The 57671-nt window shown below is 58.3% G+C and carries 47 protein-coding genes and 5 tRNA genes (2 of these 52 cut by a window edge); 35 read left to right on the top strand and 17 right to left on the bottom strand.

What is annotated here, in order from left to right; genetic code table 11:
* Positions 1-2096 carry the 5' portion of a prolipoprotein diacylglyceryl transferase gene (locus tag I2G40_RS02710; RefSeq protein WP_195544098.1) on the bottom strand. The gene continues 1081 nt to the left of window position 1, outside the view, so only the first 2096 of its 3177 coding nucleotides appear in the window; it begins with the start codon at positions 2094-2096; the stop codon falls past the left edge of the window.
* 198 nt (positions 2097-2294) lie between these two features.
* Here I2G40_RS02710 and I2G40_RS02705 point away from each other — a divergent pair, with 198 nt between their 5' ends.
* Entirely contained in the window at positions 2295-3317 is a 1023-nt protein-coding gene (locus tag I2G40_RS02705) for a helix-turn-helix transcriptional regulator (RefSeq protein WP_195544097.1), read from the top strand.
* Positions 3304-4221 (top strand): helix-turn-helix transcriptional regulator, encoded by a 918-nt coding sequence (locus I2G40_RS02700; protein WP_138113607.1) that lies wholly within the window; start codon positions 3304-3306, stop codon positions 4219-4221. Before I2G40_RS02705 ends, I2G40_RS02700 begins: the two co-directional genes overlap by 14 nt.
* On the opposite strand, the gene I2G40_RS02695 is transcribed toward I2G40_RS02700, so the two are convergent.
* Both I2G40_RS02695 and I2G40_RS02690 read right to left on the bottom strand, forming a co-directional pair.
* Positions 4218-7112, bottom strand: coding sequence for a helicase C-terminal domain-containing protein (locus I2G40_RS02695; RefSeq protein WP_195544096.1), 2895 nt, complete (start codon positions 7110-7112; stop codon positions 4218-4220). The two genes, I2G40_RS02700 and I2G40_RS02695, sit on opposite strands and share 4 nt — an antisense overlap.
* Positions 7106-8071, bottom strand: coding sequence for a D-alanine--D-alanine ligase family protein (locus tag I2G40_RS02690; RefSeq protein ID WP_035136496.1), 966 nt, complete (start codon positions 8069-8071; stop codon positions 7106-7108). Before I2G40_RS02690 ends, I2G40_RS02695 begins: the two co-directional genes overlap by 7 nt.
* Positions 8072-8156: 85 nt before the next feature.
* On the opposite strand from I2G40_RS02690, the gene rlmN reads away from it, so the two are divergent.
* On the top strand, positions 8157-9209 hold the full coding sequence (gene rlmN / locus I2G40_RS02685) for a dual-specificity RNA methyltransferase RlmN (protein ID WP_195544095.1): 1053 nt from the start codon (positions 8157-8159) through the stop codon (positions 9207-9209).
* Positions 9210-9407: 198 nt separating this feature from the next.
* On the opposite strand, the gene I2G40_RS02680 is transcribed toward rlmN, so the two are convergent.
* The 9 genes from I2G40_RS02680 to rpmH form a co-directional block, all read right to left on the bottom strand.
* The gene (locus I2G40_RS02680) at positions 9408-9662 is read right to left on the bottom strand and encodes a hypothetical protein (RefSeq protein ID WP_149926478.1); all 255 of its coding nucleotides are present in this window, start codon (positions 9660-9662) and stop codon (positions 9408-9410) included.
* Positions 9652-10557 carry a ParB/RepB/Spo0J family partition protein gene (locus I2G40_RS02675; protein WP_195544094.1) on the bottom strand — a complete coding sequence of 302 codons (906 nt, stop codon included), beginning with the start codon at positions 10555-10557 and terminating at the stop codon, positions 9652-9654. Before I2G40_RS02675 ends, I2G40_RS02680 begins: the two co-directional genes overlap by 11 nt.
* Complete coding sequence (locus I2G40_RS02670; RefSeq protein ID WP_022093800.1) at positions 10550-11350, bottom strand: ParA family protein; 801 nt, start codon at positions 11348-11350, stop codon at positions 10550-10552. Before I2G40_RS02670 ends, I2G40_RS02675 begins: the two co-directional genes overlap by 8 nt.
* A 134-nt stretch (positions 11351-11484) precedes the next feature.
* Positions 11485-12150, bottom strand: coding sequence for a 16S rRNA (guanine(527)-N(7))-methyltransferase RsmG (rsmG, locus tag I2G40_RS02665; RefSeq protein ID WP_225094052.1), 666 nt, complete (start codon positions 12148-12150; stop codon positions 11485-11487).
* A 168-nt stretch (positions 12151-12318) separates the two neighbouring features.
* Positions 12319-12888, bottom strand: a complete 570-nt coding sequence (locus I2G40_RS02660; RefSeq protein WP_022093802.1) for a Jag family protein — start codon at positions 12886-12888, stop codon at positions 12319-12321.
* A 44-nt stretch (positions 12889-12932) separates the two neighbouring features.
* The gene (locus I2G40_RS02655; RefSeq protein ID WP_195544093.1) at positions 12933-13703 is read right to left on the bottom strand and encodes a YidC/Oxa1 family membrane protein insertase; all 771 of its coding nucleotides are present in this window, start codon (positions 13701-13703) and stop codon (positions 12933-12935) included.
* Positions 13704-13732: 29 nt separating this feature from the next.
* A complete protein-coding gene (gene yidD / locus I2G40_RS02650) occupies positions 13733-13957 on the bottom strand; it encodes a membrane protein insertion efficiency factor YidD (RefSeq protein WP_195544092.1) in 225 nt (74 codons plus the stop codon).
* Entirely contained in the window at positions 13954-14292 is a 339-nt protein-coding gene (gene rnpA, locus I2G40_RS02645; protein WP_006236191.1) for a ribonuclease P protein component, read from the bottom strand. Before rnpA ends, yidD begins: the two co-directional genes overlap by 4 nt.
* A 20-nt stretch (positions 14293-14312) precedes the next feature.
* The gene (gene rpmH / locus I2G40_RS02640) at positions 14313-14447 is read right to left on the bottom strand and encodes a 50S ribosomal protein L34 (protein ID WP_019127408.1); all 135 of its coding nucleotides are present in this window, start codon (positions 14445-14447) and stop codon (positions 14313-14315) included.
* 345 nt (positions 14448-14792) lie between these two features.
* Between rpmH and I2G40_RS02635 the strand changes: the two genes are divergently transcribed.
* The 16 genes from I2G40_RS02635 to I2G40_RS02560 all read left to right on the top strand — a co-directional run bounded on the left by I2G40_RS02635 (position 14793) and on the right by I2G40_RS02560 (position 35810).
* Positions 14793-16145: an ATP-binding protein gene (locus I2G40_RS02635; protein ID WP_195544091.1), complete on the top strand. Its 1353-nt coding sequence runs from the start codon at positions 14793-14795 to the stop codon at positions 16143-16145.
* A gap of 15 nt (positions 16146-16160) precedes the next feature.
* Positions 16161-17885, top strand: coding sequence for a DnaA ATPase domain-containing protein (locus tag I2G40_RS02630; protein WP_324252560.1), 1725 nt, complete (start codon positions 16161-16163; stop codon positions 17883-17885).
* Between the two features lie 238 nt (positions 17886-18123).
* Positions 18124-19227 carry a DNA polymerase III subunit beta gene (gene dnaN / locus I2G40_RS02625; RefSeq protein WP_117640655.1) on the top strand — a complete coding sequence of 368 codons (1104 nt, stop codon included), beginning with the start codon at positions 18124-18126 and terminating at the stop codon, positions 19225-19227.
* A 10-nt stretch (positions 19228-19237) separates the two neighbouring features.
* Positions 19238-20344 carry a DNA replication/repair protein RecF gene (gene recF, locus I2G40_RS02620; RefSeq protein WP_195544090.1) on the top strand — a complete coding sequence of 369 codons (1107 nt, stop codon included), beginning with the start codon at positions 19238-19240 and terminating at the stop codon, positions 20342-20344.
* Positions 20331-20894 carry a DciA family protein gene (locus I2G40_RS02615; protein ID WP_324252559.1) on the top strand — a complete coding sequence of 188 codons (564 nt, stop codon included), beginning with the start codon at positions 20331-20333 and terminating at the stop codon, positions 20892-20894. The genes recF and I2G40_RS02615 overlap by 14 nt, the downstream gene beginning before the upstream one ends.
* A gap of 105 nt (positions 20895-20999) precedes the next feature.
* On the top strand, positions 21000-23030 hold the full coding sequence (gyrB, locus tag I2G40_RS02610) for a DNA topoisomerase (ATP-hydrolyzing) subunit B (protein ID WP_161155910.1): 2031 nt from the start codon (positions 21000-21002) through the stop codon (positions 23028-23030).
* A 185-nt stretch (positions 23031-23215) separates the two neighbouring features.
* Complete coding sequence (gyrA, locus tag I2G40_RS02605) at positions 23216-25927, top strand: DNA gyrase subunit A (protein WP_195544108.1); 2712 nt, start codon at positions 23216-23218, stop codon at positions 25925-25927.
* Between the two features lie 300 nt (positions 25928-26227).
* Positions 26228-26304, top strand: a tRNA-Ile gene (locus I2G40_RS02600).
* Between the two features lie 67 nt (positions 26305-26371).
* Positions 26372-26447, top strand: a tRNA-Ala gene (locus tag I2G40_RS02595).
* A gap of 4 nt (positions 26448-26451) precedes the next feature.
* Positions 26452-26528: transfer RNA gene (locus tag I2G40_RS02590), tRNA-Ile, on the top strand.
* 159 nt (positions 26529-26687) lie between these two features.
* Positions 26688-27188, top strand: a complete 501-nt coding sequence (locus tag I2G40_RS02585; protein WP_195544089.1) for a bifunctional nuclease family protein — start codon at positions 26688-26690, stop codon at positions 27186-27188.
* Complete coding sequence (locus I2G40_RS02580) at positions 27189-27578, top strand: hypothetical protein (RefSeq protein WP_195544088.1); 390 nt, start codon at positions 27189-27191, stop codon at positions 27576-27578. It begins immediately after the preceding gene.
* A 30-nt stretch (positions 27579-27608) separates the two neighbouring features.
* The gene (locus I2G40_RS02575) at positions 27609-28058 is read left to right on the top strand and encodes a hypothetical protein (RefSeq protein WP_089572580.1); all 450 of its coding nucleotides are present in this window, start codon (positions 27609-27611) and stop codon (positions 28056-28058) included.
* 117 nt (positions 28059-28175) lie between these two features.
* Positions 28176-30014 carry a translational GTPase TypA gene (gene typA / locus I2G40_RS02570; protein WP_055287536.1) on the top strand — a complete coding sequence of 613 codons (1839 nt, stop codon included), beginning with the start codon at positions 28176-28178 and terminating at the stop codon, positions 30012-30014.
* Between the two features lie 425 nt (positions 30015-30439).
* Positions 30440-34174, top strand: coding sequence for a Spy0128 family protein (locus I2G40_RS02565; RefSeq protein WP_195544087.1), 3735 nt, complete (start codon positions 30440-30442; stop codon positions 34172-34174).
* The gene (locus I2G40_RS02560; RefSeq protein WP_195544086.1) at positions 34167-35810 is read left to right on the top strand and encodes a prealbumin-like fold domain-containing protein; all 1644 of its coding nucleotides are present in this window, start codon (positions 34167-34169) and stop codon (positions 35808-35810) included. The genes I2G40_RS02565 and I2G40_RS02560 overlap by 8 nt, the downstream gene beginning before the upstream one ends.
* Before the next feature lie 197 nt (positions 35811-36007).
* Here I2G40_RS02560 and I2G40_RS02555 read toward each other — a convergent pair whose 3' ends face one another.
* Positions 36008-37153: a bactofilin family protein gene (locus I2G40_RS02555; protein WP_195544085.1), complete on the bottom strand. Its 1146-nt coding sequence runs from the start codon at positions 37151-37153 to the stop codon at positions 36008-36010.
* Between the two features lie 107 nt (positions 37154-37260).
* Positions 37261-37950, bottom strand: coding sequence for a trimeric intracellular cation channel family protein (locus I2G40_RS02550; RefSeq protein WP_229090618.1), 690 nt, complete (start codon positions 37948-37950; stop codon positions 37261-37263).
* 304 nt (positions 37951-38254) lie between these two features.
* Between I2G40_RS02550 and I2G40_RS02545 the strand changes: the two genes are divergently transcribed.
* On the top strand, positions 38255-39262 hold the full coding sequence (locus tag I2G40_RS02545; protein ID WP_195544084.1) for a PDDEXK family nuclease: 1008 nt from the start codon (positions 38255-38257) through the stop codon (positions 39260-39262).
* 160 nt (positions 39263-39422) lie between these two features.
* Here I2G40_RS02545 and I2G40_RS02540 read toward each other — a convergent pair.
* Positions 39423-39513: transfer RNA gene (locus tag I2G40_RS02540), tRNA-Ser, on the bottom strand.
* A 48-nt stretch (positions 39514-39561) separates the two neighbouring features.
* Positions 39562-39652: transfer RNA gene (locus I2G40_RS02535), tRNA-Ser, on the bottom strand.
* Positions 39653-40156: 504 nt separating this feature from the next.
* Here I2G40_RS02535 and rpsF point away from each other — a divergent pair.
* From rpsF to I2G40_RS02460, 15 genes are all read left to right on the top strand, one after another.
* Positions 40157-40450, top strand: coding sequence for a 30S ribosomal protein S6 (rpsF, locus tag I2G40_RS02530; protein WP_006235831.1), 294 nt, complete (start codon positions 40157-40159; stop codon positions 40448-40450).
* Between the two features lie 48 nt (positions 40451-40498).
* Entirely contained in the window at positions 40499-40951 is a 453-nt protein-coding gene (locus I2G40_RS02525) for a single-stranded DNA-binding protein (RefSeq protein WP_006235830.1), read from the top strand.
* 72 nt (positions 40952-41023) lie between these two features.
* Positions 41024-41290 (top strand): 30S ribosomal protein S18, encoded by a 267-nt coding sequence (rpsR, locus tag I2G40_RS02520; RefSeq protein WP_006235829.1) that lies wholly within the window; start codon positions 41024-41026, stop codon positions 41288-41290.
* A gap of 15 nt (positions 41291-41305) precedes the next feature.
* The gene (gene rplI, locus I2G40_RS02515) at positions 41306-41845 is read left to right on the top strand and encodes a 50S ribosomal protein L9 (protein WP_022094073.1); all 540 of its coding nucleotides are present in this window, start codon (positions 41306-41308) and stop codon (positions 41843-41845) included.
* Positions 41846-42063: 218 nt separating this feature from the next.
* Positions 42064-43461, top strand: coding sequence for a replicative DNA helicase (gene dnaB, locus I2G40_RS02510; protein WP_006235827.1), 1398 nt, complete (start codon positions 42064-42066; stop codon positions 43459-43461).
* Between the two features lie 93 nt (positions 43462-43554).
* Entirely contained in the window at positions 43555-44841 is a 1287-nt protein-coding gene (locus I2G40_RS02505) for an adenylosuccinate synthase (protein ID WP_161115595.1), read from the top strand.
* Between the two features lie 118 nt (positions 44842-44959).
* A complete protein-coding gene (purD, locus tag I2G40_RS02500; protein WP_161115594.1) occupies positions 44960-46264 on the top strand; it encodes a phosphoribosylamine--glycine ligase in 1305 nt (434 codons plus the stop codon).
* A gap of 21 nt (positions 46265-46285) precedes the next feature.
* Complete coding sequence (locus I2G40_RS02495) at positions 46286-46981, top strand: NUDIX domain-containing protein (RefSeq protein ID WP_195363837.1); 696 nt, start codon at positions 46286-46288, stop codon at positions 46979-46981.
* An 82-nt stretch (positions 46982-47063) separates the two neighbouring features.
* Complete coding sequence (locus I2G40_RS02490) at positions 47064-48836, top strand: ABC transporter ATP-binding protein (protein ID WP_195544083.1); 1773 nt, start codon at positions 47064-47066, stop codon at positions 48834-48836.
* Positions 48837-48855: 19 nt separating this feature from the next.
* Positions 48856-49821, top strand: a complete 966-nt coding sequence (locus I2G40_RS02485) for a hypothetical protein (protein ID WP_195544082.1) — start codon at positions 48856-48858, stop codon at positions 49819-49821.
* A 206-nt stretch (positions 49822-50027) separates the two neighbouring features.
* Complete coding sequence (gene carA, locus I2G40_RS02480) at positions 50028-51458, top strand: glutamine-hydrolyzing carbamoyl-phosphate synthase small subunit (protein ID WP_195544081.1); 1431 nt, start codon at positions 50028-50030, stop codon at positions 51456-51458.
* A gap of 1 nt (position 51459) precedes the next feature.
* Complete coding sequence (carB, locus tag I2G40_RS02475) at positions 51460-54774, top strand: carbamoyl-phosphate synthase large subunit (RefSeq protein ID WP_195544080.1); 3315 nt, start codon at positions 51460-51462, stop codon at positions 54772-54774.
* Between the two features lie 550 nt (positions 54775-55324).
* On the top strand, positions 55325-55801 hold the full coding sequence (locus I2G40_RS02470) for a PTS sugar transporter subunit IIB (protein WP_195361676.1): 477 nt from the start codon (positions 55325-55327) through the stop codon (positions 55799-55801).
* A gap of 14 nt (positions 55802-55815) precedes the next feature.
* A complete protein-coding gene (locus I2G40_RS02465; protein ID WP_195544079.1) occupies positions 55816-56592 on the top strand; it encodes a PTS mannose/fructose/sorbose/N-acetylgalactosamine transporter subunit IIC in 777 nt (258 codons plus the stop codon).
* Positions 56576-57436 (top strand): PTS system mannose/fructose/sorbose family transporter subunit IID, encoded by an 861-nt coding sequence (locus I2G40_RS02460; RefSeq protein WP_195239961.1) that lies wholly within the window; start codon positions 56576-56578, stop codon positions 57434-57436. Before I2G40_RS02465 ends, I2G40_RS02460 begins: the two co-directional genes overlap by 17 nt.
* Here the strand turns inward: I2G40_RS02460 and I2G40_RS02455 are convergent.
* A protein-coding gene (locus I2G40_RS02455; RefSeq protein WP_195239959.1) for a GntR family transcriptional regulator crosses the window boundary here: on the bottom strand, positions 57433-57671 show its 3' end. The gene runs 517 nt beyond the window's last position; the window shows 239 of its 756 coding nt (coding positions 518-756); its start codon lies off the right edge, out of view — the gene reads right to left on this strand; the stop codon is at positions 57433-57435. The two genes, I2G40_RS02460 and I2G40_RS02455, sit on opposite strands and share 4 nt — an antisense overlap.

The raw sequence follows: 57671 nt of genomic DNA, 5'->3' as shown, positions 1-57671 counted from the left end.
TGCGTGGAGTAAGGCCTCGACTCATCCGTCTCGGGAGTCTCGGAAACCGCAGGCACTTCCTCCTGCTCGACCTCGGTCGAATCACCTTGATCGGCTGCCGCGTATTGCTCTTCGTCAGAGTTGGCCTCGACGGACTCGTCCTCGGCGGCATCTTGGATTTCGGCAGCATCAATGGGCTCGTCATCGTCTGCCGCGTCGCCCTGCTCATCGGAAACAGGAAGGGGCTCGGCAATTGCGGTGCCTTGCTTTTCAAACGTTATCGTGGAATCGAACTGCGCGGCATCAAACGACATGGTGCTATCGACGTGCTGCTGAGCCTCGAAAGACGTTGTTGCCTCAACAACATCCGCTGACGTCGGTTGCTGGGACTCAAAGGACGTCGTAGCTTCGGCAGCGTCGACGGGCCCGGACTGCATAGCCTCGTTCTGCTCGAACTCTTGCGCCGCGCGCTCACGTGCCGCCTCGGCTGCCTGCTGCTGAGCGATAGCCTCCTGCTCGGCAGCCTCGCGTGCGGCAGCGCGCTTCTCCTCGAAATCGTCGACAAATTTCCTGCCCTTTGCAAGCGCACCCTTAAAGAAGCTGGAAGCGCTGGCGCCAATCGAAGAGAACGCGGATGCAATATCGGCATGGGGCGTTGCCGCGGGAATCTCGGCAGAGAAATCAGTATCGCTCTCGTAAGACACGCGCCTCGGCTGTTCAACGTAATCGTCGTCAGACTCGTCCGCAACGTCTTGCGCCGGCGCGGCGGGAGCCAAAATGTCCAGTCCTGCCGCGGGATCGATCGCGGACACCGCCTCGGGCTCGGCAACGGCAGCGGTAACCGCGGCAGACTCATCATCCGCAGTGACAACGGGCGCAGGCTCGGGCTCAAACGTCGGCTCCTCGCCCTCCTCGTAATCGAGCGTGCAGGACTCGGGAAGCATTCCGAGTGCACGGATGGCATCCGAACCAAAGCGAATGTTGCCGGCGGCGTTGCGATAGAGCTTGGGCTCGGGCTCGGCCGCGGCAGGCTCCTCCGCCGGCTCAGCAGCGGGAACCTCGTCATTGAACTCTTCGGCCTGGACAGCCTGATTCTGATCCTCGGGCACGATGGCGCCAATCAGCGTCTCGTCGGCAGACGCACCCTCAAAGCCCTCAATCTGCTCGTCAAAAGCCTCGCCCTGTTCGGGCTCGGTTTGAGCGTCGGGAGCAATCGGCTGACCGAACTCGTCCTCGGCGTAGGTAGGCTCTTCGTACTCGATGGTGTTGCCGTAGTCGTTTTGCTGCTGGGCCGCGGCATACTCCGCCGCCGCGCGCGCCATTTCCTCGGCACGACGTTTCTGCTCCCCAAAATAGGTATCGAACGGAACATCGTCGGGAAACTCGTTCTCGCCCTGGAAGGGAGCAACGTTGTCCATAACGCCGAGCATAGCGGCGACAGAAGACTTGTTGCACACCGCGCCGGACGTATAGGGAAGAACGTGGCGGTTAGAGATGATGTTTGCCGCGTTGGCAAGTGCAACGAGGGAAGCGAGGATCGCGACAATCCACAGCAGAACCTTGAGCGCGCCGGGGAGCGGCAGGATACGCAGGATGGCAACGGCAGCAGGGGCAATCGTGGCAACGGGCAACAGCTTGGCGATGAGCGCACGATACGAAGCATAGGGCTCGCGGGCGAGCAGCTCAGCACGGGGAGAGTCGTAGTGTGCGACAACGACCACCGGGCGGTTGCGCGGAGACGCGAGCGGGCCCGAGGCCTTGTGGTAGGCGATGACATTTTGGCTCACGCCCGTCTTGCCCAGGCGCGAAACCACGGGGTGGCCCGTGCGCTCGAGCACGTAAAGAACGGCGCCGACAATGGCCAGCAAGGTGCCGACCAAGCCGATACCGCCGCCGATGCCCATCAGCAGGGCGCCGGCAAACGCAAGAATACCGGTAACGGCAAATGCCAATCTACTGGGCGCCGGGGCATTGAACTCCTGAACCTCGGGGTCAAAGCCGTGGTTGCGGAAGATCTGAGCGATATCCTCGGCAGCCAAGCGCTCTTCTTCGCTGCATGCCGGCGTAATGCCGGTGTTCTGCAGCAGGTGGTTAATATAGTTCTGGGTGTTCGCCATGTGCGCTCCACATCCATAATCCGACAAATAGGCCCAATGCATGCACATTAGAACCGTATATAGTCGAAAGTATACCCCGAGCGAGCGCAAACGACCGAATTCGGGCCATCTTAACGCCTCGAGCGGACAAGGATATAGCCTAATCTCCATATCGGACTAAAATCATGGCAGCAAACCACCTTCTCATGCGAGGACTCTATGACGGCAAGCGACGCGACCGCGACAATTAAAAAGGGGAATTCGGAGCCCGGTTTCGATAAAACGGCTCAGCGCATCCTCAATCTTTTCTTTGTGCTCAACAGCTCCCCCGAACCGCTGACGACCGAGCAGATCGTCTTGGATTCTGACCTGGGATATGGCTCGGGCAATATCGACTCGGATAAGCGCAAGTTTCGGCGCGATCGTGACAAACTGCTCGAGCGTGGCATCTTAATCAAGGAGGTTCGCCCCGCCGGTGCGCAGGAGACCGAGGAAAGCTCGTGGACAATCGACCGCGAGCACACGTTTGCTGCAGGCGGCCTCATCACCGCAGACGACGCCGATATCCTACTCAACGCCATCGACCAGACGCTAGCGGCCGGCTCTTCCATCTTTGCTGCGCCGCTTGCCGATATTCGCTCCAAAATTGCCTACCTCACCGGCAGGACGACGGTGGACGAAGTACCGATCCGCCGCTCTCCCACCGTCGATGCGGTATGGAGCGCCTTTGCCGAGCGATGCGCGCTGCGATTTTTATATCAGAACGGACGCGGCGAGCAGAAAGAACGTACCGTCTGTGTCTACGGCATGTTCGAACGCGAGGGCGTGGCGTACTTCTGCGGCCTCGACAATGTCACCGACGACATCAGGACATTCCGCTGCGACCGTATCGTTCGCGCATGGCGTCCTTCGAAGGCCTACGCCATCCCTGCGGACTTCAATCTCAACGACTATCTGTTCTTTGAATTCGATTTCGCCGACCGACCGCCCGTTGCAGCCACGTTCTCGTTCGCCCCTCAGACGCAGATCGATATGATCAACGGCCTCACGCGCGGGCGAGGTGAGCTCACACACACCGATGCGGGATGGATCTGGACCGTTGACGTGCGCGACCTTGAAGCCGCCGCCTCATTTTGCATGGCCCACGCCATGGACGGCATGAGGCCCATGGCCCCCAAATCGCTCAAGCAGGCATGGAACCACCTCATTGAAAGGACGGTGCACGAGTATGCCCGTGCGTAAACTCACCAGCGAGCAGAGACTCTCGCGCGCCATCGACATCATGGAGGCCCTCTACGCCGCCGGCGAGAGCGGCATGACACGAACCGAGATTTGCGGCCGCTTTGACATCACGGGAGTATCGCTCGACGAGATTCTCGAGATCGTCTCGACGCTCGCGGACCGAGAATCTGGTGCGCGCATCATCTGCGAATGCCACGGCGAGCGTGTGGTCCTCACTGGTGACGCCGGGCGTGTGCTACCGTTGCGCTTGAGTGCAGCCGAGGGCGCTGTGCTCAACCACGAACTTGAATCGTTGGGGATCGAGCCGCAGACGGCAGCTCGGATTCGACACGCCCTTCTACCCGAAGAGCTCGGCTATAACCAGCGCGTCTTTGACACCGTCAACCACGGGTCGCACTGGCAGCAGCTGAGCTGTGCCATTCAGGACGGCGTTCGCTGCCGCATCTCATATCGCTCGATGGACGATGCACGGCCACGCGAGCGTCTGGTCGACCCCTTGCGCATTACGGCAAACGGCGACCAAACATACCTGATTGCCTGGGACATCACAGTCGATGAGCAGCGCACCTATCGCATGGATAAAATCGAGGGACTCGCCTTGACGGAAGACTCCGTCGTGCCTCACACACCGGACGTCGCATCCCTCCACGATTCCCTTGCCCGGACGCAGCGCAGCGCAAAGCTCTTGATGCCATTCGATATGGCGGAGCATCTGGACTGGGCCGGCATCACCCTAATCGAGCGCGGCGGGGCAGACATGGCAACGGTAACTGTGCATTACGGCTCCGAGCGTTGGCTACTGAGCCAGGTAATCGCAGCGGGCGGAGCCATCCGCATCTTGGATGACCCCGCCCTGTCAAAGCGCCTGTGCGATATGGCAAAAACCCTCGTCTGTCCGCTTTAGCGCCGCCGCTCGTGGCGTGCGCGCCACAGTTGCAGATAGTGCCCGATCTGCGCCGATTCGATGCGCTGGTAGGAGCTCGTGGGCAGCGACGTTAAGAACTTCTTTCCGTAGCCCTTCGTCACCAGGCGCGGGTCGGCCAGAATCAGCACGCCGCAATCGGTCGACGAGCGGATAAGGCGGCCGGCCGCCTGCTTGACCTCGAGCACCGCCTCGGGCAGCGAATAGCGCGCCCAAGCGCGGTCTTCGCGCAGGTTGCGCTCGCACGAGAGCGGGTCCGTGGGACTCGAGAACGGCAGCTTGGGAATGATGACGCAGCGCAGCGTCTCGCCGCTGGCGTCGAACCCCTCCCAGAAGGCCTTAAGCGCAAAAAGCGATGAAGTCGGCTCGTTGATAAACCGATCGCGCAGGCGACGAGGAGATGAGTTGCGCTGCTGGCAGTTGAGCTCCAGACCCGCACGGGCCATCTTGGGCTCAACGCGGGCGTACAGGTCTTCCATGTCGCGCCGATTGGTGAACAGTGTGAGCACCGATCCGCCCATGGCAAGATGGGCGTCGACCAGCACGCGCTCGAGCGCCGTAAGATAGCTCTCGCGATCGCGCGGATCGGGGATATCGCCCGCAACGACTACAGCCATGTTCGAATCGAAGTCGTAGCTCGAGTCCAAGTGCAGCGATGAGGATGTTGAAGCGCCGATGCGATCGAGGCCGACCGCGTGGTTAAAGTGTTCGAAGCTTTTGGACACCGTCATGGTCGCCGAGGCAAAGATAGCCGTGTGAACCTCGGGCAGCCACTCGGTTGCCAAGGCCTCGCCAATGTCGATGCGCTCTGCGGTCATTGACTCTCCGCCGGCACGCAGCCTGCGATTGACCTGCAGCGAATACACGTAGTGTTCATCGGTGCCATCAATGATGAGTTTGAGGTTCTCGGCCAGCTCGTGCAGGCGGCGCGAGATATCACCCAGGTCGACAACAACCTCGGGCTTGTCGGCGGCGACGGCTTGCACCAGCGCGTCGACGCTCTTGTCAGCCTGTTCCAATACGTCGATGGCAGCGTAGGCCGACTGTAAGAAATCATGCCAGTCGTCAGATTCGCGCAGCTCGGGGCCAATCCATAGATTGGCATTGTCATAACCCCCACGGGCACGGCGGCCGAGCTCGCGAACGCCATCGAACACGTCGGCGATTGCCATGCTCGCGCGCGCAACCGTCGACGTCGCCTTGGCAGTAAGGCCCAGATAGAGCGTAGAGCCCTCGGAGGTTGCCAAATCACGGGAGACCTGGCTTAGCGCACCGGTGCTCGAGCCACCCAGGCGCTCAAACAGAACGCGTGATTCGTCCGCCGACACCACGCGCGCCCACTGACGGCGCGCCTCGCGCTCGATGGAATGGGCCTCGTCGATTACCCAATGACGAATCGGAGGTAAAATCCTGCCCTCGGCCGCGACATTGCGGAACAGCAGGGAATGGTTGGTGACCACCACGTCGGCATGCGCTGCACGACGGCGAGCGCCGTGGACCAAACATTTATCAGGGAAAAACGGGCAGAGGCGACGAGCACACTCGCGCGAGGCCGTCGTAAAGTCGGGGCGGTTGACGCTGCGCCACCGAATGCCGAGCGAGTCAAGGTCGCCATCGGCTGATTGGCAGACGTACGCCATAATGACCGCGACCGCCGTGAGCGTGTCCGCCGGATCGCGCTTGGTGGTAATCTCGACCTGGCCGCGGCTCATGCGCTCAAGCTTGCGCAGGCATGGATAGTGGTCATACCCCTTGAGAGCGCAAAATGACAGACCACCGTCCAGTTGCTCGGCAAGTTTTGGCAGCTCATGGTACATGAGCTGGTCGGCAAGATTGTTCGATTTGGTCGCAATACCAACCGTGATGTTGTTACGGCGCGCTGCCTCGGCAAAAGGCACCAGATAGGCCATCGATTTGCCGACGCCCGTGCCCGCCTCAATTACACGATGAGTGCCCGTGACCAGCGCATCGCGGACCTCGAGCGCCATCGCGATCTGCTCATCACGCGGCTCGTAGGTGGGATACATGCGATTGACCAGGCCACCTAGCGCATAGTCTGCCTCAATCTCCTCACGACTCGGCATCTTGAGGACCGGCAGTTCGTCGGCGTCCACCCGATCGTCGGCGCGATCGGCCTTGAGAACGTCAGCACGAGCGGCGCTGAGAGAGAAGATAGAACCAGGGTTCTGCCCTGCCAAGAATGAGAAGATAGGACGATAGGACCAAGGCACATCCGGATGCATGTCGGCTAGGCGCGCCATGAGGCCCTGAGGCAAGTCGGTAAGCGCCACGAGCAACACGCGCCATACGCCACACAGGGCGTCGACGTCGGCATTGGCACGGTGTGATACCGAGTCACAGCCAAACAGATCGGCCATAAAAGACAACTTGTGCGATGCCAGGCGCGGAAGCGCGATGCGCGACAGCGCCAGCGAATCGATCCAGATATCGCTCACGTTGACGCCGCCTTTGACCGACTCGATAAACGAGCGGTCGAACGTGGCGTTATGTGCGATTACCGGGCAACCACCGACAAAATCGGCGAGAGCGGCTACGGCCTCAACGGCCGACGGGGCATCTGCCACATCGGCATTTGCAATGCTCGTGAGCTCGGTGATCTCGGCGGGAATCAGCTGCTTGGGATGCACGAAGGTATCGAAGCGGTCGACGACCTCGCGGCCCGAAAGACGGGCCGCCGAGATCTCGATCAGCTCATTGTCCTGCACCGAAAGACCTGTGGTCTCGGTATCGAGGACAATCACATCTTCCTCGATAAGGCCGAAGGACTGCGTTTTGGCGCGTTCGGCAAGCGTGGCATAGGAGTCGATGACAAACTGCGGCGTTCCTGACGAAACCGCGTCCTCGATTAGCATGCAATGCCCGCTCGACGAAGGCCCATACGAATCAGGCTGTCACAGACCTGCGGGAACGTCATGTCGTCGGTGTGGCGGATCTCGTCCGGATACAGCGACGTATCGGTCATGCCGGGAATGGTATTGGTCTCGAGGATAACGGGGCCGTCCTCACTCACGATAAAGTCGCTGCGCGAGATACCCAGGCAACCGAGGGCCTTGTGAGCAGCACAGGCAAGCTCCTGGGCACGAGCGTAATTCTCGGGTGAAATCTGCGCCGGAATGCGATGGATGTCCGTAGGGTCGACATACTTCACGTCCAGATCGTAGAACTCGCAGTCCTCGGGCTTACGAATCTCGACAATCGGCAGAGCGCGCACGTCATCTTCGCCGTATACGCCGACGGTGATCTCGGTACCCTCGATGCACTTCTCGACCAGCACTTTGTCGCCGTACTCAAACGCCTTGGCGATTGCCGCGGGCAGCTCGGAGGGCTCATGGACCAGGGAAATGCCATAGCTGGAACCGTTGACGGCCGGCTTCACAAAGCAGCGCTCGCCACAAACCTCGACGATATGATCGATATCGACTTCATCGCCCACCTCGAGCGCAAGGCCGGGGGCAATGGGAATGCCCGCCTTGGCGTACAGGAGCTTAGAGACCTCCTTGTCGGCACCGCAGGCGCTGGCAAGCACGCCCGAAGCCGTGTAGGGGATACCCAGGGTCTCCATGGCGCCTTGCATGGCGCCATCCTCGCCGCCGGCACCGTGCATGGCGATAAACGCCACGTCAAAGCCGCCGGTCGCCATGGTTACCATAAAATCATCGGCAGCCGTGTCGAGCAGCTCCACCGAAGTGTAGCCGGCCTCCTTCAAGGCAACCACGACGTTCTTTCCCGAATTGAGCGAGATCTCGCGCTCAGCGGAATGACCGCCCGCCAAGACCGCTACGTGCATGTTCTCTAGGCTTTTACCCGGCATGGGCAGACTCCTCCTCTATAATTTCTGCAGCTGATACCATATTGTAGCGATACCCTCTACGTTTCCCCAAAATCGAAAGGCTTCCATGAATCCCAGGACTAAATCTCAGGACATTCGCGACTTGAGCCAAAACGATATTCGCGAGCTCGTGGCCGAGCTTGGCCAGCCCGCCTTCCGCGCGAAGCAGCTCATCGAATGGGTCTTTGAGAAGAACGTTTGTTCGTTTGACGATATGACCAACCTTCCCAAGGCTTTCCGCGAGCAGCTTAAAGAGGCTTTTGCCTTTGACACGCCGACTGAACTCACCAAGCAGGTTTCCAAAGATGGCTCTCGCAAGTATCTGCTCGAGTACCACGACGGCGTTTCCGTCGAGACCGTCGGCATGCCCCGTCGTAACAAGCTTTCCGCCTGCGTTTCCACCCAGGCAGGCTGTGGCATGGGCTGTGCCTTTTGCGCTACCGGTCTCAACGGCCTCAAGCGCTCTCTGACCGCTCAAGAGATCGTCGACCAGGTACTTCATGTATCCAACGACTTTGGCGAGCGCGCCACGAGCGTTGTCTTCATGGGCCAGGGCGAGCCGTTTGCCAACTACGACGAGGTTCTCAAGGCGCTGCGAATCCTCAACGACCCCGATGGCATCGGTATCGGCGCTCGTCACCTCACCGTCTCTACCAGCGGCGTTATTCCCGGTATTCGCAAATTTGCCGACATCCCCGAGCAGTTCACGCTTGCCGTTTCCCTGCATTCCGCCATTCAGTCGACGCGCAATAAGCTCATGCCCGGTGTTAAGAAGTACACGCTGCTTCGCCTTCACGAGGCGCTTCAACTCTACACCGAGAAGACTGGCCGCCGCCCGACCTATGAGTATGCCATGATCGAAGGCGTTAACGATACGAATTCCGAGATGCAGGCGCTCTGCGACTTCTGCGAGGGAACGCTATGCCACGTTAACCTCATTCAGCTTAACGACATCGAGGGTAGCCCGCTCAAGCCGTCGCCGATTCATAAGGTTGAGGATCTTCAGCGTCGCCTTGAGTCCCGTGGCATCGAGACAACGATTCGTAACTCCCGTGGTAACGATATTGACGCCGCTTGCGGACAGCTGAAGCAGCGCTTCAAAGTTCAGAAGAACGCATAGGGGAGTCGCACCCCAAAACGTTTCATGTGAAACATCGAACGACCCCGGTTGCAGGATATGCAACCGGGGTCGTTTCATTTATTGACCTGAATTTTGAATCAGCTGCTACTGGTCCCATTTTTACGGCCAAAATAAGGGGTCCTTGTCTCGTGAATCAGACAAGGACCCATCACAATATGCTAAGTAATTGTTAGGTACCTAATAGCCTACATTTTCCCATTGGTTGCTGACCCAACCCTGATTAATCTTGGGATTCTTCGTTACCTGAGCAGTACGCATTGCAACATCTTCTGTCATAACATCCATTTTCTTCTTGGATGTATCGACAATATCTTGCGCACTACGAAGCAAACGACCTCGAAGTTCATCGTCTGTCGCGATCTTATAGCCAGCAAAGGCACCAGCCGCGACAGTCGTCGCCAATGCAATCGCAGTTAAAATTCTATTCCTCATCTTGGCCTCCTTGATCAAACTGAATCATTTCGCCAAGAATACGAGAGAGCTCTTCCTCGTCTTTAAACTCAATCTCAATCTTATTCTTTCCACGCGAGCTCTTCACACGCACGTTGGTATTAAAAACCTGACGAAGCACGCGGGCCGCCTTTTTAAAAGACTGAGGGGTTGCAGGCCTCGGCGTCTTAGGTGTCTCTCCGGCAGAAAACAACGGAGCAAGATTTTCTGTCGCTCTTACGGAAAGGCCCTCTGCAACAACCTTCTCTGCAAGTCGAATTCGAGCATCCTCATAGGGAACTGCAAGAATCGCGCGTGCATGACCAGCAGTAAGTTTATCCTCAAAAATCATCTGTTGAACTACTTCGGGGAGATCGAGAAGACGCAGCGAGTTTGTAATTGCAGAGCGTGACTTGCTTACTGCCTTCGACAATGCCTCCTGGGTCATACCGCTGGCATCGATGAGCTGTCGATAGCCCTTAGCCTCTTCGACGGGATTCAGATCTGAACGTTGAAGGTTTTCGATAAGAGCAAGAGCCAGCATCTCTTCATCGTTAACATCTTTAATGATGACAGGCAGTTCCTCAAGACCAGCAAGCTTTGAAGCTTGGTAACGACGCTCACCAGCAATGATCTCATAGCCGTTTCCATGCTTGCGAACCAAAAGCGGCTGCAAAACGCCATGTTTTTGGATTGACTCGCTCAACTCGCGAAGTTCAGTTTCGTTAAAGTGAATTCGCGGCTGATTAGGGTTGGGAACGATATCCTCAATAGGTAGTTTTGTTTCAGATGCGGCATTCGAAGCCGACGCAGCCGAACCGCCGGTCTCATACTCGGCCTCTGAGACCAAGGCATTGAGTCCACGTCCCAATCCGCCACGTTTCTTTACACTAGGCACGCTTGATCACCTCTTTTGCAAGGTTCATATATGCTTTTGCACCCTTATTTTGAGGTGCATAGGTAATTACCGGTTCTCCAAAAGACGGAGCTTCGGAGATTTTAACCGTACGGGGGATTAGCGTCTTAAACGCCTTATCACCAAAGTACGATTGAACCTCCTCAACAACCTGATTCGATAGTGAAGTACGCGAGTCATACATGGTCATAAGCACACCATAGGTGTCTAAGCCCTTGTTCAGCCGTGATTTGACCATCTTCATTGACTCAAGCAGCTTCGTAACGCCCTCGAGTGCGTAATATTCGCACTGGATCGGAATCAAAACGCTGTCTGCTGCGGTCAAAGCGTTGATAGTAAGCAGGCCGAGCGAAGGAGGACAGTCAATGAAAATAAAGTCAAACTCGTCCTGAATCGGCTCAAGCAAATCTTTGAGGCGGGTTTCACGAGCAATTGCGCTTACGAGCTCAATTTCCGCGCCTGCAAGTTGAATTGTAGCCGGAATAACGAATACCTTTTTACAATTTGTATCAAGAACAAGCGATTCTGCCGGTACATCATTCAACAATGCATCATAGATGCAGTGATCAAGGTCTTCTTTTTCAATTCCGAATCCACTGGTGCTGTTTCCCTGCGGATCAAAATCGACAATCAGTGTCTTACGACCCTGCTCACCCAGTGCTGCTGCAAGGTTTACAGCCGTCGTTGACTTACCGACGCCGCCTTTTTGATTGATGATTGCAATGATACGCGTGTCTTTTGCGCTCTTAGAACGCTTAACGTCGCGAAATCCCACGGTCCCTCCTGGTGTGTATTAAAGCTGTCAAACGGAGGATGTTTCACGTGAAACATTCCGAATCGATATCAACCGCCATGTTTCACGTGAAACACTGCAAGTTGTTAGTATCCATTATGTTTCACGTGAAACATCTAGGCAAGCGGATTCTTCTTTGCCACGCCATTTGCACGAGGCAATGAGACGGATGCTGGATGACTCTTCTTAAGAACAATGAACTCCCTGTGACCCAAGCCTTCAGGCAAATCAATTGCGTCATTCAGAAGCAAAGTGAAGCCACAAATCTTAGCTGCTGACATGCCGGAAGCAAGCTCCTCATCCGAAGGATTGCCCTTGGTTATAACAAATAGCCCTCCATCCTTCAGATACGGAGCCGCATACTCAACAAGAATCGGTAGAGGGGCCAGTGCGCGGGCGGTTACAACAGAGAACTGCTTCTTATGGCTTCGAGCATATTCTTCAAGACGATCATGAACCGCATGAGCATGTTTCAATCCAAGAGCATGGACAAAGGAATTAACCGCATCAACCTTCTTGCCAACAGAGTCAATATAAGTAGCTTTACGATGCGTGGTTATGGTTAATGGAATACCAGGGAAGCCCGCACCTGTTCCCATATCGAGCAAAGCTCCCTCAGGAGCCTTGTTGATATAGGGGAGCAAAACAAGTGAGTCGAGAATATGAAGTACTGCAGCATCTTCTACGTTAAGAATACGGGTGAGATTGGTTGTCTTATTTGTTTCTAGAACCAAATCCAAATGCTGAATACATTTCCTCAGCTCAACATCAGTTACGCTCAAGGAATACTCTTTGCAATAGGAAGTTAGACGACTCAACATCTCGTCAGCCTGCTGATCAGTAAGTACTAACAACGAAAGCTCCTTTCTGACAAAAATCAGTGTATCGAGAACTTTTGACAAAAAAAGGGGACGTGGAAACCACGTCCCCTTAGCATAAGCTCGAGTAGATTATCGAGCAACAATCACCACATGGCGATCAGGGTCAGAACCCTCAGAATGAGTATCGACTGCATCGTTGCCACGAAGTGCAATGTGAACCAGTCGGCGCTCGTAGGCATTCATGGGCGGAAGCGAAACACTCTTATGAGTGCGGATGGCACGCTCGGCAGCAGACTGAGCCATGGAGGCGACCTTATCCTGACGGCGACTCTTGTATCCCTCGACGTCCACTACAACCGGATACCTAAAGCCAAGCTTGCGGCTCACCAGCAAAGAGAACATAACCTGAAGAGCATCAAGAGTGCGACCATGACGGCCAATGAGAACAGCAAGGTCGGGAGCCGTTACATCCAAAATCAGCTCACCCTCGTCGCCCTCATACTCATCGATAGGAGAGTTGGCGGCATCGAAGTGCGAAAGGATGGAACGCAGGATGGAAATCGCAACATCTGCAATGGTGTCGAGCTCCTCATCGGTCAGCTCTTCACCAGCCTTGTAGCGCTGTGCAATCTCGGGATAATCGCCCGCGACCTGCGGGGCAACCTCCTCAAGCATATCCTCGATGATCTCTTCAGACATAACGTACTCCAAAAGTTAGGTACCTAAATAAGATTGATATCCCACTACTTCTTCTTGTGCGGGCGCGGCTTCTTCTCGCGACGAGTGACCTCAACCTGCAGCGGAGCGTTCTTAAGACGCTCCTCCTCATCGGCCTTCGCCTTGTCGATGACCTTCTGCGTCACAAAAATCTGCTGGATAACCTGCCAGGCAGAAGACACATCGTAGTACAGCAGAACGCCGACGGGCAGGCTCCAGCCCATCCAAAGCATCATGACGGTCATGACAACGGCCATCATACGCATGCTCTGGGCCTGCTGACCGGTCTGATTGCGGGACATATACAGCTGCGGAATCAGGGTCAGGACAGCGAAGAGAATCAGGCAAACCAGCGCAGGCAACGCAACCATAAAGCCATCGGCAAAGGAAGCGCTCGGCGTGGTGGTCAGGTCGGGCAGGATGTTGAAGAACGAGAACGTGCCCTCGTTAAAGTACTGCGGCAGGTTGCGCAGAAGCGTGAACAGGGCGATAAGGACGGGCATCTGAATCAGAAGCGGCAGGCAGCCGGCCAGCGGATTGAACTTGTTCTCGCTGTAGAACTTCTGCATCTCCTCGGCCTGACGCTGAGGATCGTCGGCGTAGCGCTCCTGGATTTCGAGCATCTTGGGCTGCAGCACCTGCATGCGAGCCGTCGACTTTGTCGACTTGAGCATGAGCGGCGTCAGCAGCAGACGGATGATGACCACCAGGATGATGATGGACAGGCCCCAGTCGACCGCAAAGGTCTGGATGAGCTTGAGCAGCTCGAAAAGGATGTTAACGATCCAATCCCACATGTAAGTTTTCCTCCGATAGCGAGTGCCCGCTAAGGCACAGGGTCATAACCGCCGACGTGCAGGGGATTGCAGCGAGCGATGCGCCTCACGGCAAGCCAGCAGCCTCTCAAAAAGCCGTACTTCTCAATCGCCTGGATGGCGTATTGCGAGCACGTTGGGTAATAAATGCACGCGTCAGGCAATAAGGGCGAAATAACCTGTTGATATATGCGAATAGGAGCGATGGCAACACGTCGCAAAACGTGATTGCTCATCGCTCCTCCCCGGCAACGCCGGCGCGCTTCATAAGCGAACGCAACGCCTTGTCCATCTCCTGCGGCGAGGAAACCCTCGTCTTGGGAGTTGCGAACAAGATGATGTCATAACCCGCAACGGGAAATCCGCAGCTGCGGGCGGCCTCGCGCATCACACGCTTAGATCGGTTGCGCACGACGGCACAACCGAGTCGCTTAGCACCAACGAAGGCGACCCTTCCGGAGTCGCCTTCGCCAACCGATTCACATATGGTCATTCGAATCAGAGGGTGATTGAAACGACGCCCCTGACTGAACACATGCTCGAAATCTTGCCGAGACTTAATAGTCTTCATGCGAGATGTGTGTATCGCTGCTAGACAGTGAGACGCTTGCGGCCCTTGGCGCGACGACGGGCGAGCACGGCACGACCACCCTTAGTGGCCATACGGGCACGGAAGCCATGGGTCTTGGCACGCTTACGCTTATTAGGCTGATACGTACGCTTCATCTTAAGTTCCTCCTGCTGCATTTCGAGTGTCCGCGGGGGCGCGGACGCAGATATAGACACGTGAGCTTGAAAATTGTAGGGAAATCAATGTTCAAATGTCAAGAAATCAAAGGTAAAAGGTTGCGCAGTTCACACGGTTCCCCCATAAGCCGAGCTCGATTTAGCGGTGTATGGCAACTTTTCACGATATTTCATCGAGTTTTCAACAGGTCATGTTAGCAATGTTGAGAACTTTTCGCCCGTTTTCCAAAGTTTTCAACAGGTTTTGAAAAGTTGTCGAAAGATGAGAAGCATTGCACAGTGAGCTACTATTTGTTCGAAACCTTATGAAAGATTGCGAGCGGCATGTCTGACGACTTTTACACCATGGTCGATTCCGGAGACCCGGCACCCGACAACGAGCACATCACCGGCGTGCGCGAAGAGCGTGACGAAGGTGAACAGACGACAACGCAGGCGCCAAAAGCCATGTACGCCGCGCGCATCGCCGTCTATGACGACATGTTGTCGACACCGCGTGTGATCGTCATTGATCCGCAAGATGTCCGCACGTATTTGGAAGAGACGACCAACACCGTCTACCAGTGCATGAAAGAACAAGGCGGCCATATCTCGCTCATGGTCATCCGCGAGATTGTCGAAAACTTTATCCACGCGCACTTTGCCGAGCCCATCATCTCGATTCTGGACGGCGGAGACACCATCCGCTTTGCTGACCAAGGACCCGGCATCGACGACAAGGAACGTGCTTTCGACTTTGGCGTTACCAGCGCAAACAGCAAGATGAAGCGCTATATCCGTGGAACCGGAGCAGGGTTTCCCATGGTGCAGGAGTATTTGGAAAACGCCGGCGGTGCCGTATCCATCGAGGACAACATGGGCAACGGCACCGTGGTTACGGTAAGCCTGAACCCTAAACGCGTGCAGGAAATCGAGCGTGCCGGCGGACGCGGTGCTGCCGTGCGGCCCGAGACGGAGCAGCCCACATATCCCCTGCCGGGAGCTTTTGCGCAGCAGCCCATGGCAACGCAGCAGATGCAGCCCCCCGTGGGGCAGATGCGGCAGTCCGGAATGCTTCCCACACAAGAGCCCCAGGCGGCATCGATGTCGATGCCGCCAAGCATGCCAGAGGCCATGCCGCTGGCGGATCAGGATACAGCAGCAATGCAGCAGGCGACGGGGGCACTGGGTGGCCAGCAAATGGGCCATCAGCCGTACCAACAGGGATATCCATATCAGCAGATGCCTCCACTGGGGTATGGCCAGCAGTTCCCGCAGCAGTACCAGCAGGGATATCAGCAGCCATACCAGCAGATGCCGCAGCAGCAGTACAACCCCTGGGTCCAGCAGATGCCTCCGCAGCCTTACCAACAGTGGCCTCAAAGTTTTCAACAGCAAATGCCGCCGATACAGAGTTCTCAACAACCAGCAGCTCAAATGATGTATCCTAATGCAGCAAATCAGTATGCGCAGCCACAACCGGACGTGTTCGTAAGCGATCGCGGCAACGCCGCGCTGGGCTATCTAGCGCAAAATCAAGCGTGCGGCGCAACCGATCTGGCGAGGTCGTTTGGAAACTCGGCCCCCACTTGGTCACGCACGCTCAATGACTTGGCGCAGGCCGGCTTGGTCATCAAGCATGGCCAGAAATACCATCTGACCGAACTCGGCGCCGCTCGCGTGCGAGCTCAGAGCTAAAGAACGGGAGAGACAGTGGACGAGGAAGCAAGCATCATCCTGGGGGATGCTATCGCCTTTTGCCAGCGCGACGGCCAAGATGCACGCCTCATCAACATGCTGGGGCAATCGCGCGCCATAAGCCTGACCGAAGATACGCTCACGATCGAGGCCCCCTCGCGCTTTGCCATCGCGCAGCTCAAAAAGCATCAGTCGACTATTGAGGCCTATCTGGAAGAAATCGCCTTTGCACCGATTGCGCTCGACATCGTGGCACCGCAAGGCGCCGCGACGGAATCCGCTGCCGCGACGGCGCCCGCCACGGCTCTCGCTGCTTCCCCGGCGGTGCCGGCCTCCGCAGGCGACGTGCCGACAATCGAGCACCAGCACAGCGATGTTTCCCGTGAAACCATGGCACCGTTGCCGACCGCGGCGGCGACGTCAACGAACGCACCCGTCACGCACATGCCCATCGCTCACGACGCGGCGGCGGGCGCGGATTCGGGCATTGCAATCAAGAACACGCTCTCGGCCGATGATTTTCGTCGCATGATGAACCAGATGAAGGGCGGAGCGCCGACTAAATCCACGCAAGCTGCGACCCCCGCTTCACCCATGCCAGCACCGACCGCGCCGGCCGAGCAGAATACGGATGGAGCCCCGCTCGCCGCGAACTCAAAATTTACCTTTGAGAACTTTGTCTACGGCCCAGAGAACAGCCATGCCTATCGCTCGGCACTCAAGTTTGCCGCCCTCGCGGACGAGCGCGGCACGTGCACATCACTGTTCATCTACGGCAAATCGGGCCTGGGCAAGACGCACCTGCTGCTTGCCATCAAAAACGAGCTCGCCGAAAAGTCGCCCGAGATCAAGGTCAAGTATGCCAACTCCCAGGCATATCTGGACGACCTGATGACCGAGTTCGACCGCCAAAAGAAGAGCAACGCCCCCATTATGCAGGCGTACCACGGCGTGGATGTGCTCATCATCGATGACATCCAGAACATCATCGGCAAGCGCGCGAGCGTGGACTACTTTTTCCAGCTCATGGACGAGTTCATCCGCAACAACAAGAAGGTCGTCATCGCGGCAGACCGCGCCCCCAAGGACCTGAGCATGGACGAGCGTCTGACCAGCCGCTTCAACGCCGGCATGCTCTGCCTGGTCGCAGAGCCCAGCTACGAGATGAAATACAAGATCTTGCAGCGCTATTACGAGAACACCATCGTCGCCGCTCCCGAGGCAGGCGACGACTCGCTGCTGGCGGCCTATGGGGGCGACGGCGGGCACCTGACCGACGAGCACTTTAAACACATGGCCGAGGTCTCGGGCACCAACATCCGCGAACTCGAGAGCTTTTGCGAGCGCTGCGCCGGCGAGGCGGGCGACCGCGAGCGCGAGGGCAGGGAGCTCACCTTTGACGATATCGACGCCATCGCCAGCCAGTACTTCGACACATCGGCCAAAAAGATCAACGTCCAGACGGTTCAGTCCGTCATCGAAGAGCAGTACGGCGTGACGCACGAGGAGCTCATCGGCCCGCGTCGCAACGCCAATATCGCCAAAGCACGCCATATCGCCATCTACCTGGCCATCGAGATGTGCGAGATGACGACCACGGCGGTGGGCGCCGAATTTGGCAACCGCAACCACTCGACCGTCAGCACGAGCTACAAAAAGGTCCAGAAGATGATCCAGGAAGACCGCACCGTCACCGAAGACCTCAAGTCGCTGCGCGATAAAATTACACTGCGCTCGTAGGGAAATAGAGACACCTGTTGAAAACTTGTCGAAACCACGGGCATAAGGTGTTTAAAACCCAACCCGCGGTGATGAAAAGTTTTGCGCAGGTTTTGAACGTGGAAAACCACCCTTGTTGCACACAGGCTGCTGTCGATTCTCTTTCTGGGTCTGACCTGCGTCTTTGGGAGTAATCAACAGTTTCGTCAGTGCTATTACTATTATTAAGATATTTATATCTATAGAAAGGTATTAAAAGATGAAGTTCACCGTCAGCCAGAGCTCGCTTACACAAGCCATCGGCGTCGTTATGAAGGGTGTCGCTTCGGCATCCACCCTCCCCATCCTGTCGGGCGTGCTCGTCAAGGCGCAAGACGGCATCTTGGAATTCCAGACCTCTAACTACACCATCTCGATCCGTCATCGCATTGCGGCGCATGTCGAAGAAGAGGGCGAGATGGTCATCCCCTGTAAGATGCTCTCCAATATCACCAAGACCCTCCCCGATGCCCCGGTCGCCTTTGAGCTGTCCGAGCGCCAGGTGTTGATTAGTTGCGAGAAGAGCTCATTCCGCCTGAACACGCTCGATGCCAATGACTTCCCCGAGTTTCCGGCCTATGCCATCGAGAGTGCCGTGGAGCTGCCGACCGATATCTTGTCCGAAATGGTCGGCCGCGTGTGGCGCGTCACCTCGACCGACAAGGCCCGCCCCATCCTGGGCGGCGTGCACATGAAGGTCGAGAACAACACCGTGCGCCTGGTGGCGACCGATTCCTTCCGCTTGGCCGTGTGCGATACGCAGGTCGAGACCTCGACCCTCGAGGGCTCCTTTGAGCTTAACGTTCCGGCCGACGCCTTTAACGACGCGCTGAACATCATGGCCAGCCAGGCGACCATCATGATCGGAGCTACCGACACCCAGGTCGTCTTTGAGGCCGGCAACACCACCTACGTGTCGCGCCGCATCGAGGGCGTGTACCCCAACTACAAGCAGCTCATCCCCGATTCGTGCGTGACGAGCGTCAAGATCGACGTCGCCGCCTTTAACGCCGCCCTCAAGCGCGTGGCCGTTATCGCGAGCGCCAACCCCGCCGTCAAGTTCGAGATCGATGTCGAGAACGGGCAGATGGGCCTGTCCTCCATTTCCAATGACCAGGACCTTGCGCAGGAGACGATCGATGTCGAGGCCGAGGGCGAGTCGGGCACCATCGCCTTCAACTACCACTACATCTTCGGCTGCCTCAATGCCCTGTCCAAGGAGAAGGAGATCACGCTGGAGCTCAAGAGCTACTCGCAGGCGGGCATCTTCAAGTCCTACGACAAGATCAACTACCTGTACCTGGTCATGCCGGTCCGCATCTAGCAACCGCCCCATGACCATGTTCGCCCGCGATCTTTCCGTCGCGCACTACCGCAGCTTCGATAGCTATCGCCTTGCCCTGGACGAGGGCGTGACGATACTTGCGGGACCCAACGCAGCGGGAAAGACCAATCTCATAGAGGCGCTGCAGCTGCTGACGAGCGGCGCCTCGTTTAGGCATCCGACCGCAGCCGAGCTCGTCCATGACGGCGTGGGCTCGTGCAAGGTCGAGCTGAGGCTCGAGGGCGACGGCCGCGTGCTTGATATGGGATTGAGCGTGGGGGACGGTAAGCGCTCGTTTAGCCGCAACGGCAAGAGATGTTCTGCCGCCGGTGTGCGCGGGGTTCTGCCGAGCGTGCTGTTTTGCCCCGACCATCTGGACATGGTTAAGCGAGGCGCCAGTGTGCGCCGCGCCGCCCTCGATGACTTTGGCATGCAACTGAGCGCACGCTATGCCGATCTTGCGAATACCTATGGACGCTGCGTGACCCAGCGTAACGCCCTGCTCAAGGAGACCTGGTGCTGTCGCGAGATGCTCGGCGCGTGGAACGATTCGATTGCCCGCGCGGGCTCGGCCCTGCTTGTGCACCGGTTGGCCCTGCTCGACCGGCTGGCGGGCCATGTGCACACTGCCTACGGGCAAGTGGCATCCGGTGAGGCTGCCAACGTGACCTATACGTCCACGCTGGGGGATTTGCCCCAGGTCGATGATCGCGAAGAGCTGAAGGGCTGGGCGTACGAGCGCATGCTGACTGCCCTTGATGAGCACGCCGACGAGGAAATTCGCCGCGGCGTGACGTTGGTGGGACCGCATCGCGACGAGATTGAGTTTACCGTGGCGGGTCGCTCCGCCCGTTCATTTGCCAGCCAAGGTCAGCAGCGAACGTTGGTTCTGGCCTGGAAGGTGGCGGAGGTGGCCGTGGCTCGCGATGTCCTGGGCACCGCTCCGTTGCTGCTTTTGGATGACGTGATGAGCGAACTCGACGGCGAGCGCCGCGGTGCTTTTCTGCGGTTGATCGGCGATGATATCCAGACGGTCATAACCACGACCAACCTGGGGTATTTTACCGATGACCTGCTTGATCGAGCCAAGGTGGTGAGCATGGGTGAGACGTGCTAATTACGAGCGCGAGAGCGAAACGGTCGCCTTCAGTGGATTTTTGAACGCAGAGCGTCAGCGCATCCTGGCGGCCGCGACGCCTGAGCGCCGCGCGCAGATGGAGGCTGCAGAGGAATCTCGTGCGGTCTATCGCGCCTGGAATGCGGTGTGCTCGGGCACGCGCGAGGGGCGGCATGTGACGGGCCTGCGCTACCTGCCCGAGTCCAATGAGCTGCTGGTATATCTCGATTCGCCCTCGTGGACGCAGGAAATGACGCTGTTGCGCGAGATCATCCGCGCGCGCATGGAGCGCGCCGGTGCACATGTGGATGGCCTGGTGTTCAAAACCACCGCGCCCGGTCACACGCCGCCCGCCGCCAAGGAGCGCCTGCGTCCGGCGACGACCGAGCGCCCGCCGGCTCCGCACGCCGACCTCAGTGAGGCCGAGCGCACCGAGATTGAGCGCCAAGTGGCGCCCGTCGAAGACCAAAAACTGCGCGAGGCCCTCGAGAACGCCATGAGAGCCAGCGCCGAGTGGGCCAAGGGCGTGCAAAGCAAAAAAGAGCCTTAAATCGCATCTGGTGGCCTTGTAGAGCCAAATACCCTCGTTCCCGAGGGTATTTTTTTACGATAAACTAGTAAGGCTGTACACATTTTCTTGACTGAAGGAGGACGTGTGGCAAACGAAAACGATTACGATGGCGGCGAGATTAAGATTCTCGAAGGTCTCGAGGCCGTTCGTAAGCGCCCGGGCATGTATATCGGCTCGACGAGCGCCAGCGGTCTGCATCACCTGGTGTGGGAGATCGTTGACAACTCCGTCGACGAGGCCATGGCCGGTTTCTGCACCGAGATCCAGGTGACGGTCCACGCCGACAACTCCATCACGGTCGTCGACAACGGGCGTGGCATCCCCGTCGACGAGCATCCTGTTAAAAAGATCCCGACGCTCGAGGTCGTCATGACGATCTTGCACGCCGGCGGTAAGTTCGATAACTCGGCCTATAAGGTCTCGGGCGGCCTGCACGGCGTTGGCATCTCCGTCGTCAACGCACTGTCCAAACGCGTGGTCGTTCAGGTTCGTCGCGACGGCAACACCTACGAGATGGAGTTCTCGCGCGGCAAGACCGTCAAGAAGATGGAGGTCGTGGGCACCTCGGATTCGACGGGCACCACCGTCACCTTCTGGCCCGACGACGAGATCTTCGAGACCTGCATTTACGATTTCGATACGCTGCACAACCGTCTGCAGGAGACGGCGTTCCTCAATAAGAACCTCAAAATCGTGCTGACTGACGAGCGCGAGTCTACTCCCCACGTGGAGGAGTTTTGCTACGAGGGCGGCATCATCGACTTCGTCAAGTTCCTTAACGAGGGCAAGGACGTCCCCGAGGCCTTTAAGGAGCCTATCTACATCGAGGGTAAATCGGACCCGGACGCACCTGTGGCCAAGATGGGCGAGGTTGAGGTTTCCCTGCAGTGGAATAGCGGCTACGGCGAGAACGTCATGTCGTTTGCCAACGACATCTACACCCCCGAGGGCGGCATGCACCTTGAGGGCTTCCGCACCGCGCTCACCCGCGTGATCAACGACTATGCGCGCAAGCAGAACCTGCTCAAGGAAAAAGACGCCAACCTGACCGGCGACGATGTGCGCGAGGGCCTTTCGGCCGTTATCTCGGTCAAGCTGCCCGATCCGCAGTTTGAGGGCCAGACCAAGGCAAAGCTCGGCAGCTCCTATATGCGCGCGCTGACGCTCAAGATTGTGACCGACGGCCTTGTCGATTACCTCGAGGAGCATCCCAAGCCCGCTCGCGAGATCGTCAAGAAGGCGCAACAGGCCTGCAAGGCGCGCAATGCCGCCCGCAAGGCGCGCGAGGCGACCCGCCGCAAGAGCCTGCTCGAGACGGCGTCCCTGCCCGGTAAGCTCGCTGACTGCTCGGTGCGCGATGCCGAGCTGACCGAGCTCTTCATCGTAGAGGGCGACTCGGCAGGCGGTTCGGCCAAGGACGGCCGTCGCCGAGACATCCAGGCGATTCTGCCCCTGCGCGGCAAGATTTTGAACGTCGAACGCGTTGGTGACCATCGCGCGTTCTCGAGTGACACCATCCAGTCGCTGATTACCGCGATCGGTTGCGGCGTCACGACGAGTGCCGGCGACGGCGGCGACTTCGATATCACCAAGGCGCGCTACCACAAGATCATCATCATGACCGATGCAGACGTCGACGGCGCGCATATCCGCATCCTGCTGCTGACGTTCTTCTACAAGTACATGCGTCCGCTGATCGATGCCGGCTACGTCTATGTTGCCTGCCCGCCCATCTTTGGCATTAAGGTGCGCAACAAGATCCACTACGTGTATCCCAACGGCCGCCAGCCCGAAGACGAGATCCTGCGCGATACCATCCAGAGTCTGGGCCTGAACCCCGATGATAACGACGAGGACGGCAAGGCCAAGGACGGCAAGATCACCAAAAAGCGCAAGGGCTATACCGTCCAGCGCTACAAGGGCCTGGGCGAGATGGACCCCAAACAGCTTGCCTCGACGACGATGGACCCAAAGACCCGCATTCTGCAGCGTGTGTCGATCGAGGACGCCGTGGTGGCGGACCGCGCCGTGCGCGAGCTGATGGGTTCCGAGGTCGGCTATCGCCGCGAGTACATCGAGAAGCATGCACATGACGCACGATTCTTAGACGCCTAATCCCTGCGGCTTTCCCAGCCACCGCACCTTCGCCCTCAATCGTCGGTCGCGTACCCAAGTACGCTTCCCTCCTCTTTCGGGCGAATCTGCGGCACCTGGAAAAGCCGTCTCCGTGGTTGGGAACTAATGGACCACGCAAACCATGAGGAGGTAACGTGGCAGACGATATCAACAATAACGAGGGTATGGACGAGGCCGGCGATGCCGGTATGCCCGATGATCTGAAGCGCCTGCTTGCCCGTGCTGAGCAGGGCGAGGACGGCGATCCGGACGCCTATAACCCCGATGCCGATGATGATGAGGAAGAGGACGACGACGGTGAGCTCGAGGAGAGCTTTGGCGAAGTCGATCGTGGCGCCTCGGCCGGCGAGGACATCAACGGCGGCCAGCTCCAGATTTCGGAGTTCGGTCGCGAGATGAAGCAGTCGTTCATCGAGTATTCGATGTCGGTTATCACAGCGCGTGCCCTGCCGGACGTGCGCGACGGCTTAAAGCCGGTACACCGCCGCATCCTGTACGCGATGAACGAGAGCGGCATCTACCCCAACCGCCCACACAAAAAGTCGGCCTGGACGGTCGGCGAAGTTATCGGTAAGTACCACCCGCACGGTGACTTTGCGGTCTACGAGGCCATGGTCCGCCTGGCGCAGTGGTTCTCCATGCGCACGCCGCTCATCGACGGTCACGGCAACTTCGGCAACATCGATGGCGACGGCGCGGCGGCCATGCGTTACACCGAGAGCCGCCTGGCCAAGCCCGCCATGGAACTGCTGCGTGACTTGCAGAAGGATACCGTCGACTGGCAGCCCAACTACGACGAATCGCTCGCCGAGCCCGTGGCACTGCCTGCGCGCTTCCCCAACCTGCTGGTCAACGGCAGCCAGGGCATCGCCGTCGGCATGGCCACCAACATCGCCCCGCATAACCTCACCGAGGCGATCGAGGCCACCTGCTACCTGATCGACAACCCCGACGCCACCGTCGACGAGCTCATGCAGATCATGCCCGGTCCGGACTTCCCCACCGGCGCCATCATCATGGGCAGCGCCGGCATTAAGCAGAGCTACGAGACCGGCCGCGGCTCCATTACCGTGCGTGCCAAGGCACATGTGGAGTCCACCAAGACCGGCCGCAGCCGCCTGGTCTTTACCGAGATTCCCTACATGGTCAACAAGGGCACCCTGCAGGAGAAGATCGCCCAACTCGTCAACGACAAGCGCATTGAGGGCATCTCGGATATGCGCGATGAGTCCAACCAGAAGGGCATCCGTCTGGTCATCGAGCTCAAGAAGGGCGTCATTCCGCAGGTCGTGCTCAACAACCTGTATAAGTACACCTCGCTGCAGACGACCTTTGGCGCCAACAACCTGGCACTCGTCAACGGCGTTCCCAAATGCCTGAGCCTGCGCGAGATGCTGCAGCACTACATCGACCACCAGGTCGACGTCGTCACCCGCCGCACCCGCTTCGACCTTAAGAAGGCCCAGGCCCGCGCGCATATCCTCGAGGGCTACCTGATGGCCCTTGACCATATCGACGAGGTCATCAGCATCATCCGCTCCTCGCAGACCGACTCCGAGGCCAGCAGCCGACTGATCGAACGCTTTGGCTTTACGCCCGAGCAGACCACGGCCATCCTCGAGATGAAGCTGCGCCGCCTGACCGGCCTGGAGCGCGACAAGATCCAAGAAGAGTTGGACGGCCTGCGCCGCGCCATCGCCTACTACGAGGACCTGCTGGCGCACGAGGAGAAGATTCTGGGCGTCATCAAGGAAGAGATGCGCGAGATCTCCAAGAAGTTTGGCGACAAGCGCCGTACCGAAATCAGCCAGGTTGAGAAGGACCTGGATGTCGAGGACCTCATCGCCGACGAGGATATGGTCGTGACCATCACCCACACCGGCTACGTTAAGCGTATCCCAGTGGCTGCCTACCGTGCCCAGAAGCGCGGTGGCAAGGGCGTGTCGGGCGTCAACCTCAAAGAGGACGACGTTATCGATGAGATGTTCATCGCGTCCACGCACGAGTACGTGCTGTTCTTCTCGAGCAAGGGCAAGGTCTATCGCCTGAAGGTGCACGAGCTGCCGGTGGGTACGCGCCAGGCGCGCGGTACCGCGATCGTCAACCTGCTGCCCTTCGAGGAAGGCGAGAAGATCGCGAGCGTCATCAGCTGCCGCGAGTTCCCGGCCGACGAGTACCTGATGTTTGCCACCAAGAGCGGCATGGTCAAAAAGACCGTGATGAGCGCATATGACCGCAGCCGTCGCGACGGCCTGATCGCTATCAACCTGCGTGACGACGACGCGCTGCTGAACGTGCGCCGCGTGCGCGAGGGCGACAAGATTATCCTGGCCACCACCGCGGGCAAGGCGATCATGTTCTCCGAGGAGCAGGTACGCGCTACCGGCCGCGATACCAGCGGCGTTCGCGGCATCGGTATGAAGGACGGCGTGAGCGTTCTGGGCATGGAAGTCACTAACGGCAACGGCGATCTGTTCGTCATCACCGAGCGCGGCTACGGCAAGCGCACGCCGGTTGCGGACTACCCGGAGCAGAATCGCGGCGGCCAGGGCGTCTACACCATCCAAATGACCGAGCGTAAGGGTAACCTCGCGGCCATGAAGACAGTGGGCCCGCAGCACGAGCTGTTCATCGTGACGGAGGGTGCGACGGTCATTCGCGTCAAGACCGACGAGATCAGCCAGACTGGCCGCGCCACCCAGGGAGTCAAGATGATGACCGTCGACGACAACGACCGCATCTGCGCCGTAGCCCGCATGACAGCCGCCAAAGAGAAGCCCGAAGGCGAAGCCACAGAAAACGGCTCCGCCCCCGAAGAAACCCCTGTCGATCTAGGCGACGGCAACGACATGCCGGAAGATCTCCTTGACGAGTAAGAGGCCCTAACTGTTAGAAAATATCAGACCCCATATATCGGCGGTCGGCGCACTGCGCGCCGACCGCTTTTTTGAAAACCTTTGAACCCCGCGTCGGCCCCGGCTGCCCGGCGGCATGCGAAGTCGATCGCGAGTTCCGCACGAGCCGGAGAGCACTTAATGTGCTCTCCGTGCGAGCAGGACTGTCCGAGCAGGCGACTTCGCATGCCGCCGGGCAGCCGGGGCCGACACCCCTCAAAGATTTTCAAAAAAGTTGTTGACGCGCGCGTAACGACTCGTCTAATATATCCCTTGCGCGATGGACCTGTAGCTCAGTTGGTTAGAGCGTCCGGCTGATAACCGGGAGGTCACAAGTTCGAATCTTGTCAGGTCCACCACTTTCTTTCGCAATAAACACCCCAGCGAGAGCCGAGTCGCCGCTGGGGTGTTTATTACTGTCTCCGTGGGGGTTTAGCTCAGCTGGGAGAGCGCGGGCTTTGCAAGCCTGAGGTCAGGGGTTCGATCCCCCTAACCTCCACCATGATGGACCTGTAGCTCAGTTGGTTAGAGCGTCCGGCTGATAACCGGGAGGTCACAAGTTCGAATCTTGTCAGGTCCACCATCAAAACTGTGAAGAGCCCTGGGGCGTTGCCTCGGGGCTTTTTTCTTGTCTGCGATAAATCTCATTTTGGTTTTGTGTGCTGTGCGAAAGATTGGGTAGTATAGCTATTCAATGCGGCGACCTTGCCGCGTGTTAACCGCTACGTACCGGAGGTGTTCCATGGTTCGTGTCGACATAGAGACCATCGTCATGGCCGCCGGTCCCGTGCCATCGCTTATCGTGCTTCGCGAGCGCTGCAGCAAATCGGACTCGCCCGCGCCACTGCGTTCCCTTTCCATTCAAACTGGTTCGTTTGAAGCTGCTGCCATTAGCCGTGGCATCGATAGCGGCCGCGCCGAGCGCCCAATCACGCACGACCTGCTGCTCGACACCGTCGACGCCTTGGGTGCCAAGCTCGAACGCGTCGAAATCGTCCGCGCCGAGCCGCCCGTGTTTTACGCGACGGTTGTCGTGTTGGCCGATGGCAACGAGCATAGGATCGATGCGCGTCCGAGCGACGCCATCGCCCTCGCCGTACGCAGCAATGCCCCCATGTTCGTTGAAGACGACATCATGAATCGCTTGGGCACCGTCTCGCCACACGCCGAGGAAGTCGACGACGAGCAAGAGTTCGAAAAGTTCGATGAGTTCGTCCATACGCTCTCCCCCGATGACTTCTAAATGCGGGGCGTCCAGGCTGCGGAGCGTTCGCTGATGGCCGGCGGTATGTCGGCTGAGGCGGCGACCATTGCGCGCGAGGCCCAGATGCGCTCGGAGGCTTCTGAGGCGGCTCGCATTGCCTATGTGACGCAGGCCCGCACGCTTCGCGAACGCCGCGGCTCGTTTATCAAGATGGTTGTCGTCTCCGCCCTTGTCGCGGCAATCTGTTCGCGCCTTCGTGGTACAGTTGGTGCGCTTGGGTTTTCGATCTCTACGGGCCTTATGATCTGGGGCGTGGTCGATGCGGTCATGCTGACCAGTCAGATCAAGGTGCTCGACAAGCGCGCGATGGATATGATGCGCGCCCGCGACGCTGCCGCTAAGATCGCTGCTGAGGCACAAGAACTGTAACGACGCCAGACTCGATGGGAAGGTCTAAAGATGGCACAGGATATGCAGGACGCCGGTAACGTCTCCGCCGAGCTCGACGCCATGGTGTGCGATCTGATCGGCGCGTTCTTGGACGACCTTGCCGCCGGTGAAAACCCTGGCGTGGTCGTGGCAATTGAGGACGCCGCTTCCAACCGTTATCTGGCGGCGCTCGACGAGGACGGCGAAGAGGCGTGCCTCGAGGCGGCCACCAACTTTATCTCCGAGCACAAGATGGGTCTTAAGGACGAGGGCCTGGGCCGTATCGCTCGCTATGCCATCGGCTACACCGGCTGCGTCGAGATTGACGGCGGCTATCACGATGCTCTGCTCGTGAGCTTCTTCGAAACCACGCTCGAGAGCGGTTTTTCGGCATATGTGCTGTATGAGGGCATGGGTGCCGGCGATGGTTTTATGTGGAGCGACCCTGAACCTGCAGGTGAGGAAACCCCTCTCATCTAAAATCGCTAAAATAAACGAGTTTTCGGTAAAAGGCTCAATATTCCCGCCGAGCGTTGCATTGCTGGGTGGGTCGCATACGCGTGCCGGTTGTATATAGATAGAAGATAGGGGAACTACATGCGCGTAGACAATCTGAGGAACATCGCCATCATCGCTCACGTCGACCACGGCAAGACGACGATGGTCGACAAGCTCCTGCGTGCCACGGACGCCTTCCGTGCCAACCAGCAGGTCGAGGACCGCGTCCTGGATTCCAACGACCAGGAGCGCGAGCGCGGCATTACGATTCTCGCCAAGAACATCTCTATCGAGTACAAGGACGTCAAGATCAACGTCATCGACACCCCGGGCCACGCCGACTTTGGCGGCGAGGTCGAGCGCGTGCTGCGTATGGCCGACGGCGCCCTGCTGCTGGTCGACGCCTTTGAGGGCCCCATGCCCCAGACCCGCTTCGTGCTGCGTCACGCTATCGACACCGGCCTTAAGATCATGATCGTCATCAACAAGATCGACCGTCCGGGCGCCAACCCCGAGAAGGCCTACAACGACTGCCTGGACCTCATGGCCGACCTGGGCGCCACCGACGACCAGCTTGAGTTCGCCATGGAGCACGTGGTCTACGCCAGCGCTATGAATGGCTTTGCCCGCCTTGATCCCAACGACGGCAACATGGACATGTATCCGCTGCTCGATATGATCATCGACGACATGCCCGCGCCCGAGGTTGACGAGAACGCCCCGCTGGCCATGCAGTGCGTGACCATCGACCACTCCAACTTCGTCGGCCGCATCGGTATCGGCCGCGTGTACTCTGGCGCCATCCACCAGGGCGACCAGATCCTGGTTGTCAAGAACGACGGCTCCAGCGCTACCGCCACCGTCAAGCAGCTCTTTACCTTCGACTACCTGGGCCGTACCGAGTGCCAGGAAGTCGGCGCCGGCGACATCGCCGCTGTCGTGGGTATCGACCGCACCGATATCGGCGATGTCTACACCGATCCCGAGAACCCTGTCGAGCTCGAGCCCATCGAGATCGACCCGCCGACCCTGTCCATCGTCTTTGAGGCTTCGACCTCCCCGCTTGTCGGCCGCGACGGCGACATCGTGGGCGCCCGTCAGCTCAAGGAGCGCCTGTTCAACGAGGCCGAGAACAACGTGACCATGAAGATCGAGGAACTCGAGGACAAGAGCGGCGTCGAGGTCTCGGGCCGCGGCATTCTGCACCTGTCCGTTCTGATGGAGTCCATGCGCCGCGAGGGCTTTGAGTTCCAGGTCGGCCGTCCCCGCGTTCTGTTTAAGAAGGACGAGAACGGCAACAAGATGGAGCCCGTCGAGCAGGCCGTCGTCGAGTGCCCGGACGAGTACTCGGGCAAGGTCGTTGAGGTCTTCGGCACCTCCGGCGGCATCATGACGAGCATGGATACCTCGGGCATCGTGACGCACCTCGAGTTTAAGATTCCGACCCGCGGCATCATGGGTCTTAAGAACCGCATCATGAACGTCACCCACGGCGAGGGCGTGTTCTACCACACCTTCCTGGAGTACGGCCCCTATGCCGGCGAGATCGGCAACCGCCAGAACGGCGCAATGATCTCTATGACCACCGAGAAGGCCGTTGCCTATGCCCTGGGTACGCTGCAGGAGCGCGGTCAGCTGTTTGTTGAGCCAGGCACCGAGTGCTACGAGGGCATGATCGTGGGCGAGCGCAGCAAGGCTGGCGACATGGTCGTCAATATCGCCCGTACCAAGAACCTGGGCAACCAGCGCTCCTCGACCTCCGATATCTCCGTTCAGCTGGTGCCGCCCCGCACCTTCTCGCTGGAGGAGGCGCTGGAGTACATCGCCGACGACGAGCTGGTCGAGATCACTCCCAAGAACATCCGCCTGCGCAAGCGTCTGCTCAACGCCACCGACCGCAAGAAGGCTGCCGTCCGCGCCGGCCAGGTCAACAAATAAGCGCTGGGCTTTATAGCGACTAACAAGAAAGGGCGTCGACCGCGATGGTCGGCGCCCTTTTTGGTGCAAGGGGGACGGGTTAGTTTGCACCACAGCTGGGGCGACTATCCCTCCGATTGGCTTCCCAGTCAAAGTAAAGTTGTTTAAACATATACATAATTCCACTGAATATAGCCGGTATGATGCAAAACTGTTAACAGATAAATATCAACTGGTATTAAATTAAAAGACCTATTGACCTGCGGTTTACATGATTGGTATCTATATATTATTTTATGCATTGTGGCATAGACGAACCGTCTTAGAAGGTGCTCCCCAATGGGTTCTTGCAATGCGCTAGGTAGGTTCTCGTTGATGTTGGGGCTTGTGCTCGATCCGACGATTCGCCGTATTCCACACTGTGTTGTAGGAATTAGGGGACAACTATGGACGTACACCGCTCACGGTCGCTGGGTATGGCGGCTCTGATTTTCATTTTGATTAGCCTCACCGCCGCAGTATTTCACGGCGCAGCCCCCGTGCGCGCCGAGGATGTGACGACGCCGACGCCGATTGAGATTGATGAGAATACGGCGGACGTTACGGTCGGGCTGTATGCCGATAAGGATCGTCAGCAGCCTCTCGGTAAAGAGGGCTCACCCTCGATTACGACAGCCGATACAATTTACGGTTTTATGGCGGCCTACTTTAAAGAAAATTCTGGACTTACGTCTGAGAGGCCTGAGGCGATTTATACCTTTCCTGAGTCGATTGTCGTGAAGGACAACGCGGGCGGCGACTTGATGACTGATGATACCGAGAATGCGCAAAAGATGGGAACTTGGCGCATCGAAAAGAACAAGGTCATTTTTAACTACGACCCCAGCTATCTCAACGCCAATCCATCTTTACTCTACGTAAAGGTTAAATTCGAATTTGAGCTCAAAGACAAAAATCTGGATGATGGGTCAAAAGTCGAACTGAGATTTCCGGGCGTTGGCGAAGCTGTGCCTATCGAGATTCAAGACGGCGCGGTCGAGGGAAGTAAATCGGGTGTCTTTTCTCAAGATGGCACTACTGGAATTGCCAAGATAACTTGGACTATCAATCTGAGTGTTAAGTCGTATGCAACGGATGTAAAGCTGGTTGATAAACTCGGCGACTATCTGGAATTTGACCAGAACAGCTTCAAGCTTGATGGAAATCCGATTGGTTCTTCCGTGAGTATTGAGGGGCAAACGGGAACGGCAACGTTGTCGCTGGGTAGCCTTTCTCAGGGCGACCATACCGTTACGTACGAAACGACAGTTGGTGTGGACCTGCCACTCTCTAACGGCACGCCCATGCAAGGCAAGAACGGTGTGCAGGCAACCTGGGGAACGGTAAATCCTCAACAATCTCCTTGGATTGAAGGCACCTCTGATTCATTTCAGTATGACATGATTAAAAAAGAGGCCGGCTCCGGAGCGCCGTCGGCCATTACTTGGAAGGTTGTGCTCAACAAGGGGTCTCTCAAGGCCGATATGTTTGGCTACACCTTTACTGACAAGCTCGATGACAAGCAGGATTATATTGGCAGCTACGCGGTCTACAAGGGAGAGGCTGCCGATGAAAATCAAAAGATTGATGGAGGAACACTGAATGAGTCAGGGAATTCATTCAGCTATACGTTTAATCCAAAAGAGGGTGACCGGTTTGCGACCTATTGCATCACCTATCAAACTAAGTTGAGAGATGAGAATTCCTACGAAAAAGTTAGCAACACGGCAAGTGTGAAAAAAGAAGATTCAGATCAGCCCTTTGGAGAAAGTACCGAATACTATACTCGCCCTTGGACGGGCAAGACCATAAGCAAAACACTGCTTAATAAAGATGAGGCGGAGCGGACCGGAAAAGCAACTTGGCAATTACGCGTAGAGCTCCGTGATTACGTAAATGCGAAAAACCCAGAATTCGTTCTTATCAGAGATTCCATGCTGGCGGCTTGGAAGCAGACCATGGGGCCGGATACCTCCGATGGTCCTTCACATGTAATTACTATTGGGAATACCGAACTGGTCGAAGGTGTCGACTGGAATTTTGAGCGCGGCGCAGATCTTTCGCGGAAAAGCAACCAACATAACTGCGATATACGAATAACTATTACGAAAAAAGTCAAAGAAGAGCTTGATAAGTCCCCCGAAGTCGTTATTACGTATAAAACGGTGACCGACGCACTTCCTGGTTGGTACTCTAACTTTGCCTCTGTTGATGGGTTTAGCGGCTATTCTGATTACGTTTTTTACTATGTTGAAAGCGAAACGAAGCCTTCGGTAGAGAAGAACGTAAAAATAAATGAAGATGGTTCGCAGGCGCGGTGGGATGAGGCGTTTGATTGGAAACCAGTTGATGGCTCGAACGACAAAGGTGCGTGGATTGTCGACTGGACGGTCTATGCCAATCGAGTTAAGACGTCGGCCGGTGACTGTTATGGTGCGGGCAAGCTTAATGGTAAAGATGTCGTTGTTAAAGATGAGCTTCCTGATGGAATGAGCTATATCCCCGGTTCGGCAAAATATTCTTTGTATTCAAATCCCTACGAGACGGCGGTGCCCGGCCGCGAATGGGAACATGAGAGAGAAAAAACCGAGGTTCCGGATGCCTTGCTGACGCCTGTCGTCGATCGCCAGATGGTTACGTTTTCAATTCCAACGGAAAGGCTGGGCAATAATACAGGGTATGCAAAGCTGACGTATTCGACTGCTGTTAAAAGGTCGGTAGTCGATACGTCAAAGAATCTCGGCGAGCTCACGAACTCGGCAAGCGCAAGCTCGGATGGTAAAGACTTTAAGGCGGGCTCTGATACCGTACAGATCAAGAACAATGTATTGTCAAAGACCGGTGCGTCGGTAAGTAATAGCAAGCGAATTCACTACACCATTTTTGTTAACGAATCGGCATTGGACCTAAAAAGTGGAACCGACTATCTTGATCTGTTCGATGTGATGGACTCCAAATGCACGTTTGTGCCTTCGTCGCTTAGCGTGTCTGAGTGTGACAATGGCACTTGGCGCGAGTTGGCGAAAGAACAATACAAGACAGCTCTCGATTTGGTTGATGAGGGCGCCGGAAAGCAACAGCGATTGACGTTGAAGCTTCCCGACAAGAAGTACCTGAAAATCGAATATGACGTTCTGTCCGGTGAGTCTGGTAAGGTTTCCCTTTCCAATGAGGCTCGGCTCGAAGGTGTTGCGGACGGTTATAAAAAACACGAGCGTGAATATGATATAGATGCCGGCGCATCCGGAGGCGGAACGGGGTACGGCATTGTGGTCCACAAAGTGGATGAAAAGGACGTTACCGCGCCGTTGGCTGGGGCTACGTTCAAGCTCTATGAGATTGACACGGACGAGGCGCGGGGCGGTGCCGGTGTTGATGGCGCAAAGACGTTATTTTCCACCGAAACGACTGGCTCTGACGGGAGTGTGACTTTCGGAACAAGTTCGAACGCCATGGCTTCCTGCAAGCTTTACTGCCTTGAGGAGACGGCGGCTCCTGCTGGATATCGCGCCGCCCAACCAACATGGATTCTGCTCAAGGGCGGCGCGGACGACGAGCAATACGAACAAGCCATGAATGCGGCGAAATCTTTGCTTGGTGCCAATACAGAGATAACGTCAGATGCAGAGATTTGGGTGTACGATTCGCCCCTTGAAGGTAAAGCGACGATAAGGGCAAGGAAGGTGCTTGAAGGCGGAACCTTCAAGAAAGGACAGTTCTCGTTCGAGCTCAAGGACGCCGAGGGCAAAGTACTCCAGACGAAGACCAATGACGCCGAGGGCAATGTCTCCTTCAGCGTAGAGTACAACAAAGCAGGAACCTATACCTACACCATCTCCGAGGTCGTCCCCGAAGGCGCCGAGAACAATGTCAAGGACCACATCACCTATGACGCGACCCCGCGCGACGTCACGGTTAAGGTAACTAATGGCACGAACAAACTCGAAACCGAAGTCACCTATGACAGTGACTCCAAGACTCCGCCGACCTTTACCAACAAGTACTCGACCACGCTTCCTGAGGCGGGCGGAGCCGGCTTGACTATGACATATCTTGCCGGCGCTTCGATGCTGTGCTTTGCCGCGACGTGGATGCATGCTCGCCGCCACCGAGATTTGGATCGAGGCAATCGCCATGAGTAAGCCGCTCCGTCACATGTTGGCCGTCATGGCGATGGCCATGGCTGCCATCTTCTCTTTCGCGATTGCCCCTGGGACGGCCCGTGCTGCCGACACCGGAGCCATTACGGTGGACGGTACGGTTGCGACGCGGTATGACGCGTACCAGCTCTTTTCGGCGACCGTTGTCGACGACGCCGATACTGACCAAAAAATTGCAACTGACGTAACGTGGGCGAATGATGGCGTTCGCCAGGCCGTTCTCCCCGTGCTTCATGATGCGGGGCTCGACAGCACGGTCTCGACGGCACAAGTGGCTGCCGAATGGATGAATGCCGACGGACACATGACGACCGCGCTGGCGACAAAACTCGCCAGAGCGATATGCAACACCGGTGCCGTGTCTGTGGTCCTTAACGCCGGCACGGCGGCCGAGCTGCCCTGCGGCTACTGGTTCATCGTCGCCGACGACGACGCCATCGCCCAGAACGAGGCCGGCACCGCGCCGATCATGGCCCTGGTCGGCGGCAGCGCCGTCACCGTCAAGCCCAAGGCGGCGACCCCCAAGGTCGCCAAGCACGTGCTGGAGGACAGCACCGCCGCCTGGCAGAAGGCCGCCGACGCCACGGTCGCCGACGGCCTGTACTGGCGCCTCTCTGCTACGGTCCCGGCGGGCCTCACCGCCTACGACACCTATGCGGTGCAGTTCGTCGACACCATGAGCGCGGGACTCGACCCCTCCAAGGTCGCCGCGAGCATGCATGTGTACGTGGCGGCGGGCGCCGAGGGCGGTTTCGATGCGGTCGCATGTGAGGACGGCAACGTCAGCTCGACGCCGGCTAAAGGGTGGACAGACATAACTTCACAGTGCAAGGTCTCTGTCGAGGGGAGCACCTTCACCGTGCGCACCGGCGACCTGGTCGCCGCGCTCGGCGGCGCCGACGCCTTCGCCGCCGGCGCCCGCGTGGTTGCTGTCTACAATGCGCCGTTGGGGGCCAACTGCAATCGGGGCGCTACCAAGGGCAACCCCAACGAGGTCTACCTGCGCTACCCGCGCTCTCCCCTCGCCGACCAGTCCGGCGACGCTGGCTTCACCCGCACGCCCAGCGATGACGCGACCGCCTACACCTGGGGGCTCAGCATCATCAAACGCTCAAGCGTGGGCGACAAGCCGCTCGCGGGCGCCAAATTGCGCATCGTCGATGACCGCGGACGCATCCTGACGGCCGACGGCACGTGGTCGACAAATGCCGACGCGTGCGTCACTACGGGCGAGGATGGCCATGTGGAATTGAGTGGTATAGACGCGGGCGTCTATACCGCCGAGGAGGTCGCGCCTCCCAAGGGATATGCGACGTTCGAGGGCAAACGAACGGTGACGGTTACGGCCGAGGGACTGGACGTTAAGCAGGTGGCGGCGGCTAAACCCAAGGTGACCGTATCGGCCGAAAGCCCCCTGCGGGTTGATGCTGCCGATGCCGGGACGGGTTCGATCGTGCTGTCGTTGCTCAACGCCCCAAGTAAAGAAGCAAGTCGAGGCTTTATGCCCTCGACGGGAGATAGAACGTTGGTGCTGGTGGCGGTTTTGGCTGCCATCGGAGTGGCAGCTATTGTTGTCGCGCTCGTCATCAAGCGGGGAGGAGGTCGCCGTGAAAAATAGTTGCCCCCCTTGCTCAATGGTGTACTGCCTCCGTAGCGAGTGACGCGCAGGTCTATCGACCTGATGATCATTGGTTTTGAAAAAGTTACTAGAGAACCCTCCAAGAAAAGCGGGGCACCCGGTCGAATGCGATCGGGTGCCCCGCTTTGTTTGTGTATCACCACAAAGGTACCTGTCCCCTTTGTGGTGGTTGGTGGCTAAGCGGTGGGGAGTCCTGGCGTGTTAGCCGGCTGCTGCGGCTTGAGGCGGGCGTTTCGCCAGATGATCTGGATAACGTAGCCGAGCATAAAGACAAAGGCCACGCCGCTGATGAAGTCACCTACGAGGGGAAGCCCCGTGAGGGCGCCTGCGATTATGCCGCCCACGGCTGCCATGGCGTAGCGGTTCTGGTTGTGTCCGACCATGCGGGCGAGCGCGCACCCCGAAAAGGCACTCGACACCAATGCGATGCCGATAACACCGCACATGAGGGCTCCGGCAAGCGACAGGCCAGCGATAGAGATAATTAGCAGTAGGACGGCGGGGACGATAGCAATCGTGCCCAGAAGACCGCTCACCCACAGGGGCATGGGGCGCTGGTGGAGCATACCGGCGGCGCTGGCAGTCGCACGCGGAAAGACGAGCTCGAGCAGCAGGGCGACAAAGCAGGTCGAGAGTGCCGCGGCGACGATACCGCCGATGACATCGTTAACGGTGGAAGTATCCTCGTTCTCGGTGCGGTCGATCTTGAGTGCGCCGACCTCGGCTCCCGCGGCGCGCTCGGGGTCCTCTGAGACGTGCGCGTTCACGGTGCCGGTGATGTGGGCGTTCTTGCCCAGGATGAGCTTGTCGGCCCAAACCTCGACATCGCCATCGACGGTGCCGTCGATGGTTACCGTATCGCCCGCGAGCGCTGCCGACTTGGTGGAGCCTCGCAAGGCAACCGTCTCGCCTATCGCGTAGAAACAGTTAGCGGTGCTGTCGGAATTGAGAACGACATGCTGGCCAGCAACGGTCACGCTGCCATCAACTGTGGTCTTGGCAATGTCGATGGTGCGTGCCGCCAGACGGACGGCGCCGCCCACCGTGCAGTCGCGGATGGAGAGGCTCTCGCCTGCCGCAATTATGTCGCGGTCGATGGAAGCGTCGTCCAAGTTGAGGGCCTGACCGGCCCAGTACAGGTCACCCTCGACGCCGGACGGATTAGAGTCGTTGTCGGTTGCAAGTACGTTGCCTGCCGTGTCCGTGCCGGCAAATGACGCCGTGGGAAGAGCGGTGAGCGCGAGCGCGATGAGCGCGAATGCCATAAGCAGGCAGCGACGCATCTTGTGTGACGGCGCCGCCGCGGTTTGATTGAAAGCCATGGTTGATCCTTTTGTTAGGTGTTTGGCATATACCTAACAGGGTACCCAACGCGCGGGCGCTCTAAAAGAGCCTCTCGGTTGCATTTCGAAGGGTCGTGCCGCGCCACCTACTTTTTGCGGTGCAAAAAGCGTGCGATGTCGTCCTCGGTGGGGCTTTTGATATCAAAGCGTAGCGATAGCCAGCGCAGCCCCATGGTCACCACGACGCAAACGACCAGTGCGACGACATTGCTGACCAAGCCGCTCATGACAAGGCAAACATAGCTTGCCGATCCGGCGATAGCCGCGATGGCATAGAAGTTGGTGCGCTGGAAAATACCCGGCACCACACCCATAAAACCGTCGCGCAGCATGCCGCCGCCCACCGCGGTAAAAAAGCCCATCATGATGCACACCGCCGGCGCAAAGCCGTAGACCAGCGCCTTGTCTGCTCCAGTGGCGGCGTAGATACCGACCGAGATGATGTCGAGCAGGGGAATGAGTTTTTCGGGTTTGTCGACGATTGCCGGGAAAATATAGATGATGGCTGCCGTGGCAATGGAAAGCGGCAGCGCCATCGGCTGGTTGAGGATGTAGACGTTGCCCACCTGCAGCGTCATGTCGCGCAAGAGACCGCCGCCCAGACCGCAGACCACCGCGAGCGCGACCGCGCCCACCAGGTCGAGCTTGTGCTCGCGCGCAACCAGCACACCCGAGATCGATGCCGCGACAACAGCGAACATCTCGAGCCAAAAGGGGATAGCGACCATGGCATCCGAGGCATGTGAGGTAACGGTTATAGCGGCGACGACGGGCAAGATGGGGTCCTTTGAGTTACGGGTTTAGACAATGCCCGTACATAGTACATGGTTGGCGGGCGTGGCGACCCTATTGCTCGGTAAACGGTCGGGACTGGATGCGGACGTGGCGTTGCTGGAATGTCGGGGGTCCAAAACATGTACGTCACCCTCCAAAAACGACATTTTCCGACATCTTTGGAGGCTGACGTACATGTTCGGATTGAGCTCACAGCATGAGTGAGTTGATTTACTCACATCCGGTATATTTCCCCACTTCAACGGACATAAGAGTTGGATACCGGTTCAGAGCGAGAGGCCCTCAATGGATACCCCTGTTCTCATTTCGCATAAAACCGCATGGCTTGTCCATCATGCACCCCAGAATTTGGTTCAGTCTCTTGCGCGGCACGACTACCAGATAGGCGCACAAGGCATCTCCACCCAGCAACGTGTTGCGCGCATACGACAGGCCCTTACCGACTGCGGCATTCCGTCCGATATGCTTAAGACTATCGATATCGCGGTTGTATTCGAATTTGAGCGAATTCGTACCAAGGGCGTCGTTTGCCACATTCTTGGACAAAATCTTCCCTACGAGCATATTAACGAGTTGACGCCCGGAATCTTCATCACCGACGAAGCCTTCGCCTTCGTGCTCGCTGCCGAGTGGATGGATAGGATCGAATATCTCGAATATGGCTATGAAGTTTGCGGCGATTATCGCATGAGGCTCAATCCCGCCGACCCTTATACCGAGCAACCAGCCACCACCTCCAAGGATGAAATAACCGAACTGCTCGATCGGCACCCCGGCAAACCCGGTGCCACACGTGCACGGCTCGCGCTCAGGCACATCTACGATCACTCGGCCTCGCCTATGGAGACCGCTTCGGCAATCGCCCTCTCGCTCCCAACAAGCGAAGGCGGCGTTGGCATCCGAGGTATCGAACTCAACAAACCGCTCGAGATCCCTCAACGTCTCTGGCATTGCGCCAAAGCTCGAACACTCAAAATCGATGCGCTCGTGACCTATAAGCGCAGGGAGCTCGGTATCGAATATAAGGGCGGTTTTCACGATGAGCTCGAGCGCAAGGGAGCAGATGCGGAGCGAGAGGCCGTTCTCTCCCAAATGGGATATCGAATCGTTACGCTCACTTCGGCTCAGCTCGGCAGCCAGCTCGCCTTTCACCGCGCCATGAACAACATTCGCGAAGCACTCGGCATGCCTCGCTGTACCGACACCGGGTACCAGAGAAAACAAAACGAACTACGCAAGGCACTTATCCGCAACTGGAAAAGCATGCGAGACGAGGAGGCACCTTCCGAATAGTGCTGCTCCCGTGAGCTCAATCCAAACGTGTACGTCAGCCTCCAAAGATGTCGAAAAATGTCGTTTTTGGAGGCTGACGTACATGTTTGGGGAAGCGCGGGATCGAGATGTATTTCGATAACAAAAAAGCTCCCATTCTCGGGAGCTTTCTCAACCAAAATGGCGGAGGAGGAGGGATTCGAACCCTCGTGACCTTATACAGGCCAAACGGTTTTCGAGACCGCCGCATTCAACCACTCTGCCACCCCTCCGCGTGGGGTAAAAACAAAGCAGGCTCGAAGGCCTGCTTTGGAATTAACTGGCGGAGAGTCAGGGATTTGAACCCTGGAGACGCTTTTGACGCCTACACGATTTCCAATCGTGCTCCTTCGGCCACTCGGACAACTCTCCGTTAAATGCGAAAGTCAGTATACACGAGGAATCGCAAAGTGCAAACAGAAAAGTTGGCATTTTTTAAAACGCTTGGCCGCGTTTGGCGTTGCAGCGGGGTTTGGGATGCCAAAAAACGGCTTCCGACCAGCGTAGTTGATCAACTCAATTGTTCAAAAGGGGTATTTATAAGCGATTTGGCAATGAATTTAAAAATCTTTGGGTGGTGCTGTGGGCCACTGGTATGCATTTTGTGACCACAACCATGCGCCCGTTGACCTGCGACTTGGCTCAGCTTGTCCTCACGGCACCGTATCTTGTCCACAGATCCGTCAAGCTTTTGGTCAGCATTTGGTTGGAATGCGCATGAAACGTCGTGCGAGTATGGGCATATGTGGAGGTCATGAGGTTGTAGCTGCATATTCTTGCAGCCTAGGAGGTTGAAAGATATTATTACCAAGTCTTTTCCTGCTTCAGGCGCACCTTCACGACCTGAAGCCACATTTGCCCAGAGGAGGTGACAATATGAAGGCTTATGAACTGCTGTTCTTTGTTGACCCGTCGCTCGACCCCGAGACTCGTCTCGCTGTTATGAAGCGTATCGATACCACGATCGCTGAGGGCGCTGGCAAGGTCGACTCCGTTGACGAGTGGGGCAAGCGCAAGCTCGCCTACGAGATCAACGACCTCACCGATGGTGACTACACCCTCATCAACTTCCACGCAGATCCTACCCAGATCGCCGAGCTTGATCGCGTCCTGCGCATCACCGACGCTGTGGTCCGCCACATGATCGTCCGTCGCGACGACCAGGAGTAAGACTGTCGTTTTGGACTGGGCTTGTGCCCCAAGAGGAAGTAGTGAGTTATGAGCATCAATCGAGTGAACATCACCGGTAACCTCACCCGCGATCCCGAGCTGCGCGCCACAGCCGGCGGAACCCAGGTTCTGTCCTTTGGCGTCGCCGTGAACGATCGTCGCCGCAACGCGCAGACTGGCGAGTGGGAGGACTATCCCAACTTTGTCGACTGCACCATGTTCGGCACCCGCGCCGAGGCCGTGAGCCGTTTCCTGGCAAAGGGAAACAAGGTCGCGATCGAGGGCAAGCTGCGCTACAGCTCTTGGGAGCGCGACGGCCAGCGCCGGAGCAAACTTGAGGTCATCGTCGATGAGATCGAGTTTATGAGCTCCCGTGGTGGCCAGGGTGGCTACGACCAGGGCGGTTACGCCCCCGCAGCTCCCGCGCCCGCAGCACGTCCTGCCGCGCCGGTGGCTACGCCGCCCGCGGTCGACGTCTACGATGAGGACATCCCGTTCTAAGGGTTGTTCACCTATTTTTGAGTGAGAGGCGGCTTCGGTTCGCCGAAGTTGCCAAATGAAAGGTATTTTGACATGGCTAATGATTTTTCTGCACGTCAGCCGCGTCGTAAGTACTGCCAGTTCTGCAAGGAGAACACTGAGTTCATCGACTATAAGGACACTCAGCTTCTCCGTAAGTACATGACCGACCGTGGCAAGATCAAGCCCCGTCGCGTCACTGGCGCTTGCACGCAGCATCAGCATGACATCGCCAACGCCATCAAGCGCGCCCGCGAGATGGCTCTCCTGCCGTACACCGTCCCCGTGGTTTCCTCTCGTGGCAACCGCGACCGCGGCTAAGAAGGGAGGCGCATCATGAAGGTTATTCTTCTCGATGAGATCAAGGGCAAGGGCGGCGAGGGTGACGTCGTAGAGGTCGCTCAGGGTTACGCTGAGAACTTCCTGTTCCCCAAGAAGCTCGCTGTTGCCGCCACCAAGGGCAACCTCAAGCAGCTTGACGAGCGTCGCAACAACATCGCCAAGCGCGAGGCCGTCCGTCTGGCTACCGCCAACGAGACCAAGGCTGCCTTCGAGGGCAAGACGGTCACCGTTGACGTCAAGGTCGGCGACGAGGGCATCCTCTTTGGCTCCGTTACCGCCGCTATGATCGCTGATGCCATCAAGGCTCAGCTCGGTATGGACATCGACCGCAAGCGCGTCGAGCTCGGTAAGCCCATCAAGGTTGCCGGTGCCCACACCGTTGCCATCTCGCTGTACCGCGAGATCAAGGCCGAGGTTGTCGTTCTCGTCGGCGTTACCGCCGAGGAGCTCGCTGCCGAGGCTGAGGTCGAGGAGGCCGCTGAGGTCGCCGAGGCCGAGACCGCCGAGGTCGAGACTGAGGCTGCTGCCGAGTAGCATTTGCTGCAACGCAACAATCTTGTTCTAAGAAGGGCGCTCTGGGAAACCTGGGCGCCCTTTTGTTTTTTGCGCTGAGTGAGTGTCATGGCGAACGTTGCGTCGAAGTCCTATACACAGGACCGTTCATCCGTTTGGTTCGGTGATGATTGTCGGCGTGCGGCGCGTTTTGGGACCGTGGCTGATACTATGGATGCTCGCAAGCGATATGAATGAGGATGCTCATGGCATATGACGATAGGGAGACCGGGCTGACGGTCGAGGACCGCGGCTCAAAGTTGGGTCTTCCCCAAAACCAAGATGCAGAGGCCAATGTACTGGCCGCTATGCTGCTATCGCCCGAGGTGGTCGAAGAGGCCCAGGTCGAGCTGCAGCCCGATGACTTCTACCGGCCCATTCATAAGACCATCTATACTGCGATGGTCGATATGTACAACAGCCGCATTCCCATCGACTCCATCTCGCTGATCGATTACCTGCGAAGCATCAACAAGCTCGATGCCGTGGGCGGCGAGGCGTACATTTTGGAGCTGATGGGTCAGACCCTGTCGCTCGTCAACTGGCAGCACCATGCCGCCATCGTTCGCCGCGATTCGATGCTGCGCGAGCTGATCGGCGCCACCAACGAGATCAACGCGCTGGCATATAACGCCCCCACCGACACCAAAGAGGTTGTCGAGCTGGCCGAGAGCAAGCTGCTCAAGGTCACGGCACGCGAGGTCAAGTCGAGCTACAAGACGCTGACCGAGTTTATGGTCGAGGCCTATAACGAGGCCGAGGAAGTGTGCCAGGCCGGTGGCCAGGCTGCGGGCGTGCCCACGGGCTTCCCGTCGCTCGACCGCATGCTCATGGGTTTTCGCGAAGGCCAGCTCATCATCATCGGTGCCCGTCCTGCCGTGGGTAAGACGTCGTTCGCTCTGAATCTGGCACTCAACGCTGCCGCTGCCGGTTATACTGTCGGCTTCTTCTCTCTGGAGATGTCGGGCAAGGAAATTGCCCAGCGTCTGATTTGCGCCTATGCCATGATCTCGATCAGTGACTTCCGCATGGGCCGCATTAGCCCCGAGCAGTGGGCCAATATCAACGAGGCCACGCAGACCTTGTCCAAGCTCGATATTCTGATTGACGATACGCCCGGCACCACAGTGACCGAGATTCGCGCCAAGAGCCGCCGTATGCTCCATAACAAGGAGAAGGCAATTATCATCCTGGACTACCTGCAGCTGGTGAGTCCTCCGCCGGGACGCCGCTCCGAGAGCCGTACCGTCGAGGTCTCGGAGATGTCGCGTGGTTTGAAGATCATGGCCAAGGAGCTCAAGATCCCGCTCATCGCGCTGTCGCAGCTCTCACGTCAGGTCGAATCCCGTACCGGCAAGCGCCCGCAGCTTTCCGACCTTCGTGAATCGGGCTCCATCGAGCAGGACGCCGATATCGTTATGTTCTTGGACCGTTCCGCCGACGAGGCCGAGGCCTCGCGCGACGATCGACCCGACGAGGGCGTTACGCGTATCGTCGTGGCCAAGAACCGTTCGGGCCCGATCGGCGACGTCGACCTGATGTTCCTGCCGGCATCCACCAAGTTCTATGAGCTTGATGGGGCGCATGCCGAGGAGTAGGACAGGCGCCCGTTGCACGGGTATACTGGGAATGTTTTGTGCTTCTGCGTGCCGGCGTGGTGCGTAGACAGTCCATGAATGTAAGGAGTAAACATGCCGTCAACCGTTTTGGTCGGTGCCCAGTGGGGCGATGAGGGCAAGGGTAAGATTTGCGATCTGGTCGCCGGCGACTTCGATGCCGTCGTGCGCTACTCGGGCGGCAACAACGCCGGTCACACCATCGTCGTCAACGGCAAGAAGTACGGCCTGCACCAGGTGCCCTCCGGCATCATGTATTCCGACCACGTGTCGGTGATCGGTAACGGCTGCGTCGTCAACCCCAAGGTTGTCCTTGAGGAGATCGACATGTTCGAGGCCGACGGCATCACCACCAAGAACCTCAAGATTAGCGGAAACGCGCATGTCATCATGCCGTACCACATTGATCTGGATGGCGCCTTTGAGCAGAAGCTCGGCAAGAAGAACATCGGTACCACCAAGCGCGGTATCGGTCCGTGCTATCAGGACAAGATGGCCCGCATTGGTCTGCGCATGCAGGACATGCTGGACGAGACGCTGTTCCGCGACAAGCTGGAGACCGCTCTCGCCCGCGTGAACCCCGAGCTCGAGCTCATCTACAATCTGCCCACCTACACCGTGGACCAGATTTGCGACGAGTACCTGCCGATGGCCGAGCGCCTGCGTCCCTACATCACCGAGACGAGTCTGCTGCTCAACAACATGATTGACGAGGGCAAGGACCTGCTGTTTGAGGGCGCCCAGGCGACGCTGCTCGACATCGACCACGGTACCTATCCGTACGTGACGTCTTCCAACTGCACCGCCGGCGGCGCCATCACCGGCTCCGGCGTCGGTATGAAGAACGTCGACCGCGTACTGGGCGTCATGAAGGCCTATATCACCCGCGTCGGTTCGGGCCCCATGCCCACCGAGCTTTCCTATGAGTCCGAGGCCGGTCACACGCTGACCGAGGAGGGCTACGAGTACGGCGTGACCACCGGTCGCCGTCGTCGCTGCGGCTGGTTCGACGGCCCCATCGCCAACTACGCCTCGCGCGTCAACGGCCTCACCGATATCGCCATGACCAAGCTCGACGTGCTTTCGGCTTTCGACACCATCAAGGTGTGCGTGGCCTACGACGTCGATGGTGAGCGCTATACCAGCGTGCCCGAGCATCAGGTTCGCTTTGAGCACGCCAAGCCCATCTACGAGGAGCTTCCTGGCTGGAAGTGCGATATCACCGGCTGCCGCAGCTTTGAGGAGCTGCCGCAGGAGGCTCAGGACTACGTGGCGTTTATCGAGGATCTGGCACACACCCGCGTGACGTTCATTGGCGTTGGCGCTGGTCGCGAGCAGATCATCAACCGATTCTGGAAGTAATCGGGACTATTTGGTTATTGCGATATACCCCTTTGCAGCCCGGACGGGCGGCCGAGGGGTATATTTGCTTGCAAAGGGCTCGCGCGGAGCGGGCCGTTCATCCATAGAGGAGGCACCCTTGAAGGCGGACACTCAAACCATCGACATCCTGTTGTTGGGCAGCGGCGGCCGTGAGCATGCTTTGGCAGCTAAGCTCGCAGCATCACCGCGCGCCGGCAAGCTCTACATCGCGCCGGGTAACGGCGGCACCGCGAGCTGCGGCGAGAACGTTGTTCTCGACGACTGCGATCCTGCGGCCGTGGCGGCGTTTGCGCAGAGCCACGGATGCGGACTCGTGGTAATTGGCCCCGAGGCTCCGCTCGTGGCGGGCGTGGCCGACGCCGTGCGCGCGGCGGGTATTCCCTGCTTTGGCCCGGGTGCCGAGGGCGCCCAGATGGAGGGCTCCAAGCTGTTCTCCAAGCAGCTCATGGAGCGTGCGGGCATTCCGACGGCAGCCTATGGTTCGTTTACCGACGAGGCTTCGGCTCTCGCCTACGTGCGCGAGCAGGGCGCCCCGCTGGTCGTGAAGGCCGACGGCCTTGCCGCGGGCAAGGGCGTTATCGTGGCGACCGAACTTGATCAGGCCGAGGAGGCCGTGCGCGAGTGCTTTGGCGGCACCTTTGGCGATGCCGGCAATACCGTGGTCATCGAGGAGATGCTCGTTGGTCCCGAGTGCTCGCTGCTGGCCTTTACCGACGGCAAGACCGTGCGCCCCATGGCCACCTCGCAGGACCACAAGCGTGCGCTCGAGGGCGACAAGGGCCCCAACACCGGTGGCATGGGCGTCTACAGCCCGGTGCCCATCGTGACCGATGAGGAGCACGCCACCATGGTGAAGGTCATGGAGCAGACCGTGGCCGAGCTCGCTGCCGAGGGTATCGACTACCGCGGCTGCCTGTACGGCGGCTTTATGCTCACGCCTGCCGGCCCCAAGGTGCTGGAGTTCAATGCCCGCTTTGGCGACCCCGAGACGCAGGTCGTTCTGCCGCGCCTTAAGAACGACCTGGTCGAGGTCATGTTGGCTTGTGCCAACTGCGAGCTCGACCAGATTGAACTCGACTGGCGTGACGAGTGGGCCGTGGCCGTTGTCCTGACGAGTGCGGGTTATCCCGGCAGCTACGAGAAAGGCAAGGTCATTACCGGTATCGCCGATGCCGAGGCCATGGAGAACGTGACCGTGTACCACGCGGGCACTGCCGTGGTGGACGGCCAGCTCGTGACCAATGGTGGCCGCGTGCTTGCCGTGACCGCTCTGGGCGACACGTTCGAGAACGCTCGCAACCTTGCCTACGAGGCCTGCGAGAAGATTGATTTTGAGGGCAAGACCCTGCGTCACGATATCGGCCTGCGCGCGCTGCGCGGCCGCGACGCCTGGGATGCCTAAAATCCGAGAGGAATGAGACGGATGGACGAGAAGAACGAAGAGCTCGTGGACGCGCAGATCGTCGAAGAGGACAGCCGCATGTATGGGCACGCCGAGGGCGAGCCTGGTGGCGAGGTCGCTGACGAGCCGGCGCTGGTGCTGGGCGACGACGACCCGCACGATGCCGAGCTGCACGAGAAGATTCTTTCGGAGGAGTGCGCCTGGAAGGGCAAGATCCTCGACGTCCACCGTCTTGAGGTTGAGCTGCCCAACGGTCACCGCAGCGCCCGCGATATCGTTCGCCATCCGGGTGCGGCGGCCGTTGTGGCACTGACCGAGAGCGGCAAGATCGTACTGGTGCGTCAGTACCGCACCGCCATCGACCGCGTGACGGTCGAGATTCCCGCCGGCAAGCTCGATCCAGGCGAGGACCCGCTCGATTGCGCCAAGCGCGAACTGCACGAGGAGACGGGCTTTAGGGCTGGTCGTATTCGCTTTTTGACGTCGATTGTCACGTCCTGCGGTTTTTGCGATGAGATCATCCACATCTACTTGGCCACCAAGCTCGAGTTTGATGCGCCCAACCCCGATGATGACGAGTTTGTCAACGTGGACCTGGTGCCGCTGCACGAGCTGATCGACGCCGTGCTCGACGGCAAGATCGAAGACGCCAAGACCGTCGTAGGCGCCTTGGCCTGTGACAGCATCGCGCACCGCCTTGGGGGCACGGAGCTTTAACGAGTGGGGATAGCCCTGGGACAAGTACTACTGATTGCTTTGTCCCAGGGCCTTACGTTGCTGATATTTCTTTGAGGATCACATGCTGAAGAGGTTTTTGTCCTATTACAAGCCCCAGATGGGGCTTTTTGTTGCTGATACTGTTTGTGCTCTGGTGCTTGCCGCCATTGACCTGGCGTTCCCCATTATCCTGCGCAATTTGACCGGTGGGCTATTTGCTCAGGGTCAGGCTGCCATTATGCAGGCGCTCGGCATGATCGCGGTGGGCTTGGTGCTGATGTATGCCGTCCGCTGCGCCTGCCGCTACTTTGTGAGCTATTGGGGTCACGTGATGGGTGCGCGCATGGAGTCCAAAATGCGCGAGGACCTGTTCGACCAGTATGAGCGCTTTAGCTTTGCGTACTTCGACCGCAACAGCTCGGGCGACATGATGAGCCGCGTGGTCAACGACCTGTTCGATATCTGCGAGGCGGCGCACCACGTGCCCGAGTGGATCATCATCTGCGGCATCGAGATTATCGGCTCGTTTGTGATCCTCTTTACCATCGCCCCGGTGCTGGCGCTCGCCATGGCCGTGGTGACGGCGGCGTTTGCGGTCATCATGTTTTGGCAAAACATGCGTATGCGCGAGGTCTTTAGCGACAACCGCAAAAAGATCAGCGGCATCAATGCGCAGCTGCAGGATTCGCTGGCGGGCATGCGCGTGGTCAAGAGCTTTGCCAACGAGGAGACCGAACGCTTCAAGTTCCGCGCCTCCAACAATCGCTATCTTTCGTCCAAGGAGAACATGTATCACGCCATGGGCGTCTATACCGCGACGTATGGCCTGCTCTCGGGCGTGCTCTATGTGATCGTGGTGCTGCTGGGCGGCTGGCTGGTCGCCCAGGGACAGCTGCAGGCGGTCGATATGGCGACCTTTGCACTCTATATTTCGCTGTTCTGCACGCCGCTTGAGACGCTCGTCAATTCGGCCGAAACGTATCAGAAGGCTATCGCCGGCTTTAAGCGTATGGACGAGGTGCTCTCGACGGCGCCGGATATCCAGGACAAGCCGGGCGCCACTGATCTGCAGGTGACTGCCGGCGCCGTGGAGTATCACGACGTGTGCTTTAACTACGAGGACGTTGAGCTGGGCGAGGGCTATGCCGACGAGCGACCCGTTATCGACCATATGGACCTGTCCATCAAGCCCGGGCAGACCATCGCTTTGGTTGGCCCTTCGGGCGGCGGCAAGTCCACGACCTGTTCGCTGCTGCCGCGCTTTTATGACGTGGCTACCGGATCCATTAGCATCGACGGTCAGGACGTGCGCGATGTGACGCAGCAGAGCCTGCGCCGCGCCATCGGCCTGGTGCAGCAGGATGTCTACCTGTTTGACGGTACGATTGGCGAGAACATCGCCTACGGCAAGCCGGGTGCTACGGCAGAAGAGATCGCCGAGGCGGCCCGCCGCGCCAATATCGATACCTTTATCGAATCGCTTCCGCAGGGCTACGACACCGTGGTGGGCGAGCGCGGCAGCCGTCTTTCGGGCGGACAGAAGCAGCGCGTTGCCATCGCGCGCGTGTTTCTCAAGAACCCCAAGATCCTGATTTTGGACGAGGCGACGAGTGCTTTGGATAACGAGAGCGAGGAGGCGGTGCAGGAGTCACTCGAAGAGCTGGCACGCGGCCGCACCACGATTATTATCGCCCACCGTCTTTCGACCATTAAGCATGCCGATGAGATTGCGACCGTTGAGCATGGTCGCGTTGTGGAGCGTGGCACGCACGAGGAGCTTCTCGCCCGTGGCGGCACCTATGCCCGTTACTATCGAATGCAGTTCGAAGGTGCGCGTGCGCACGAGCTCGACTGATTGATATGACAGGAAGTTTATGGCTGACAAGAACCCTTTGACTCCGGAAGAAGTGACGGAGTTATTCTCCGAAATCGATGCATCCGGCGTCTTGGATCCCACGCTCGCCAAAAAGCGTACCGAGCGCATGCGTGAGAAGGAGGCTGCGGCCAAGCGCGGTGACAAAGCGGCGCTAGCGCAGCTGCGCAGCGAGGACCGCGCGAGCCAGGCAAAACATATCGACCCGCTGTCCGAGGACGATCCTTCGGGCTCGCAGGTGAGCCATACCATTACGAAGACCGCGATGGCCGTGGTCATCGGTATTGTGGTGCTGATCGTGGGCATGCAGATTGGCTACGGCGTGATGCGTCGTCTGAACACCGCCAACCTGTCCGAGAGCGTTTCGGTCGATACCGTTTCGACCGCGCTCAAGGGTGGACTTGAATGGGGCAACGGCTTTACGCAGTTCCCGCTCGACTTTACCGTCGATGAAGCCGATGAGCGTACGGGCACGGTCGAGGTGACGGTGTTGGACACATCGTCTGCCAACGAGCTCGAGCTGCTGTCCAACGGGCAGATTCAGGCCGCGGCGCTTGCGACCAACGCGTTGCTCAACGATAAGATCGACCGCGTGGTGTATAACGTTCACGCCTATATCGACGAGGATAGCAACATTCAGCACGATTCCTTCTTTGGCATGTTCCCCGCGCGCGGCCACCAGAGCGCCATTTTGACGTTCGTGTGGACCAAGAGCTCATCCAACGCCACGAGTATCGACTGGAAGATGCGCATCGTGAGTATGGATGACACCATCGCCGAGCGCATTCAGAAGCAGGTGAACTCGGTGTCGTCGTTGATTGAGGACCCGGTGGTGAGCCAGACCAAGATTGACGAGGAAAAGGCCGAGCGCGATCTGGAGCATCGTCTGCATGGCCGCGAGATTTTCCGCGGCGGCAAGCCCGATCGCACACCGTCCAAACTGCTGGAGCAGGATAAGAAAAAGTAAGACGTCATCATCCCGCGTGAGCCACAAGCCTCGCGGGATGATTTTTAATCCCCGTCCTAGAAAAATCATTATGCATAGAAAGTCATAATTATCATTTCGTAAACATTTCGATGAAATTAACGCCATGAGGCATGCTTACGGTTACAATACCGCGAGGCCTAACTACACACCTTTAAGCCGGTCCTGTGAGACCGGGAAGGAGAACTATGGCGAACAACCATACCGCGGGCGCTGCCGCCCGCACCTTCGCGCCCAGCGAGCTTTGCCAGCGTATGCTGGCCAAAACCAGCAAGGGCACCTGTGGTCCCTGCATCCTGTATCTTGAGGATGGGACCATTTTTTATGGACGTGCATGCGGCGCCGAGGGCACCGCGACCGGCGAAGTCTGCTTCAACACCTCGCTCGAGGGCTACTTTGAGGTCATGACCGACCCGAGTTATGCCGGCCAAATCGTAACCATGACCTATCCGCAGATCGGCAACTACGGTATCGACGAGACCGACGTCCAGTCGGCCTTCCCCGGCGACGCCGTGCGCTCTGCGAGCGCTCCGGCCATGCGCGGCATGATCGTTCGCGACATGTGCGCCACGCCTTCTAACTGGCGCTCGGCCGTCAGCGTGCCGGAGTACCTGCGCGCACACGGCATCGTTGCTATCGAGGGTGTCGACACCCGCGCTCTGGTGCGCCATCTGCGCGACAATGGTTCCAAGATGGGCATTATCTCGACCGAGATCTTCGACGTCGACGAGCTTGCCGAGCGTCTGGCCGCAGCGCCTACGCTGGTAGGCGAGAACCTGGTCAAGACCGTAAGTTGCCCCGCGCCTCATGAGTTTGTGGCCGCCGACCTGCCTGCCACGCATGGCTTTGCGCTTTCGGCTGCCGCTCCTGCCCGTCACAAAGTGGTCGCCTACGACTGCGGTGTGAAGCGCGGCATTCTGGAAGGGCTGGTCCGCGCCGGCTGCGACCTTACCGTCGTGCCGTGGAATACGCCCGCGAGCGAGGTGCTCGACATGAATCCCGACGGCGTCTTTTTGTCCAATGGCCCCGGCGACCCCGACGCCGTGGTGGAGACCTACGAGCAGGTGCAGCAGCTGATCGGCAAGGTGCCGGTCTTTGGTATTTGCCTTGGTCACCAGATGATCAGCCTGGCCTGCGGCGCCCAGATGGAAAAGCTTAAGTTCGGTCACCGCGGTGGCAACCAGCCGGTCATGAACCTGGTAAGCCGTCGCGTGGAGATCACCGCACAAAACCATGGCTTTGGCCTGCTGTTCCCCAGCTTGGGCAAGCTTGTCCCCGAGCTTTCCGGCGGCGAGACCGAGCATGCGGCCGATGGAGATCTGCGCGTCTGGGTGCGCCGCGGAATCGCGCCGGTCGTGATGAACGAGCGCTTTGGCCGCATTCGCCTGACGCACGTGAACCTCAACGACGGCACCGCCGAGGGCATCCAGCTGCTCGACGCCCCGTGCTTCTCGGTCCAGTACCACCCCGAGGCCTCGCCTGGCCCCACCGATGCTCACTATCTCTTTACCGCCTTTACGCGACTCATGGACGGCGAGGAGAACTACCTGGACATCGACACCGCGAAGGACCGCCTGGCTGGCTGGAATTTCGCCGAGACTGAGACCGAGGAGAACTAACATGCCTAAACGTACTGACATCAAGCGCATCCTCGTCATTGGCTCGGGCCCCATCGTTATCGGCCAGGCCTGCGAGTTTGACTACTCCGGCGCCCAGGCCTGCAAGGTGCTCAAGGAGGATGGCTTTGAGGTCATCCTGGTCAACTCCAACCCGGCGACCATCATGACCGACCCGGGTCTTGCCGACCGCACCTATGTCGAGCCCATCACCGCCGAATTTATCGAGCGCGTAATCAAGAAAGAGCGCCCGGACGCGCTGCTGCCCACGCTGGGCGGCCAGACCGGTCTGAACGCCGCCGTCGAGCTGGCAAAGGACGGTACGCTCGACAAGTACGGCGTCGAAATGATCGGCTGCGACCTGGCCGCCATCGAGCGCGGCGAGGACCGCAAGCTCTTTAACGAGGCCATGGCCGAGATTGGCCTGGAGGTCGCGCGCTCGGGCTATGCCTACAGCGTGGCCGACGCCGAGGCCATCGCCGAGCGCGTGGGTTATCCCTGCGTACTGCGCCCGAGCTTTACCCTCGGTGGCGCCGGCGGCGGCATCGCGCATACCCACGAGGAGCTCGTCTCCATCGTGAGCCAGGGCCTGGAGCTCTCGCCCGCCCACGAGGTGCTGGTCGAGGAGTCCATCGAGGGCTGGAAAGAGTATGAGATGGAGGTCATGCGTGATCACGCCGGCAACGGCATCATCGTGTGCTCCATCGAGAACCTCGACCCCATGGGCGTGCATACCGGCGACTCCATCACCGTGGCGCCGGCGCAGACCCTCTCCGACCTTGAGTATCAGCGCATGCGCGTGGCCTCGCTCGCCATTCTGGAGAAGATCGGCGTCGAGACCGGCGGCTCCAACGTGCAGTTTGCCGTGAACCCCAACACCGGCCGCCTGATCGTCATCGAGATGAACCCGCGCGTGAGCCGTTCGTCCGCGCTGGCCTCCAAGGCCACGGGTTTCCCCATCGCCAAGGCCGCCGCGCGCCTTGCCGTGGGCTACACGCTCGACGAGATCGTCAACGACATCACCAAGGCTACACCCGCCTGCTTTGAGCCCACGATCGACTACTGTGTGGTCAAGGTGCCGCGCTTTGCCTTCGAGAAGTTCAAGGGTACCGACCCCACGCTCACCACGCGCATGAAGGCCGTGGGCGAGATCATGGCGATCGGCCGCACCTTTGAGGAGGCCTTTGGCAAGGCTATGCGCTCGCTGGAGGATGGCCACCAGGGCATTTGCGCCGGTGGCAAAGAGGGTGCCGATAAGCTGAGCGACGACGAGCTTGCTCAGGCCGTGGCAACCCCGACCGAGCATCGCATCTTCTTTGTGGTCGAGGCCCTGCGTCGTGGCTGGGACATCGCTCGCATCCATGCCATCTGCGGTATCGATCCGTGGTACCTCAACCGTATCAACGATATGGTGCAGGTCCAGGAGAGCATCCGCGACCTGCGTGTGGAGGATATCGACGCCGACGCGATGCGCCTGCTCAAGCAGTACGGCACGAGCGATGCCGAGATCGCTGCGCTGACCGGCTCGGACGAGCGCTTTGTGCGCGCCTATCGCAAGGGTCTGGGCGTGGTTCCCAGCATGAAGACGGTCGATACCTGCGCTGCGGAGTTCTCGAGCGCCACGGAGTACCACTACAAGACGTACGAGAACATCTACCGCACGAGCCCGGATGCCAAGAAGTGCGTGGCTCCCGACGAGACCACGCCGGCGGACAAGCCCAAGGCGATGATCCTGGGCGCCGGCCCCAACCGCATTGGCCAGGGTATCGAGTTCGATTACTGCTGCGTGCACGCGAGCTATGCGCTGGCGGCCCGCGGCTTCGAGACCATCATGGTCAACTGCAATCCCGAGACCGTTTCGACCGACTACGACACGTCCGACCGTCTGTACTTTGAGCCGCTCACCTACGAGGACGTCATGGATGTCATCGATGTTGAGCGACCCGACGGCGTCGTGGTGACGCTCGGCGGCCAGACTCCGCTTAAGCTGGCGCGCATGCTCGAGGAGAGCGGCGTGAACATCATGGGCACCAAGCCCGATGCCATCGACTTTGCCGAGGACCGCGAGCGCTTTGCCGCCCTGCTCGACAAGCTGGGCATTATGTATCCGCCGGCGGGCCAGGCAACCTCGTTTGAGGAGGCCGAGGCCGTGGCCGCGCATATTGGCTACCCGCTGCTGGTGCGTCCGAGCTACGTGCTGGGCGGCCGCGGCATGATGATCGCCTACGATGCCGAGCATCTGCGCGATTACATGGCCGAGGCTGCGCGCATTAGCCCCGACTACCCGGTGTATCTGGACCGCTTCTTGGAGGGCGCGATCGAGTCCGATGTCGACGCCCTGTGCGATGGCGAAGAGGTCTACATCGGCGGCATTCTGGAGCATATCGAGGAGGCCGGTATTCACTCCGGCGACTCTGCGACCTGCATTCCGCCGTTCAGCTTTAGCGAGAGCCTGCAGGCAAAGCTTCGCGAGACTACGCGCCGCATCGCGATGGCGCTGGGCGTACGCGGCCTGGTCAACGTGCAGTACGCCATTAAGGGCGAGACCGTCTATGTGATCGAGGCCAACCCGCGTGCCAGCCGTACCGTGCCGTTTATCTCCAAGGCCACCGGCGTGCCGCTGGCCAAGTGCGCGGCGCGTATCATGGCAGGCGATTCCATCGCGAGCCTGGGCCTGCCGAGCGACGAGCGTCAGCTGGACTGGTTCTGCATGAAGGAAGCCGTTATGCCCTGGGGCCGTTTCCCGGGCGCCGACGTTATCCTGGGGCCCGAGATGAAGTCTACGGGCGAGGTCATGGGTATCGCCAAGAGCTATCCCGAGGCATATGCCAAGACGCAGCTGGCGATTGACTACAAGCTGCCCGACCCGAGCGCCGGCAAGGTGTTCATTAGCGTGTGCGACCGCGACAAGCGTCATATCCTTTCGGTCGCGCGTATCCTGCGTTACCTGGGCTTTGACATCTGCTCCACCGAGGGCACGGCGCGCGTGCTGCGCGGCGGCAACGTGACCTGCGAGGTTGTGGAGAAGATCAGCGGCCCGCACGACGGCGAGCGTCCCAACATCGGCGACCTCATCGCCGATGGCAAGATTGCGGTGATCATTAATACGCCATACGGCCCGGGCTCGCGTGGCGACGGTTATCTGCTGCGCACCGAGGCCGTGCGCCGCGGCGTGACCTGCGTGACCGCGATGTCTGCCGCCAACACGTACGTGAGTGCCATCGAGGCCGTGCGCGAGGACCAGCAGGGTCACGGCAGCGCCAACGACATGGGCATGGACGTCATCGCCCTGCAGGACCTGCCGCAGCACACGGTGTAGTTGACCTGGCCGGCCGGGGCGGCAGCCGGACACTTTCTCTCGGAAACTGGGCTTCGCGAAGTTTTCCGAGAGAAAGGACCGCCTCCCGCCCCGGCCTGCGGTGATTCAATAGCACCGTGTGCTGCCGAAGGGGCTTTGCGCGATGACTAGGGCTGAATAGAAAATGAGTGCGGGCGCCGTCGTTCATTCGAACGACGGCGCCCACGTTATATAGGAGGGACTTTCAGCCTCGTCAACCTCCCATTCCAAACCAAATCAGCCAACGTACGTCATGGCAATATCCGGTAGGTCGCAGGGTGTCCCGCGTCGGGCTGGGTTATTTAGCTGAGCGACTTTGCGAAGCAAGGGGAGCGAAGATAAAAACCCAGCCCGCCCCCGACGCACTGTGTCTAGACGGATTGCACCTTCCCCTGTTTCTAGAGATAAATACCATTTAGCGGTGATATTCAACCGTTCAAGATATTGTGTAATGGCATATTACGTCATATGACGTAATATGCCATAAGCAGTCAAGGATGATTGTCTGCGTTCAAGTCGAGAAAGGGGCAAAATGATTAAACTGTGCCGCGTCGATAGCCGGTTAGTGCATGGGCAGACCGTGTTCTCTTGGTATCCAGCGCTTAAAGCAAACGCTATTCTTGTGGTTTCAGATGAGTACGCCGCAAGCAAAGAGCGAATTCAAGCGCTGCGAATTGCAAAACCCGCTGATGCCAAATTGGTTGTCAAAAGTGTAGAAGATTCCATCGTGGCCCTTAACGGAAGCGCGGTGGATAAATACGAGCTAATTGTTGTTACGGGAAATGTACATGACGCCTGTGAAGTTGCGCGTGCGTGTCCAAAAATAACGTCTGTGAATTTAGGCGGCGCTCGACCGTTGGGGGATAGCGTAAAGGAGCTTGGCCCTGCTGTGCGCCTTTCCCAATCCGATATTAATGAAATTAAGAAAGCCATGGCTGATGGAATCGAGTTCGAGGTAAGGCAGGTTGCTAGTGAGAAAAAACGCATCGTAACAAGTTTTGATTTGTAGGAAGAGAAAGAAATATGCTGCTTCAGGCTTTTCTGGTTGGTCTTGCTGCTGCTATAGGTCAATCGGATTATTTGCTCGGTACCGCGATGGTCGAGCGTCCGATTGTCCTCGGAGCGATTGTCGGTATTTTTTTGGGTGATATTCCGACTGGCGTTATTGTTGGTTTCCAGCTCGAACTCGCGTTTATGGGGGTCTGGCAGGTTGGTGCTGCCGTGCCGCCCAACGTAATTGTTGGTTCAGTTTTGGGAACAGCCTTTGCGATTACTATGGGTGCGGGTCCCGAGACCGCTCTGACTATTGCTATGCCCACTGCGGTGCTTGCCGGCATGTTTGACAGCCTTATGTATAGCGTTGTTACGCCTCCTATGGCTGTCTGGGCTGATCGTGGTGCCGAAAAGGACGACCCCAAAACGATTACAGCCGCTATGTGGACCAATGGAATTCTCTACATCATTGCGCTTGGCTTGATTTGCGGCGTGGCTTTTTACGTTGGAAATGATGCTGTTCAGGCGCTGATTGACGCCATCCCTGATTGGCTTACGAATGGGCTTACGATCGCAACGGGTATTCTGCCCGCGCTTGGATTTGCGCAGCTTATGTCAATCCTGTCCACCAAGGAGCTGAGCTTCCTATTCTTTGGAGGCTTCTTGCTGAGTGCCTATCTAAATATTCCGACGATCGGTATCGTGGCGTTTTCGCTGATCCTGATTGGGATCCTCAATATGGCTCACATTTTTATGCCTGCCAGTGCGGCGGTCGCTAAGGAGGTTGACGATGACAACGAATTCTAATGATGTTCTTGAGCTCTCGCCGGAGTCAAATAAATCGACCGATAAGAGAATAACCAAGAAAGACTTAAAGGCGTTATTTTGGCGTAGCTTTCCACTCAACATCATGTGGAGCTTTGACCGACAAATGAACGTTGGTTTCTGCTACGACATGATTCCGGTAATCAAGCGGTTATACGATAAGCCCGAAGATCGGATCGAGGCATATAAGCGTCATCTTGAGTTCTACAATATTCAAGTTACGTTTAATCCTCTGGTCGCCGGCATTGTGGCCTCCATGGAGGAGGAGAACGCCAACAATCAGGACTTTGACGCCGCCTCAATTAACGCCATGAAAGCATCGCTTATGGCTCCGCTTTCCGGTATTGGAGATTCGCTGATCGCCAGTACGCTTCGCATGATTGCGACGGGCGTTGTGACGGGACTTTGCCTTTCGGGCAGTCTGCTCGGCCCAATCCTGTTCCTGCTTCTTTATAATGTCCCAACGATCCTGATCCGCTGGTTTGGGCTTCAGTATGGTTATTCGCTTGGCAGTGGCATGATTTCAAAGCTGAACGATTCTGATGTAATGCGCAAAGTTACGTCCGGCCTGGCGATTGTGGGACTAATGGTAGTTGGTGGAATGGTAGCGACCACCGTTGCAGTTACCACTCCGCTCGCTCTTAACTTCGGCGACACCGCGTTTAAGTTGCAGGAAACGCTCGACGGGATATTCCCGGCTCTTTTGCCGCTCTGCGCGTTCGGAATCATGTGTCTTTGCAATAAGAAACAGGTCAAAATAATTTGGCAGATTGTGGGCATTCTCGCTGCTGGTATTGTGCTCGGCGTCCTGGGGATTTTGGGCTAGAGAAGGCGTCCATCTTTTGAGATGCTGAACTCGAAGGACGATGCGTCTGCTCGCCAAACGGTTTTTGAATAGTGGAGCGGCATCTCATCGCAGGCATATGTGACGTGCTCGACAACGCTCACGGGGGCTCCAACGATATAACCGAGAAGGCTTGCTTCTTGGAGCCCCGCTATTCCTGCGGTGATTTTGAGCTTCTCAATACCGGTTGCGATGCTGTAATGGTTGGCGATCAGGT

It is taken from the genome of Collinsella aerofaciens (assembly GCF_015558785.1).
GTDB classification, from domain to species: domain Bacteria; phylum Actinomycetota; class Coriobacteriia; order Coriobacteriales; family Coriobacteriaceae; genus Collinsella; species Collinsella aerofaciens_P.
The sequence above is the reverse complement of the archived record's forward strand: the minus strand, read 5'-3'. Positions and strand labels throughout refer to the sequence as shown.

What these genes read in the sequence shown, in the direction of transcription:
- I2G40_RS02705 (WP_195544097.1), top strand. Translation starts at nt 2,295, where the DNA reads ATGACGGCAAGCGACGCGACCGCGACAATTAAAAAGGGGAATTCGGAG.
- I2G40_RS02700 (WP_138113607.1), top strand. Translation starts at nt 3,304, where the DNA reads ATGCCCGTGCGTAAACTCACCAGCGAGCAGAGACTCTCGCGCGCCATC.
- I2G40_RS02695 (WP_195544096.1), bottom strand. Translation starts at nt 7,112, where the DNA reads ATGCTAATCGAGGACGCGGTTTCGTCAGGAACGCCGCAGTTTGTCATC.
- I2G40_RS02690 (WP_035136496.1), bottom strand. Translation starts at nt 8,071, where the DNA reads ATGCCGGGTAAAAGCCTAGAGAACATGCACGTAGCGGTCTTGGCGGGC.
- rlmN (WP_195544095.1), top strand. Translation starts at nt 8,157, where the DNA reads ATGAATCCCAGGACTAAATCTCAGGACATTCGCGACTTGAGCCAAAAC.
- I2G40_RS02680 (WP_149926478.1), bottom strand. Translation starts at nt 9,662, where the DNA reads ATGAGGAATAGAATTTTAACTGCGATTGCATTGGCGACGACTGTCGCG.
- I2G40_RS02660 (WP_022093802.1), bottom strand. Translation starts at nt 12,888, where the DNA reads ATGTCTGAAGAGATCATCGAGGATATGCTTGAGGAGGTTGCCCCGCAG.
- I2G40_RS02655 (WP_195544093.1), bottom strand. Translation starts at nt 13,703, where the DNA reads ATGTGGGATTGGATCGTTAACATCCTTTTCGAGCTGCTCAAGCTCATC.
- yidD (WP_195544092.1), bottom strand. Translation starts at nt 13,957, where the DNA reads ATGAGCAATCACGTTTTGCGACGTGTTGCCATCGCTCCTATTCGCATA.
- rnpA (WP_006236191.1), bottom strand. Translation starts at nt 14,292, where the DNA reads ATGAAGACTATTAAGTCTCGGCAAGATTTCGAGCATGTGTTCAGTCAG.
- rpmH (WP_019127408.1), bottom strand. Translation starts at nt 14,447, where the DNA reads ATGAAGCGTACGTATCAGCCTAATAAGCGTAAGCGTGCCAAGACCCAT.
- I2G40_RS02635 (WP_195544091.1), top strand. Translation starts at nt 14,793, where the DNA reads ATGTCTGACGACTTTTACACCATGGTCGATTCCGGAGACCCGGCACCC.
- dnaN (WP_117640655.1), top strand. Translation starts at nt 18,124, where the DNA reads ATGAAGTTCACCGTCAGCCAGAGCTCGCTTACACAAGCCATCGGCGTC.
- recF (WP_195544090.1), top strand. Translation starts at nt 19,238, where the DNA reads ATGACCATGTTCGCCCGCGATCTTTCCGTCGCGCACTACCGCAGCTTC.
- gyrA (WP_195544108.1), top strand. Translation starts at nt 23,216, where the DNA reads ATGGACGAGGCCGGCGATGCCGGTATGCCCGATGATCTGAAGCGCCTG.
- I2G40_RS02585 (WP_195544089.1), top strand. Translation starts at nt 26,688, where the DNA reads ATGGTTCGTGTCGACATAGAGACCATCGTCATGGCCGCCGGTCCCGTG.
- I2G40_RS02580 (WP_195544088.1), top strand. Translation starts at nt 27,189, where the DNA reads ATGCGGGGCGTCCAGGCTGCGGAGCGTTCGCTGATGGCCGGCGGTATG.
- I2G40_RS02575 (WP_089572580.1), top strand. Translation starts at nt 27,609, where the DNA reads ATGGCACAGGATATGCAGGACGCCGGTAACGTCTCCGCCGAGCTCGAC.
- typA (WP_055287536.1), top strand. Translation starts at nt 28,176, where the DNA reads ATGCGCGTAGACAATCTGAGGAACATCGCCATCATCGCTCACGTCGAC.
- I2G40_RS02565 (WP_195544087.1), top strand. Translation starts at nt 30,440, where the DNA reads ATGGACGTACACCGCTCACGGTCGCTGGGTATGGCGGCTCTGATTTTC.
- I2G40_RS02560 (WP_195544086.1), top strand. Translation starts at nt 34,167, where the DNA reads ATGAGTAAGCCGCTCCGTCACATGTTGGCCGTCATGGCGATGGCCATG.
- I2G40_RS02555 (WP_195544085.1), bottom strand. Translation starts at nt 37,153, where the DNA reads ATGGCTTTCAATCAAACCGCGGCGGCGCCGTCACACAAGATGCGTCGC.
- I2G40_RS02545 (WP_195544084.1), top strand. Translation starts at nt 38,255, where the DNA reads ATGGATACCCCTGTTCTCATTTCGCATAAAACCGCATGGCTTGTCCAT.
- rpsF (WP_006235831.1), top strand. Translation starts at nt 40,157, where the DNA reads ATGAAGGCTTATGAACTGCTGTTCTTTGTTGACCCGTCGCTCGACCCC.
- I2G40_RS02525 (WP_006235830.1), top strand. Translation starts at nt 40,499, where the DNA reads ATGAGCATCAATCGAGTGAACATCACCGGTAACCTCACCCGCGATCCC.
- rpsR (WP_006235829.1), top strand. Translation starts at nt 41,024, where the DNA reads ATGGCTAATGATTTTTCTGCACGTCAGCCGCGTCGTAAGTACTGCCAG.
- rplI (WP_022094073.1), top strand. Translation starts at nt 41,306, where the DNA reads ATGAAGGTTATTCTTCTCGATGAGATCAAGGGCAAGGGCGGCGAGGGT.
- dnaB (WP_006235827.1), top strand. Translation starts at nt 42,064, where the DNA reads ATGCTCATGGCATATGACGATAGGGAGACCGGGCTGACGGTCGAGGAC.
- I2G40_RS02505 (WP_161115595.1), top strand. Translation starts at nt 43,555, where the DNA reads ATGCCGTCAACCGTTTTGGTCGGTGCCCAGTGGGGCGATGAGGGCAAG.
- I2G40_RS02495 (WP_195363837.1), top strand. Translation starts at nt 46,286, where the DNA reads ATGGACGAGAAGAACGAAGAGCTCGTGGACGCGCAGATCGTCGAAGAG.
- I2G40_RS02490 (WP_195544083.1), top strand. Translation starts at nt 47,064, where the DNA reads ATGCTGAAGAGGTTTTTGTCCTATTACAAGCCCCAGATGGGGCTTTTT.
- I2G40_RS02485 (WP_195544082.1), top strand. Translation starts at nt 48,856, where the DNA reads ATGGCTGACAAGAACCCTTTGACTCCGGAAGAAGTGACGGAGTTATTC.
- carA (WP_195544081.1), top strand. Translation starts at nt 50,028, where the DNA reads ATGGCGAACAACCATACCGCGGGCGCTGCCGCCCGCACCTTCGCGCCC.
- carB (WP_195544080.1), top strand. Translation starts at nt 51,460, where the DNA reads ATGCCTAAACGTACTGACATCAAGCGCATCCTCGTCATTGGCTCGGGC.
- I2G40_RS02470 (WP_195361676.1), top strand. Translation starts at nt 55,325, where the DNA reads ATGATTAAACTGTGCCGCGTCGATAGCCGGTTAGTGCATGGGCAGACC.
- I2G40_RS02465 (WP_195544079.1), top strand. Translation starts at nt 55,816, where the DNA reads ATGCTGCTTCAGGCTTTTCTGGTTGGTCTTGCTGCTGCTATAGGTCAA.
- I2G40_RS02460 (WP_195239961.1), top strand. Translation starts at nt 56,576, where the DNA reads ATGACAACGAATTCTAATGATGTTCTTGAGCTCTCGCCGGAGTCAAAT.